This window comes from Aeromonas sp. 601039, assembly GCF_049174415.1.
Lineage (GTDB): Bacteria > Pseudomonadota > Gammaproteobacteria > Enterobacterales > Aeromonadaceae > Aeromonas > Aeromonas veronii_A.
Map to the genome: position 1 here is coordinate 1 of NZ_JAAKTL010000022.1, position 57,671 is coordinate 57,671.

Below are 57,671 nucleotides of genomic sequence, written 5' to 3' on the forward strand. Positions count from 1 at the left end.
TCCCATGCCGAACTCAGAAGTGAAACGCGGTAGCGCCGATGGTAGTGTGGCATTCGCCATGCGAGAGTAGGACACTGTCAGGCACCTATTTAGAAGAGGCCTCCCATTCGGGAGGCCTTTTTGCATTTCTGACTTCCAAAAATCTGCCATGCCGCCGGCATTTTAGTAAAAGTGCTGGGCTATCAAGGGATTGCCCGTTACTCTTTAGCCGTTGCCGATTAACACGTGATGCTGCCAGCGAGGTATTGATGGCTACGTTGAAGGAAATTGCACAGGAAGCGGGGGTTTCTCTCGCCACGGTATCCCGGGTACTGAACGAGGATCCCAGCCTGAGCGTCAAGGAAGAGACCAAGCAGCGGATCTTCGAGATTGCCGAACGGCTGGAGTACAAGACCAGCAGCGCCCGCAAGGGGGTACACAAGAGCAAGCTGCACTTTCTGGTGGTCTATGCCTATCCCCAGAGTACCGAGGTCAACGATCCCTACTATCTCGCTATCCGTTATGGCATCGAGACCCAGAGTGCCCGCCTCAATATCGAACTGACCCATCTCTACAACTGCGGTGAAGGGCGCGAACTGAGCGCCGTGGATGGCATTCTGGTGGTCGGTACCCTCACCGCCGAGCGTCTCGTCCAGCTCAGGGCTTGTTCCAGCCAGCTGGTGTTTGTCGACTGCCGTTCACAGGGAGAGTTCGACTCGGTCGATGTGGATCTCGCCCTGATCAGCCAGCAGGTCGTCGATTACTTCATCGCGCAGGGGCACCAGCGTATCGGTTATATCGGTGGCCAGGATGAGAATCCGGATCTGCGCGAACTGGCCTTCCGGGATTATGGCCAGCGGCTGGGGGTGGTGCAGGAGAGCGATCTCTATCGTGGGGACTTCTCCAGTGCCTCCGGCTACCAGTTGGCAAAAGAGATGTTGGCCGGCGACTGGCCCAAGGCGCTGTTCGTCGCCTCCGACTCCATCGCCATCGGTGTGCTGCGTGCCATCCACGAGAAGGGACTGGCGATTCCCCAGCAGATCGAGCTTATCAGCGTCAACGATATTCCGACCGCCAAGTTCACCTTCCCACCGCTCTCTACGGTGCGGATCCACTCCGAGTTGATGGGCTCCCAGGGGGTCAATTTGCTGGTTGAGCGGCTGCGAGACGAGCGGGATATTCCCCTTCGGGTGCTGGTGCCGAGCAAGTTGACCCTGCGTGGCACTACTCGCTGATTTTAGTAAAATATTCTGCTTTTTAGTCGCGCCATCTTGCGGTGGTGCGACACCTCTCCCAAGCAAACCTCTTTCCCATATCATCCAGTAACTTCATATCATATTGTTTTATAGTTGATTTTATTGCTAATCAGCCAACTCTTATCAACATCCATGCCACTCATCCATATCTTGCCCTCCTTTATCTCCCGCTTCTGATCTCGCTCACAAAACCATCTGTTCATTGTGATCAGGTTAAAACTTTACCAACCTAAAGCTGATATTTAGTAAATATTTATCTAGAGTTTACCCAGTTAACGTTGCCTTGTTCCGGGAGGACATGTGAATAACTGGGAAAACGTCCAATTCGTTGGTGAAAACAGGCTGGCCCCTCGCGCCTACTTCTTCTCTTATGCCGACCACGCGCTGGCGGCCACCATGCAGCGCGAGCTGAGCCGCCGTTTTCTGAGCCTTGGCGGCCAGTGGCAGTTCCACTACTTCGACCACCCCCTGCAGGTACCCGAGGCCTTCTATCACAGCCCCATGAGCGAGTGGGGCCAGACCACCGTGCCCAACATGTGGCAGATGGAAGGGCACGGCAATCTGCAGTACACCGACGAGGGTTTTCCCTTCCCCATCGACGTGCCCTTCGTGCCGACCAACAACCCCACCGGCGCTTATCAGCGCAGCTTCACGCTGAGCCCGGCTTGGGACGGCGAGCAGGTGATCATCAAGTTTGACGGGGTGGAGACCTACTTCGAGGTCTATGTGAACGGCCACTACGTCGGCTTCAGCAAGGGCAGCCGTCTCACCGCCGAGTTCGATATCAGTGCCTACGCCAAGGTTGGCGAGAACCTGTTGTCGGTGCGGGTGATGCAGTGGGCTGACTCCACCTATATCGAAGATCAGGATATGTGGTGGATGGCGGGGATCTTCCGCGACGTCTATCTGGTGGGCAAACCGGCCGCCCATGTGCAGGACTTCTTTATCCGCACCGCGCTGACTGATGACAACCAGAGCGCTACCCTGAGCTGCGATATCCAGCTCGAGAACCTGGGGGCGGCCGCCCGTGATCACCGTCTGGTCTGGTCGCTGCTGGATCAAGGCCGCGAGATCGCCAGCGGTTCGCTCGATCATCTCGCCATCGACGGCAAGTGTGATTGCCGCTTCACGCTGGATCTGGCCAATCCCCATCTGTGGAGCGCCGAAGATCCTTACCTCTACCAGCTGCAACTCTCCCTCTACAACGGTCAGGGCGAGCTGCTGGAAGTGATTCCGCAGCGGGTCGGGGTGCGTGAAATCAAGGTCAAGGATGGCCTCTTCTACGTCAATGGTCACTACCTCAAGCTGCACGGGGTGAACCGTCACGACAACGACCACCTCAAGAGCCGTGCGGTCGGCATGGATCGTGTTGAACGCGATATCGTGCTGATGAAGCAGCACAACCTCAACTCGGTGCGCACCGCCCACTACCCGAATGACCCGCGCTTCTACGAGCTGTGCGACCAGTACGGTCTGTTTGTGATGGCGGAGACCGACGTGGAGACCCACGGCTTTGCCAACGTCGGTGATCTCAGCCGCATCACCGATGACCCCTTCTGGGAGCCGGTGTTCGTGGATCGCATCGAACGCCACGTGCACGCTCAGAAGAACCACCCCTCCATCATCATCTGGTCGCTCGGCAACGAGTCCGGCTACGGCTGCAACATCAGAGCCATGTACCAGCGCTGCAAGGCGATCGACCCGACCCGGCTGGTGCATTACGAAGAGGATCGCGATGCCGAGGTGGTGGATGTGGTGAGCACCATGTATTCGCGCGTCTCCCAGATGAACTGCTTCGGCGAGTTCCCGATGGCGAAGCCGCGCATTCTCTGCGAATACGCCCACGCCATGGGCAACGGCCCGGGTGGCCTCAGCGAATACCAGCAGGTGTTCGACCGTCATCCCCACATTCAGGGCCACTACATCTGGGAGTGGTGCGATCACGGCATTCTGGATCAGGACGAGCAGGGACGCCCCGTCTACAAGTACGGCGGTGACTACGGCGACTACCCCAACAACTACAACTTCTGCATGGATGGCCTCATCTATCCGGATCAGACCCCGGGGCCGGGCCTGCGTGAATACAAGCAGGTGATCTGCCCGGTCAAGGTGCGGGCTCTGGATCTGGCGAGCGGCAAGCTGGAAGTGGAAAACCGCTACTGGTTCTCCACTCTCGACGATATCCGCCTGCTGGTCGAGGTGAAGGCCGAGGGAGAACTGCTGGCCAGCCAGCAAATCCGGTTGGAAGGGGTGGCTCCCGGCGCCACCACAGAGCTGCAACTCGAGCTCCCCACTCTCGATGGGCGGGAAACCTTCGTCCAGCTGCGGGTCATCAAGGCCACCGCCACCCGCTATAGCGCGGCGGAACACGAGCTGGGCCAGTACCAGTTCCAACTGAAGGCATCGACTCGCCAGCTGCGACCCTTTGCCAATCCCAACGCTACCCCGTTGCAGATTGCCGACGAGCGCCTCGCGCTGACCTTGAGCGGCAGCGGCTTTGCCCTGCGCTTCTCGCGCCTCGACGGCAAGCTGGTTAGCTGGCAGCAGGATGGTATCGAGCTCATCGAGCGAGCCCCACGCCTCACCTTCTTCAAGCCGATGATCGACAACCACAAGCAGGAGTACGAGAGCCTGTGGCACCCGAACCACCTGCAGATCATGCAGGAGCACTTCCGCACTCTGAGCTGGCGTCAGCTGGGCGAGGCGGTCGAGGTGACGGTGGAGAGTCTGATCGCGCCGCCGGTGTTCGATTTCGGCATGCGCTGCCGCTACGTCTACACCCTGAGCCCGAATGGCCAGCTGCATGTGGCCCTCTCCGGTCAGCCCTACGGCGGTTATGACGACATCATTCCCAAGATCGGCTTCGAGCTGGGCATTCGTCAGGATCTCGACCGGGTGCACTACTACGGCATGGGGCCGGGTGAAAACTATCAGGACAGCCGCCAGAGCAACTGGATCGACAACTTCCAGAGCACAGTCGGCGAGATGTGGGAGCACTACCCCTTCCCGCAAGACAACGGCAACCGCCAGCAGGTGCGCTGGGCGACCCTGACCAACCGCCACGGCGCCGGTCTCTACGTCCGGCCCGATGCCCCCATCAACCTGAGCGTCTGGCCCTACAGCTGGGAGCATATCCACGCGGCGCAGCACATCAACGAGCTGGAACCCTGCGGTTATCTCACCCTCAATCTGGATCACAAGGTGCTGGGGCTGGGCTCCAACTCCTGGGGCTCCGAGGTGCTGGACTCCTGGCGGGTGCGCTTCGAGCCGTTCAGCTTCGGCCTGACCCTGCTGCCCATCGCCCGTGGCAACCTCAATCCGGCTGCGCTGGCCGGGCTCGATCTCACCATCAACGGCGGGAGGAACCTCGCATGATCACCCTGGACAACCTGACCCTGTTCAAAAACATCTACCGGGAGGGCAAGAAGTGGGGCCGCTGCGTGGAGGCCATCAACAACCTGCCGAACCTCAAGCCCGGCATCTGCCACTCCATCGGTGACTCCCTCACCTACCGCTTGCAGGAGGGGGCCAGCCCGGCCACCTCCCTGTTCGAGGGGCAGCGCCGCTATTTCGACGTCCACTACTACCTGGAAGGGGAAGAGACAGTGGAGTGGGCTGCCAAGAGCGAGCTGGCGGTCGAGCAGGCTTATGACGACACCACCGACCGCGAGTGGCTGGCAGGCGAGGTGCGTGAGCGCCAGAAAGTCGGCAACGGTCAGGTGGTGATCTTCGAGAACGATGAAGCCTACCGGTTCGTCGGTGATGCGCCGGTGCGAAAGGTGATCATCAAGGTCACCGTTGAAGGCGGCTACTTCAAGAACAAATAACAAGCCGCCGGTTCTGCACTGACAAAAGCCTGAAGGGCGGGGCTCACCCTACAAATCATGCCCCGCCCTTTCGCTGAGATAACTACAGGTCTGGAGATGCACCATGTCTGATTCCAAACGCAATACGATAGGCAAGTTTGGTCTGCTGTCGCTCACTTTCGCGGCGGTATTCAGCTTCAACAACGTCATCAACAACAACATCGAGATCGGTCTGGCCTCCGCCCCGATGTTCTTTCTGGCCACCATTTTTTACTTCATTCCGTTCTGCCTGATCATTGCGGAATTTGTGTCGCTGAATAAGAACTCCGAAGCGGGGGTTTATGCCTGGGTGAAGAGTTCCCTTGGCGGTCGCTGGGCCTTTATCTCGGCCTACACCTACTGGTTCGTGAACCTCTTCTTCTTCACCTCGCTGCTGCCGCGGGTTATCGCCTACGCCTCCTATGCTTTCCTCGGTTACGAGTACATTCTCACCCCGGTGGCGACCACGGCATTGAGCATGGTGCTGTTTGCCTTTGCCACCTATGTCTCCACCAACGGCGCCAAGATGCTCGGCCCCATCACCTCGGTGACCTCGTCCCTGATGCTGCTGCTGACCCTCTCCTACATCCTGCTGGCAGGTGCGGCACTGGTGGGCGGTGTGCAACCGGCCGACCCCATCACGGTAGAGGCCATGATCCCCGATTTCAGCTGGGCCTTCCTCGGCATCACCACCTGGATCTTTATGGCAGCCGGTGGCGCCGAGTCGGTGGCGGTCTACGTCAATGACGTGAAGGGCGGCTCCAAGTCCTTCGTGAAGGTGATCATCATCGCCGGGATCTTTATCGGCGTGCTCTACTCCATCGCCTCGCTGTTGATCAACGTGTTCGTGCCGAGCGGCACCCTGAAATATACCGGCGGCTCGGTGCAGGTGTTTGAAGGGCTGGCAGCCTACTTCGGCCTGCCGGAGATCCTGATGAACCGCTTCGTGGGTCTGGTCTCCTTCACCGCCATGTTCGGCTCCCTGCTGATGTGGACGGCGACCCCGGTGAAGATCTTCTTCTCCGAGATCCCGGCCGGCATCTTCGGCAAGAAGACGGTCGAGCTGAACGAGAACGGCGTGCCCGCCCGTGCAGCCTGGATCCAGTACCTCATCGTGCTGCCGCTGATGGTGATCCCGACCCTGGGTTCCAACACCGCGCAGGATCTGATGAACACCGTCATCAACATGACCGCTGCCGCTTCCATGCTGCCGCCGCTGTTCATCATGCTGGCCTACCTCAATCTGCGCCTGAAGCTCGACCACCTGCCGCGGGAGTTCAAGATGGGTTCGCGCACCACCGGCATCGCCGTGGTCTCGGTGCTGATCGCCATCTTCTCGGTGGGCTTCCTCGCCTCCACCTTCCCGACCGGCGCCGACATCATGACCATCATCTTCTACAACGTCGGTGGGATCGTGATTTTCCTCGGCTTCGCCTGGTGGAAATACAACAGATACGAGGCCTCCCTCAGCGCCGAAGCGCGTGCCAAAGAGGCCCAGCCGGCAGCGCAGGTTGCCATGCAGACGCCATAGGTACTGCATTGAATTCCAATCAAACCGGGTGGCCGTTGGCCACCCGCAAACCGTTGAACCAGAAAAGGAAAAGAGCATGAGCGAGACGATCGAGTTTGCCGAATTCAAACGGGTCGAGATGAAGGTGGGCAAGGTGCTGGAGGTGGTGCGCCACCCCGGGGCCGACAAACTCTACATCGTCCAGATCGACGTGGGGGGCGAGCGGCCGCTGCAGACCGTCACCAGTCTGGTGCCCTACTACAGCGAAGAGGAGCTGATGGGCAGCGAGGTGGTGGTGCTGACCAACCTCAAGCCCACCAAGATGCGCGGCGAGCGATCCGAGTGCATGTTGCTCTGCGCCGAGACCCCGGACGAGAGCCAGAGCGTGCTGTTGCAGCCCCGGGTGCCGATGGCGCCGGGCACTCCGATCGTCTGAATGGTATTGCGAGCCGGCGCGGGAGACTGCACCGGTTCACCAACGAGGCCGCCCACGCGGCCCGATCATAACAAGAGAGTAAAGCGCGGGGCCGACAGACCCTTGCCGAACACATCACAGAGTCACAGCGTTCCCCGCAGGGAGCGCGAGTCCACTGGAGGACATCATGTCTGAATCCGTACGCGGCACCATAGGCAAGTTTGCCCTGTTGTCGATGACCTTTGCCGCCGTGTTCAACGTGCGCAACATCGTCAACAACAACATCGAGCTGGGGCTCAGCTCCGCCCCCATCTTCCTGCTGGCGACCATCGTCTACTTCATCCCGTTCGTCTTCATCATCGCCGAGTTCGTCTCGGCCAATAAAAACTCCGAGTCGGGGATGTACGACTGGCTGAAAAAGCCGCTCGGCACCCGGATGGCCTATCTGGGCTCGTTTCTCTACTGGTTCGTGAACCTGTTCTGGTTCGTCTCCCTGCTGCCCAACGTCATCGCCTACGCCTCTTACGCCATGCTGGGCTATGAGTACAGCTTCTCCCCCATGGTCACCTCGATCATCTCCATCGTGCTGTTTGCGGCGGCGACTCACATCTCCACCAAGGGGGCGAGCTGGCTTGGCAAGATTGCCGAGATCGTGGCCTACGGGGTGTTTGCCCTGTTCGCCATCTATGTGCTGGGCGCCCTGATGGCTCTGAGTGGCGATCATGTGCCGGCCCAGCCCATCACGCTGGAGGCAATGACTCCCACCGTCAACTGGGCGACCCTCGGCATCATGTGCTGGATCTTCCAGGCGGCGGGCGGTGCCGAAACGGCAGCGGCCTACCTCAATGATGTGAAGGGGGGCCAGAAGTCCTTCATCAAGGTGATCATCAGTGCCGGTATCGTCATCGGTGCCATGTATGCGGTAGGTTCTCTGCTGGTGAACGTGTTCGTGCCGCGCGAGAGCCTCACCTATGCCGGCGGCATGGTGGAGATCTTCACTGGCATGGCCCAGTACTTCGGGCTCTCCGAGGCGCTGGTGGGCCGCTTCGTCGGCGTGGTGCTGTTTATCGCCATGTTCGGCTCCATGATGATGTGGACCTCGGCGCCGGTGAAGATCCACTTCTCCGAGATCCCGCAGGGGGTTTACGGCGAGAAGACCACCCAACTCAACAAGCACGGCGTGCCGGTGCGCGCCGCCTGGTGGCAGTTTGTCTTCGTGTTCGCGATGCTGGTGGTCAACGGCTTCGGCTCCGAGTCGGTGCAGCAGATGATGAACACTGCCATCAACCTCACCGCCGGTACCGCCATGCTGCCGCCGATCTTCATCATGGTGGCCTACTTCGTGTTCCGCTGGAAACATGACGACACCCCCCGCGACTTCCGCATGGGGTCGCGCAAGTTCGGGATGAGCGTGGTGTCGGTGCTGATCGCCATCTTCGTGGTGAGCATGAGCGCCTCCGCCTTCCCGGCCGGGGTGGATCTGGTGCGTGCCTTCTTCATCAACGTCTTTATGACCGCGGTCTTCTCGGCGCTGGCCTATTGGTGGATCTCCCGCTTCGAGAAGCGGCAGGCCCGCAAGCTCGCCGGTAATGAGAAGAAAACCGGCAACGGCAAGCTGGCCAGCCAGCGCTGATCGGCTGAGCGAAAAAGCGGGACGGGCGGCTTGGGTCGCCCTTTTTTTTATCCATTTAGCCCCGGTTTGGCGCTATCTGGCCGCGGGTCAGCAACTTCCGCTATTCGACAAAGCAAAGGCGTTAAGCATTGATGAACAATTAACCGCAGCACAACGTTGCGCCTCTCCGTTATCGGGGTAAGCTGGAGGTTCGTTTTAGCGGGAGGTGCCAGACATCTCCCGCTCTGTTTCTTATCCTCCCCAATCCTGACTGTCGCCATGGCTGCAGGATGCCCTTCTGATGGAGACCTTTCGTGCGTCTGGATCCCTTTACTGTTGTGCTGATTGCGGTGGTCACCCTGGCCTCCCTCTTTCCCTGCGAGGGGCAGGTGGCCGTCTGGTTCGGTCTGCTGACCAAGCTGGCGGTGGCGCTCTTGTTCTTCATGCATGGCGCCAAGTTGTCGCACCAGAACCTGCTGGCGGGCCTCGGTCACTGGCGGCTTCATCTGGTGGTGATGCTCAGCACCTTCGTGCTCTTTCCGCTGCTCGGGCTGCTGCTCACCCCGCTGGTGCCCAGCTGGCTGAGCCCGACCATCTACCTCGGCTTCCTCTATCTCTGCGCTTTGCCAGCCACCGTGCAGTCGGCTATCGCCTTTACCTCGATGGCAGGGGGCAATGTGTCGGCGGCGGTGTGCAGCGCCTCGGCCTCCAGCATCCTCGGCATCTTCCTCTCGCCGGTGCTGGTGGGGATGATGATCCACGTGCAAGGGGAGGGGATCGACACCTGGCACTCCATCCAGTCCATCATGATGCAGCTGATGCTGCCGTTCGTGGTGGGCCACCTGTCGCGTCCGCTCATTGGCCGCTGGGTCGACAGCCATCGGCCGCTCATCGGCAAGCTGGATCAGAGCTCCATTCTGCTGGTGGTCTACGTCGCCTTCAGCGAGGCGGTGGTGCAGGGGATTTGGCATCAAGTAGGCTGGTACGATCTGGCCAGTATCGTGCTGCTGAGCTGCATCTTGCTGGCGTTGGTGCTCTGCTGGAACGTCTGGATCAGCCGCCGCCTCGGCTTCGACAAGGCGGACGAGATCACCATCGTTTTCTGCGGCTCGAAAAAGAGCCTCGCCAACGGGGTGCCGATGGCCAACGTCATGTTCCCGGCCGCCAGCGTCGGTGTCATGGTCTTGCCACTGATGATCTTCCACCAGATCCAGCTGATGGTCTGCGCCGTGCTGGCGCGCCGCTATCACGAGCAGGGGCATTGATACTCGCGCCGTTTTTGCTGCCATAACAAGAGGGAGGCCCGTTGGCCTCCCTCTTCTCATCTGCATGCAGATCGGCGGACTAGCGTTTGCGCCAGACGGTCAGCTGCGCCACCGTGTGCTGGTATTTGCGGGCGGTCTCGCGGATGACGAAGGGCACATCCCGGGGCGGGCAGTGCTCCTCGAACTCCGCCGCCAGCAGCCGTTGCAGCGCCTGATAGGTGGTGAGCGCCTCGCCGTTTTCGCGAATGCCGCCGAGCCAGTTGGCGGGCGGGGTATATTCCGCCAGCCAGGTATAGGGGCTGGTGAGTACCAGCAGGCCCCCGCTGCGCAGCCGGGGGGCGATATCCCGCAGGAAGCGGGCGGGCTCCCGCAGCCGGTCGATCAGGTTGGAGGCGAGCACCAGATCGTAGTGGTCATATTTGGGCTTGAGGTTGCAGGCATCCCCCTGACTGAAGTGGATGCGCTCAGCCTGACTCGCCCCCAGCCCGTGGCTCGACAGGCGCGCCTCGCAATACTCCACCAGTTCACCCTCCAGCGGAATGGCGTAGCGGAAGCTGTCCTGGCTGGCGAGGGCCAGAGCCACATCGATGAAGCGGGCCGAGTAGTCCACCCCGTCCACATGCTGGAAGTGGCGGGCCAGTTCGAAGCTGGCGCGGCCGGTGGCGCAGCCGATATCCAGCGCCCGCTGGTGGTTGCTGCACAGCTCGCCAGCAAGATCAGCAAGCGTCTTGGCGTAGTTGGCTACCCCGAAGTGGCTCGGGCCGTACTGGAAGTCGAGGTACTGAGCGACCAGCGTGTCGGTTTCATAGGGATTCACGATAACGGGTTCCTGATAACGGGAGACCAGATAGCGGAAACCCGCATGCTGGAAGAAGTGACGCCGGAAGGCGTAACGGGATGATTTGAGCGCTTCGTTACCTGTGCTGATCCAGCTGCCGCCCTTGATCAGGGTGTGCTTGCCATCAAAGGTGGGGGTGGAGAAGTCGTCGTAGAGCGGGTGGATTTTAAAGCCGTCGAAGCCATCGATGGCGGTGCTGGTCCACTGCCAGACATTGCCCACCAGATCGAAGAACTCCCCTTGCGGGCAGGCATCCACCGGGCAGGAGGAGGCGAAGCGGGCCAGATTGATATTGCCGGGGGCTTTCGTCCAGTCCGGCTGATCGCCGGGTAGCTGCTCTCGCAGCAGCATCCATTCCGCCTCGCTCGGCAGCTGGATTGGCAGACCGGTGCGAGCTGCCTGCCAGCGACAGAAGGCTGCCGCCTCCAGCTGGTTGACCTCGACTGGCCAGTCCCATGGCATAGCGACCTGCTCGGTCATCAGCCGCAGCTGCAATTGTTCGGGCTCGGCGGGGTCACCCACCCAGAAGGTGGGCATCTGTGCCTTGGCGTACTGGCACCAGCTCCACCCCTCCTCATCCCACCACTGTTGCTGGCCATAGCCGTCCGCCTGGACGAAGGCGAGGTACTCGGCATTGCTCACCAGCATGCGGCTGGCCTGAAACGGGGCCAGCTCGATCTGGCGCTCGCCATATTCGTTGTCCCAGCCGTAGGTGGCGTCCCGCTTGCCAAGGCGCACCTTGCCGCCAGCCACCGGCAGCAGGCTGTTGGCGGGCACCTGGTCAATGCGGTGGCGGGCTTCGGTGCAGGCGGGCCAATAAGGCTGCGGTCGCACCCAGGCGAGCGGCAGCTGGCGGATCAGCACGCTGGAGGTTTCGAGGTGGATGCGCTCGTGCTCTATCCCCATCAGGATCACCCAGGCCGGGCTTTGCCAGTCGATGGGCAGGGTGAGCGGCATCTGGCGGATGAAGTCGCACACCAGCGAACGGACTTTGGCCCGATAGCTGCGCAGCTCGCTGACCTTGGGCCAGTCGTAGTGGGTCTCGTCCAGATCGTCCCAGCTCATCTCGTCCACCCCGATGGCGACCATGGCCTCGATGCGGGCATCCAGCCGCTGATCGATCAGGCGCGCCGCCAGCAGCTTGTTGATAAAGAAGGCGGCGGTGTGGCCGTAGTAGAAGATGAGCGGGTGGCGCAGCGGGATCGCCTTGTTGAACCAGGCCCGCTCATCGGCCAGACAGTCGAACAGCGAATCGTAGAGATCGAAGGTCTGGCAGAAGTAGGCGAGCAGCTCGCGCCGTTTCTGCTCGGGATCGCTGCCGGTCAGCAGCGGGGTGCGAGTCGGTTCCGGCAGACCGGTGGCGGTGGCATAGAGAGGGCTTGCTTGGGTCACGCTCTGACTCCTTGTTGGCAGTGAAGACTGACAAGACAGTGGTAATGAGATTACCGCAATGGAGAGCTTGGTACGCACGAAGTATCACTATTGGCTCAACAGACCGGCAGGGCAATTAAAAACTTCCACGGGCTGTCAGCATAGTGACCGGCAGGACGACCCGCCAATCAGCCACAATCATATCCGTTCGAGAATGGTTATTTTCACCAAAATATGGTCTAAATGGCTCTCTAAATTCTTCACTCTGTTCTGGGTGAAATAGTTATTTCCTTTTGAATCATAATGTTAATTTTTGGCTCACGCTTTGCAGAGCATGAAAACCAATTGGCCCTGGATGGCCAACACATAAAAGGAGGAGAGTAGTGATGAAATGGATGATGGTTGTCATGTTGATGGTTGGGCTCAGTGGGTGTCACTGGCTGGATCAGACCAGAGTGACCGGCGCGGGGGCTGTGGTCGAGCGCCAGCAGGCGCTCGGTGACGGGGTGACCCGGGTGCTGGCGGGGGTGCCTGCCACCCTCCATCTGGTCGCGGGGGAGCCGCGCGGCATCCTGATCAAGGGGCAGGAGAACCTGCTGCCCTATCTGGTGCTGACCGAGAGCGGCGACAAGCTGGAGATCGAGGTGAAGGAGGGTTACCGGCTCGATCCTACCGAGCCGCTGGAGCTGACCATCACCTTGCCGGTGTTGAACGAACTGGCATTGGCCGGGACCGGTAACGGCGATCTGAGCGGCTTCAAGGGCGATGAGCTAGTGCTGTCGGTGGCCGGTACCGGTGACATCGTCGCCAGTCAGCTGGAGCTGAAACGGCTGGAAGGGAATATCGCTGGCACCGGCAGTCTGGAGCTGGGCAGCGGTTCGGCACAGGCCATCGAGCTGAACATTGCCGGCTCTGGTGATGTGCTCGGGAGCGAGATGCGCGGCAACGAGGTAGAGGTCAATATCGCCGGCAGCGGTGATGTGGCGGTACGGGCGCAGGAGACGCTGAAAGTCGGCATCGCCGGTTCAGGCAACATCGCCTACTGGGGCGATCCCAAGGTGGAGCAGCAGATCGCAGGCTCCGGCGGAGTGACCCGCGCGGGCAGCTGATATCAACCGATCACCACAACTGAAACAGGCCCGCAACGGGCCTGTTTTGATCAGAGGTGGCGGGCGTGAAAGCGCAGGTGCGCCTCGATAAAGCTCGCCACGAAGTAGTAGCTGTGGTCATAGCCTTCGTGGCTGTTGAGCTCCAGCGGCCACCCCTTGCTGGCGGCCACCTCGGCCAGCGCATCGATATGCAACTGCTCGGCGAGGAAGGGATCATCCAGCCCCACATCTACCAGGGTGGGCAGCGGCGTGACCGGCTGGTGGCGCAGCAGCTGGCAGGCATCCCACTCCTGCCACAGCAGAGGATTGCTGCCAAGATATGCCCCGAGCGCCTTCTGGCCCCAGGGGCTGCGGCTAGGGTGGCAGATCGGGCTGAACGCCGAGACCGAGCGGTAGCGACCCGGCTCTCGCAACGCGGCGATCAGCGCACCGTGACCGCCCATGGAGTGGCCGCTGATAGCGCGTCGGGTCGAGACCGGGAAGTGGGTCTCTATCAAGTCAGGCAGCTCGCGGGTGACGTAGTCATACATCTGGTAGTGCGCCTGCCAGGGGCTCTGGCTGGCGTTGACGTAAAAGCCTGCTCCCATGCCGAGGTCATAACCGGGATCGTCTGCCACCCCGTCGCCGCGGGGGCTGGTGTCCGGCGCCACCAGGGCGATGCCGAGCTCAGCGGCGATACGCTGGGCACCCGCCTTCTGCATGAAGTTCTCATCGGTGCAGGTGAGGCCGCTGAGCCAGTAGAGTACGGGCACCTTCTGGCCGGTGAGGGCCTGAGGCGGCAGATAGATGGCAAAATTCATCTCGCAGCCGAGCACGCTGGCGCTGTGGCGATAGCGCTTGTGCCAGCCGCCGAAGCTCTTGTTGCTGCTGATAATCTCCAGATTCATCGAAGGACTCCTGCACCCCGCTCGCAGTGGCGGGCGGGGTGATCATGCTCAGTAGTGGATGACGGTGCGGATGCTCTTGCCTTGGTGCATCAGATCGAATGCCTCGTTGATCTGCTCAAGCCCCATGGTGTGGGTGATGAAGTCATCGAGGCGGAACTCGCCCTGCATGTAGCGCTGCACATAGCTCGGCAGTTCGCTGCGACCGCGTACCCCGCCGAAGGCGCTGCCGCGCCAGACCCGACCGGTCACCAGCTGGAACGGACGGGTGCTGATCTCCTGACCCGCTCCGGCGACACCGATGATGACCGACTCGCCCCAACCCTTGTGGCAGCACTCCAGCGCTGCGCGCATCACCTTGACGTTGCCGATGCATTCGAAGGAGAAGTCGACGCCGCCGTCAGTCAGCTCGACGATCACCTCCTGAATCGGTTTGTCGTAATCGTTCGGGTTGATGCAGTCGGTGGCGCCCAGCTTGCGTGCCAGTTCAAACTTGCTCTCGTTGATGTCGATGGCGATGATGCGACCGGCCTTGGCCAGACGAGCCCCGATCACCGCCGAGAGGCCGATGCCCCCCAGCCCGAAGATGGCGACGCTCTCACCCTCTTTCACCTTGGCGGTGTTCATCACGGCGCCGATGCCGGTGGTGACGCCACAACCGAGCAGACAGACCTCTTCCAGCGGGGCGGCCGGGTCCACCTTGGCGATGGAGATCTCCGGCAGTACCGTGTATTCGCTGAAGGTGGAGGTGCCCATGTAGTGATAGATGGGCTGGCCATCTTTCGAGAAGCGGGTGGTACCGTCCGGCATCAGCCCCTTGCCCTGGGTGGCGCGGATCTTCTGGCACAGGTTGGTCTTGCCGGATTTGCAGAATTTGCACTCGCCGCATTCGGGGGTGTAGAGCGGGATCACATGATCCCCCACCTTGACGCTGGTGACCCCTTCGCCGACCGATTCGACGATGCCGCCCCCCTCGTGGCCGAGAATGCAGGGGAAGACCCCTTCCGGATCCTCACCGGAGAGGGTGAAGGCATCGGTGTGGCAGACGCCGGTCGCGACGATGCGCACCCGCACCTCGCCCGCTTGCGGTGGCATGACTTCCACCTCTTCGATGGAGAGGGGCTGGCCCGGGCCCCAGGCGATGGCGGCCTTACACTTGATGCTTTGAACCTGTGCCATGACGGATGTCCTTATTGTTGAGCAGGGTGAACAGAGATGAGTTCGGGCATTCAGTGTAGTTTCCCGCCGATTTGGTGATAATGAGGGCAAATCTCAAATCACTTTTACACACAGGTAATAATGTTCAGCTGGGAAGGGATCTGTGAATTTGTCAGCGTGGCGGAGCAGGGGGGTTTTACCCCGGCGGCGCGCAAGCTGGGAGTGTCGGTGGCGCAAGTGAGCCGGCAGGTGGCACAGCTGGAAGATCGGCTGCAGGCCAAGCTGCTGCTGCGTACCACCCGTCAGGTGCGACTCACTGAGCTTGGCGAGATCTACTATCGCCACTGCCGTCAGCTGCTCGATAACCTCTACGAGGCGGAGCTGGCGGTGGGGCGCCATCAGGCGGTGCCGCAGGGCACCCTGCGCATCACGGCCCCAGTCTCCTACGGCGAGAGCCGCATCGCCCCGCTGGTGAACGACTTCATGGTGCGTTTCCCCCAGCTGGAGGTGACCCTCAACCTCACCAACCAGCTGCTGGATCTGGTGCACGAAGGCTACGATCTGGCGCTTCGGCTAGGTCATCTCAAGGATTCGACTCTGGTGGCGCGCAAGCTGGCGCAGCGGGTGCCCTATGTCTGCGCCTCACCGGCTTACACCGCTCGCCACGGCATGCCCAACAGCCTCTCCGAGCTGACCCGCCACACCTGTCTGGTAGGCAACAGCGACGAGTGGCACTTCACTCTGGATGGCCGCCCCCACAGCGTGCGGGTGCGCGGCCTGTTGCAGTGCAACAGCGGCCACGCCCTGCTGGACGCGGCGCTCAAGGGGATCGGCATCATCCAGCTGCCGGACTACTACGTGAGCGACCATCTGGCCCGAGGGGAGCTGATCGAGTTGCTGCCTGAACTGCGGGCCCCGGCGGAGGGAATCTGGGCCCTCTATCCCCACAACCGCCACCTCTCCCCCAAGGTGCGGCTGCTGGTGGACTATCTGGCCGAGCGGCTGAGCGACCCTCACCAACCGGCGCTGGTGATGCCCATAGGCTAGGGCTCTCCCCAGCCGTTGACTCACCGGCGGCGGGTGACAGGTGCGATGGCCTGAAAATAAAAGAGCCCTTGAGGAATCAAGGGCTCTTTTGCAGGTAACAACCGGATAGTCAGCGACCCATCATTCGATGTTCTGGATTTGCTCGCGCATCTGCTCGATGAGGACTTTCAGCTCGACGGCGGACTGGGTCACTTCGGCGTTGATCGACTTTGAACCAAGCGTGTTCGACTCGCGGTTGAACTCCTGCATCATAAAGTCGAGACGACGGCCGCAGGCGCCACCCTTCTTCATGATCTTGTTGGTCTCGCTGATGTGCATCTCCAGACGATCCAGCTCTTCGGCTACGTCGATCTTCTGGGCCAGCAGCACGATCTCCTGCTCGATGCGGGCCGGATCCAGCTCCACCTTGGCTTCGGCCAGACGGTCGGTGAGCTTCTGGCGCTGCCACTCGATGATCTGCGGCAGGTGGACGCGCACCTTCTTCACTTCCACCTGAATACCGGCCAGACGCTGTTCGATCAGCGCCTTGAGGTTGGCCCCTTCGCTGGCGCGGGAGGCGAGAAAATCTTCCATGGTCTGGTCAAAACCGCCGAGCAGCTCGGTGGCGACCGCGTCCATGTCCTGCTCGGCGGCAGCCATGACGCCCGGCCAACGCAGTACGTCGACCGGATTGAGCTGGCCCTGACCCGCCTCTTTCATTACCCAGCTGGCGCTGTCGATGATGAGCTTGGCCAGCTCTTCATTGATATGGAGCTGGCTGGCTGCGGCCTGAGCGGCCTCGAAGCGCAGGTTGCACTCCACCTTGCCGCGCTGCAGTTTGGCGCGGAAACGCTCACGCAGAACCGGCTCCAGGCTGCGCAGTTGCTCCGGCAGGCGAATGTAGGTCTCCAGATAACGCTGGTTGACCGAACGGATTTCCCAAACGGCTGTGCCCCAGTCGCCCTTGAGTTCCTTGCGGGCGTAGGCGGTCATGCTGTGAATCATTGATTGTTCCGGGCTTGATGAAGTGTGCGGCCAGTATACTCAGCCCGGCCCTGCTCGTCAGCCGATGCCGTGGTTTTAGCGGCTGATATTTGGGGCGGGATCACTTATAATCCCCCGCCAATTTGAGCCAGCCCAGAGGTCCGTTCCATGTCACGTCCAAGCGATCGCAGTGCCGCGCAACTTCGCCCGGTTACCATTACCCGCAATTTCACCAAACATGCAGAAGGCTCAGTGCTGGTGGAGTTCGGTAACACTCGCGTGCTCTGCACCGCCAGCGTCGACACCAGCGTGCCGCGCTTCCTGAAAGGGAAGAATCAGGGCTGGGTCACCGCCGAGTACGGCATGCTGCCGCGCTCCACTCACTCCCGGATGAACCGCGAAGCGGCCTCCGGCAAGCAGAGTGGCCGCACTCTGGAGATCTCCCGTCTGATCGCCCGCTCCCTGCGCGCGGCGGTAGACCTGACTGCGCTGGGCGAGCACTCCATCACAGTTGACTGTGACGTGCTGCAAGCCGATGGCGGCACCCGCACCGCCTCCATTACCGGTGCCTGTGTGGCGCTGGTGGATGCGCTGAACTGGATGGTGGAGAAGGGCATGATCAAGCAGAGTCCGCTCAAGCAGATGATCGCCGCCGTTTCCGTCGGCATGTATCAGGGCGAAGCCATCTGCGATCTGGAGTACATCGAAGACTCCGCCGCCGAGACCGACATGAACGTGGTGATGACCGAAGATGGTCGCATCATCGAGGTGCAGGGCACCGCGGAGGCCGAGCCCTTCACCCATGAAGAGCTGCTGGAGATGCTGGCGCTCGCCAAGGGCGGCATCGCCGACATCATTGCGCTGCAGAAGCAGTCGCTCTCCTGATTTTAAAAACGCGGCATTGACCGCGTTTTTTTATACCCCCACACAAGACAACGACAAGCCAAGCAAGGAGCCAGAATGAAAGCCTACCAGCGTCAATTTATCGAGTTCGCCCTGGAGAAACAGGTCCTCAAATTCGGTGAATTTACCCTGAAATCCGGTCGTAAAAGCCCCTACTTCTTCAACGCCGGTCTGTTCAACAGCGGCCGCGATCTGGCCCGTCTCGGCCGCTTCTATGCCGCTGCTCTGATGGATGCCGGCATCGAGTTTGATGTGCTGTTTGGCCCGGCCTACAAGGGGATCCCCATCGCCTCCGCCACCGCCGTGCAGCTGGTGGAGCAGCACGATGTGGATGTGCCCTGGTGCTTCAACCGCAAGGAGGCCAAGGATCACGGCGAGGGCGGCAATCTGGTGGGCAGCCCGCTCAAGGGTCGCATCATGCTGGTGGACGACGTTATCACTGCCGGCACAGCCATCCGCGAATCCATGGATCTGATCCAGGCCAACGGCGCCTCGCTGGCCGGCGTGCTGATCGCGCTGGATCGTCAGGAGAAGGGCAAGGGCGAGCTCTCCGCCATTCAGGAGGTGGAGCGTGACTACGGCGCCCACATTATCGCCATCATCCAGATGAGCGACCTGATCCAGTATCTGGAAGAGAAGCAGGCCGAGCAGCCGGAGCTGGCGGCGCAACTGGCGGCCATGAAGGCTTACCGCGCCCAGTACGGTATCTGAGTCGCAGTTCACACCGCACAATAGTTGAAGGCGGCGCCCGTTGGCTCTCTGGCAGCAAACGGGCGCCGTTTTTTCATCTGCAAAAAGTGGATCATGTGGCTTGAGTTTACCCTTACAGTAAAGGTTATGGTTTGCCAGTCGGCGTTTTGTTGTGCCGACGGGTTCCGGGGAGGAACAACATGACCACTCATCTTCAATCACCCATTCATCTGCAGTTGCCGCTCAGCGGCATGAGCTGCGCCAACTGCGCAGGCCGTATCGCGGCCAGTCTCAACAAACTCGACGGGGTATCGGCCACCGTCAACTTCGCGCTGGAGCAGGCGGCCATCGAGCTGGCCAGCCCCGATCGCCTGCCTGCGGTGCTCGACAGCATCAAGAGTCAGGGTTACGACTACGGCAGCGAGACCTTTTTGTTCCAAATTACCGGCATGACTTGTGCCGGTTGTTCGGCTCGGTTGAACAAGATGCTGGCCGCGCTGCCCGGCGTTATCTCGGCCGAGGTCAATTTCTCTATCGAACAGGCCCGCATCGTGCTGGTCCCCGGGATGCAGACGCCCGCCGCTTTGCGCGAGCAGATCGAAGCGCTCGGCTTTGGCGCCCAGCTGGCACAAGGCTCGGCCAGCGGCCGCCGCCAGCAGTTGCTGGAGCGGGAAGCGCAGGAGGCCGCCACAGCCCGTCAGGCTCAAACCCGGGTCATCGTCTCGGCTTTGCTGACGTTGCCGCTGCTGGTGGGGATGCTGGCCATGGCCGGACTGTTCCCCTGGCATCTACCCGCCTGGCTGGAGCTGGTGTTCGCCACCCCGGTGCAGTTCTGGATCGGGGCCCGTTTCTATCGCGGCGCCTGGCTTGCCATCAAGAATCGCGCAGCCAATATGGATGTGCTGGTGGCCACCGGTACCAGCGCCGCCTACTTCTACAGCCTCTATCTGCTGCTGACGTTGGGGATGGCCGCCAGCGGCAAGCTCTATTTCGAGGCGAGCGCCATCATCATTACCCTGATTTCGTTGGGAAAACTGCTGGAGGCGAGAGCCCGCCGCAGCACCCAGTCCGCTATTCGCGAACTGATGGCGCTGCGGCCGGAAACCGCCACCGTCTGGCGTGGCGAGAACTGGCAAAGCGTCGCCATCGACGAGGTGCTGCGCGGCGATCGGCTGCGGGTGCTGGTGGGTGAGCGGGTGCCGGTGGATGGCAGAATAGTGAGCGGCGCCAGCGAGCTGGACGAGTCGATCCTCACCGGTGAGAGCCTGCCGGTGCCGCGCAGTGTGGGCGACAAGGTGCTGGGCGGCGCTATCAACCGCTCCGGCGTGCTGGAGATTGAAGCCACTACCGTGGGGGAGGACTCCAGTCTCAGCAAGATCATCGCACTGGTGGAGAGTGCCCAGATGGGCAAGGCGCCGCTGCAACAGTTGGTGGACAAGGTCTCCGCCGTGTTTGTGCCGGTGGTGATGGTCATCGCTCTGTTCACCCTGCTGGTGTGGTACGCCATCAGCAATGACTTCGGTCAGGCGCTGCTGGCAGCGGTGGCGGTGCTGGTGATCGCCTGTCCCTGCGCCCTCGGGTTGGCGACCCCGGCCGCCATCGTCACTGGCACCGGGGTAGCGGCGCGCCACGGTATTCTGATCAAGGATGTCGATACCCTGCAGAAGGCCCACGCCATCAAGGCGCTCATCTTCGACAAGACTGGTACCCTGACCCAGGGGCGGCCGGTGCTGGCCAGCTGGAGCGGCAACGACGAGCAACTGCGCCTCGCTGCCGCCCTGCAGCAGGCGAGTGAACACCCGCTGGCGCTGGCCATGCGCGAGGCGGTCGGCAAAGAGGCTACGCTGCCCCAGCCGGAGGCGGTGGAAGTGCGGGTCGGGGCCGGTATTGTCGGTCAGGTAGCGGGTCACACAGTCGCCATCGGTAATGGCTCCCTGCTGGCCCAGCTCGGGATTGAACCGCCGCAACAGGATGAACAAGCCGCCGATGGCGCGACCCGGGTTTGGGTGGCCATCGACGGCACGGTGGCTGGTATCGCCGCACTGGCCGATACCCTGCGCCCCGAGAGCCCGGAAGCCATCGCCACCCTGCGCCAGCGCGGTATCGCCAGCTGGCTGGTGAGTGGCGATGCACCGGCGCCGGTGGCCCATATTGCCGCCAAGCTGGGGCTGGACGGGGCCTTTGACTCCGTGCTGCCAGCGGGCAAGGTGGAGAAAGTGGAGGCGCTGCGGGCGCAAACCCGCGGGCTGGTGGCCATGGTGGGGGACGGGGTGAACGATGCCCCGGCGCTGGCGGCGGCGGACGTCGGCATCGCCATGGGCTCCGGCTCCGACGTGGCGATGGAGACCGCCGCCATCACCCTGATGCGATCCGACCCGCGGCTGGTGGCCGATGCCATCGACATCTCGGCGGCGACCTGGCGCACCATACAGCAGAATCTGTTCTGGGCCTTCGTGTTCAACATCATCGGCATTCCGCTGGCGGCGCTGGGCTACCTCAGCCCCGAGCTGGCGGGGGCGGCCATGGCCCTGAGCAGCATTACCGTTTTGAGCAATTCCCTGTTATTGAAACGCTGGCAGCCCAGGGCGGCGCACGGGCCAGCATCCAACCCGATCAGTAAGGAGGCATAAATGAACATCAGCAAGGTTGCCAAGGCCACTGGGCTGACCGCCAAGACCATCCGTTATTACGAGAGCATTGGCCTCATCACAGCCCCGGTACGCAGTGACAACGGTTATCGCAGTTACACCGAGGGGGCGCTGCGCGAGCTGCGTTTCGTCAAGCGGGCGCGGGAGACCGGCTTCAATCTGGAAGAGTGTCAGGAGCTGCTGGCACTCTATCGGGACGAACACAGAACCAGCGCCCAGGTGAAGAAGCTGGCGCAGGAGAAGATCGTCGATCTGCGCGCCCGCATTGCCGGTTTGCAGGCCATGCTTACCTCCCTGGAAGGGTTGGTTTGCTGCTGCCACGGGGATGAAAATCCCGAGTGCCCGATCCTCGATGAATTGGAGAAGGGGTGAGCAAGGACTCACCTGCCAGCGCAGAAGAAATCGTTATTGATTGATTAACTTCTTAATAAGCGGCGCTTTATTGTTGCGGGTCAGGGGGTAATGGTAGACTGCTCGGCTCTTGTACAGGAGTACTCAGTTGACCCAGAGTGTGACACGTCAGGTTAAGCAGGCCATTATGGCCCAGCTCTATACCCATGCATCGTTCAGTCTCCCCTGTTTGGGCGTGTTGGCATTTGGCTGGAGTCTGCTGTTTCACGACTATCTACCCGCCATCGAAGCGCTCGGTTGGCTGGCAGGCACTTTCCTGTGGCTACTGGGTCGGGGCTGGCACCTGCGCTGGCGCCGAGCCCGCCTGCACCAGACGCCGTTGCCGGTGCTGGAGCGGGAGCTCTTTATCGGAGCCACCATCACCTCCATCATCTGGGCCCTCGGGGTGCTGCTCTACATGGACAAGCTGCCCGATACCTACCGGGCCGCCATGATGATGCTCTCCAGTCTCATTCTTACCGGCAGCGCCATCATGCTGTTTGGCAGCCGCCGCACCCTCTATGGTTCCGCCCTGCCGCTGGGCATGGCGATGCTGTTCGAGCTGGGCAATGGCAACGAGCAGGAGCGGATTGTCTCCTGCATGCTGGCGGGCTATCTGTTTGTCTTTCTGCCGACCCTGTTGCGCCGGATGCGGCGGGATCAGATCGCCTCGCTCCACCACCGTTTCTCCAACGCCGAGCTGGTGGCCGAACTGAAGGCGGTCTCCGAGCATTTGCGTCTCACCTCCCGCCTCGACGGCCTGACCGGCATCGCCAACCGCGCCCATCTCGACGACTCTCTGGAGCGGGCCTGGCGGCGCTGCCATCGCGCCCGGGCGCCGTTGTCGCTGGTGCTGGTGGATGTGGATTACTTCAAGCAGTTCAACGATCTCTACGGCCATCAGCTGGGGGATGACTGTTTGCAACAGGTGGCTGGCTTGCTGGCCGAGGTGGAGCGGCGCGAGGACGATCTGGCGGCCCGGTACGGGGGCGAAGAGTTCGCCTTGCTGCTGCCCTGCACCGGCATGCAGGGGGCACTGCAGGTGGCCGACAATGTGCGGCAGGCGCTCAAGGAGCTGGCCATCCCGCACCAGAAGTCACTGGTCTCCGGTCGGGTCACATGTAGTTTTGGTGTTGCGACACTGATACCGGACAACAGCATGAAAATCGCCGATTTGATCCAAAAAGCGGATGCGGCACTCTATCAGGCCAAGCATAATGGGCGGGATCGAATCGAAGTAGCCTTGATGGGTAAGGTTGCCTGAATTTAACGTGACAGATTAAAGAGGTTGTCTATGCAATGTCATCGTATCGAAGAGCTGCTGGAGTTGTTGCAGCCTGCCTGGATCAAGGAACAGGATCTCAGCCTGGTGCAGTTTGTTGCCAAACTGGCCCAAGAAGCGGGATTTGAAGGGCCTCTGTCCGAGCTGACCGACGACATGCTGATCTATCACCTCAAGATGCGGGAATCCGATAAGCAGGCGATGATCCCCGGTCTGGCCAAGGATCATGTGCCCGATTTCAAAGAGGCACTGCTCAAGGCCCGCGGAATCAAGTGAATCTTTAGCGGAAGCGCATCACCTCGGGGTGATGCGCTTTTTTGTTGCCGAAAATTGCGATCCAACCCCAATATTAGATACATCTAATCCACACAATTAGCATGCTGTTTAAGATATAATCCGCTCCATAACAAATAAGGGAGCGATGTCTTGCAATGGCCGACCACGATAAAATCGATATCAAGGACGTCACCGACAAGGGCGTAACCGGGACCTTCAACCCCAATACGTTCAAAGCCAGCGACGACAGATTCAACCCGGGCAACCGCATCTATGTGCGGGCCCAGAAAGGGTATTGGCAGCGGATGCGCAAGGCCATGGGCTGGTTCTTTGTGGCGCTGTTCGTGCTGTTGCCCTGGCTGCGTTACGACGGGCGACAGGCGGTGCTGTTCGACCTCGGTCACCAGCAGTTCCATATCTTTGGCGCCACCATCTGGCCGCAGGATCTGACCCTGCTCGCCTGGCTCTTCATGATCGCCGCCTTCGGACTCTTCTTTATTACCACCTTCCTCGGTCGGGTCTGGTGTGGCTATCTCTGCCCGCAGACGGTGTGGACCTTCATGTTCATCTGGTTTGAAGAGAAGCTGGAAGGGCCCGCCAACAAGCGGCGCAAGCTGGACGAGGCGCCCTGGAGCGGCGAGAAGCTGGCTCGCAAGGGGGCCAAGCATCTGGCCTGGCTGGCGATCTCGCTGGTGACCGGTCTGACCTTCGTCGCCTACTTCCAGGATGTGACTGAACTGGTGCCGGATCTCTTCACCCTGCAGGCCAGCGGATGGGTGCTGTTCTGGGTGCTCTTCTTCACCATCATCACCTACGGCAATGCAGGCTGGATGCGTGCCATCATGTGTATCCACATGTGCCCCTATGCCCGCTTCCAGTCCGCCATGTTCGACAAGGACACCTTTATAGTCGGTTATGACACCAAGCGTGGCGAGACCCGTGGCGCCCGTTCCCGCAAGGCGGATCCCAAGGCGATGGGGCTGGGTGACTGTATCGACTGCGATCTTTGCGTGCAGGTCTGCCCGACCGGTATCGATATTCGCGACGGCCTGCAGTACGAGTGCATCAACTGCGGTGCCTGCGTCGATGCCTGCGACCAGACCATGGAACGTATGGGTTATCCGAAAGGGCTTATCAGCTACACCACAGAGCACAAGCTGGCCAACGACTCCACCCATGTGGCTCGGCCCAAGCTGATTGGCTATGGGCTGGTGATGGCGGTGATGCTGGGGGTGTTTGTCTACAACGCCATGTCCATCATGCCGATGGGGCTCGACATTCTGCGGGATCGCAACCAGCTGTTCCGCGAGAACAGCGAGGGGCTTATCGAGAACACCTATACCCTCAAGATCCTCAACAAGACCCTGCAGTCCCAGACCTACCAGCTGGATGTGGAGGGCTTGCCCGAGTATCAGTGGTTCGGCCCCCGTGAAGTGACCCTGAAGGCGGGCGAGATCTACACCCTGCCGGTCAGTCTGGCGGTCGACCCCTACAACCTGAAACGACCAACGCTGGATATCCAGTTCGTGCTGAAACGGGAGGGGGCGGCGCCCGATGACAGCAAGGGCAACCTGCGCCAGGGCAGCAAGTTTATCAGCCGGTTGTAACTGCGTGTGATTGCGGGTCGGGCGTGGCAATAATCCGGTCACCAGCGAGCACGGCAATGCCGGTCAGTAGTGATAGAATGGGGCGCAACGGCGCCCCTTTCTTATGGTGGATGACATGCGTTTCAACTATTCCGACCTCAATCCCGACCTCATCATGGATGCGCTCGATCTCAGTGGCCTGCGGCTCGACTCCGGCCTTATCGAGCTCAACAGTTACGAAAACCGGGTCTATCAGTTTCAGGATGAGGATCGTCGCCGCTATGTGGTGAAGTTCTACCGCCCCGGCCGCTGGAGCCGGGCCCAGATCCTCGAGGAGCACGAGTTTGCCACCCGCCTTGCAGAGGCTGAGATCCCGGTCGCCGCGCCGCTCGCCTTCGCGGGCGAGACCCTGCTGGAGCACGAGGGCTACCTCTTTGCCATCTGGCAGAGCGTCGGTGGCCGCCAGTTCGAGGTGGATAATCTCGACCAGCTTGAGTGGGTGGGGCGTTTCCTCGGCCGCATTCATCAGATCGGTGCCAGCAAGCCGTTCCACCATCGGGTACGGCTCGATGTGGAGAGCATGCTGCACGAACCGCGTCAGCTGCTGGCGTCTGGCGAGTGGCTGCCAAGCGGGCTGGCGAAGCAATTCTTCGGGGTGCTCGACGAGCTGATCAAACATGTCAGCGACGCCATGACCCTCGATGTGGCGCAGATCTCCCTGCATGGTGATTGCCACCCGGGCAACATCCTGTGGCGCGATGGCCCCATGTTTGTCGACCTCGATGATTGCCGTACCGGCCCCGCGATTCAGGATCTCTGGATGATGCTTAGCGGCGAGCGCCACGAGCAGCAGATCCAGCTCGACACCCTGCTGGCGGGCTACGAGGAGTTTATGGAGTTCGACTCGCGGGAGCTGGCGCTGATCGAGCCGCTGCGGGCGATGCGCATCGTTCACTACATGGCGTGGCTGGCACGGCGCTGGGAAGATCCCGCCTTCCCCCGTCACTTCCCCTGGTTCAATACCGATCACTACTGGCGTCAACAGATAGCGACACTGCACGATCAGCTGGAAGCACTGAAGGCACCGCCGTTGAGTCTGATGCCAAACTGGTGAAATAGAAGGGATCTTGCACGGCAAGCGGGACTCGATCTCCGGCCCTGACCATTGACGTCAGCATGGCGAAACAATAGGCTTGGCACTGCTTCGGTTCGCCGGGCGTGCCTCACAGTGATCCCTTAACAGGAAACATCATGAAAAAAGTTCTATTTTTCCTTGCTGCCATGCTGATGATCCCCATGGTTCACGCCGCCCCCGAGTTCAAGGAAGGCGTCAACTACGATGTGGTCAAACAGACTGGCAGTGCCCAGCCGGAAGTGATGGAGTTCTTCTCCTACTACTGCCCGCACTGCGCCACCTTCGAACCGATCGTTGAACAGTTGAAGGCCGGGTTGCCAGAGGGGGTGCCCCTCAAGAAGAACCCGGTTGCTTTCCTCGGTCGCGAAATGGGCCCCGAGATGCAGCGTGCCTACGCCGTTGCAAGTCTGCTCAATGCCGAAGCCAAGCTGACCCCGGCCATCTTCAACAAGATCCACACCCAGCGTCAGCCGCCGATGAGCCGTGACGATGTGAAGAAGATCTTCGTGGACAACGGCGTACCGGCCGAAGAGTTCGACGGTGCCGTCGACAGCTTCGCCGTCTCCGGCATGGTCTCCCAGTTCGATCGCAACACCGAGAGCTACAACATTCGCGGTGTACCGGCCTTCCTGGTGAACGGCAAGTACATGGTGAAGATTGAATCCATCACTTCTCAAGAGCAGTTCAACAAGCTGGTGCAGTTCCTGCTGGCCAAGAAAGACTGATACCCCTTGAGTCGATAAAAAAGCCCGCCGGTGCGAACCGGCGGGCTTTTTGTCTTCTGGCGATCTCGAAGATCAGACCCCGACGTGGAACGCCTGTTTGAGGTTGCGGATAAACTCCGCATCCCGACAGAGGGTCTTGCCAGGGCTGTCGGAGATCTTGGCAACCGGGCCGCCATTGCACTCGATCAGCTTGAAGACGATGTTCATCGGGCTGACACCGGGCAGATCGCAGGTGAGCTTGGTGCCGATGCCGAAACTGGTGTTGATGCGACCACGGAAGTGGCGGAACAGCTGCACCGCCTTGTCGAGGTTGAGCCCGTCGGAGAAGACCAGGGTCTTGTCGGTGGGGTCGATGCCAAGGCGCTGATAGTGGCTGATCGCCTTCTCGCCCCACACCACGGGATCGCCGGAGTCGTGGCGCAAGCCCTGATAGCTGCTGGCCAGCTCGAAGTCGAAGTCGCGCAGGAAGGCATCCATGGTGATGCAGTCGGTCAGGGCGATGCCGAGATGGTCGGTGAACTCGTCCAGCCAGCTGGTGAGGGCTGCGCGCTGGCTGTGCTCCAGCGGGAAGCCGAGCTGCTGGTGCGCCTGGAACCACTCATGGGCCTGGGTGCCGACCGCGGGCAGCTTGTACTTCTGGGCCAGCATATAGTTGCTGGTGCCGCGAAACGCCGGCAGACGCTCCTTGAGGCGACCCACTACCGCATCCTGTACCGCATGGGAGAAGCGGCGGCGGGTGCCGAAGTCGATGAGGTTGAACTCGCTCATCTCGTCGCTGCTCAGCTCCCGTTCCAGCTTATCGATCTTCTGATCGAGCCGATCCAGCGCGTGGCTGACGCCGAACTGGGGGTAGCGGAAGCGGTTGCGCATCTCGCTGATGATGGCGAGCACCGGGATCTCCCACAGGATCACATCCTGCCACGGGCCCTCGACCCGCACATTGATGCGGCCATCCTGCTCGAACACCTTGAGCAGCGAGGCATCGAGCGGCTTGCGGCGCAGGTGGTCGAGGTAGTCAGGAGTGAAGAAGGGACGCTCGGCCAGAAAATCGAGCTCTGGCCTGGTCAGTCGCAGGGAACCGGCGAGGCGCAGTTGCTCCTCGATCTGCCCCATCATGGGCAGCAGATCCTCTTCATTGCGGCTGTGAAACTCGGCCACCACCTCGGCATCCGGATAGCGATGGAACACCGCCTGCTGCATATGCAGCTTGTAGGCGTCGGTGTCGAGCAGGCTGGTGAGGATTGGGGGCATATCAGGCTCCTCGCAGACTGGTGAGCACGATGGAGCTCCCCTGCCGCATATGTAACGTGCAGGCGTCGGTGTCGAGCAGGCTGGTAAGAATCGGTGGCATATCAGGCGTCCAGCAGGCGTTGTACATCGATCAGGGTCTGGGCCAGTTCGGCGCCAGCTTCGATCATCTGGGTGTGGGCGCTGGCAACCGTCGCGGGGGCGATGCCACGGCAGGCATCGAGATGGACGATTACCCGGAAACCGGCGCGGCGCAGTTGCAGCACGCTGGTTTTGACACAGTAGTCGGTGGCAAGGCCGCCGACCAGTACGGTATCGACCTTGCGGGCTTGCAGAAATTCGATGAGTCCGGTGCTGCGCCGTTCTGCCAGGTCGTGGAAGCAGGTGCCGTAGGGATGGAGATCCGGCTCGACCCCCTTCCAGACGAAGAAGTCATAGTCGATGGGAGCGGGCAGGCCGTCGAGCAGCTCGAAGCCCTTGCTGCCCGGTACGCAGTGCACCGGCCAGGTGAGGTCGGCGTTGGGCAGATCCAGCGGCAACAGCATACCGGCAGGGTCAGAGACGGCCCAGTCGGCATTGGCAGGGTGAGAGTCCTTGCTGCCGATCCGCAGCGTGGTGAGGGTGGCCTGAGCGTTGAGCGCAGCCACAATATCATCACCGCCCGCGACGGGCAGTTCGTTCGGGCAGAGAGGGGTAAAGCCCTTCTGCGCATCAATATCCAGGCTGGCGACGGTTCCCATGATTGGCTCCTGCACATACTATTCGTGTGATATTATCTACCAAACATTAATGGAAGGCGAGCAGGGCGATCGGCATGCTGAGAATGAGTCTGGATATGGTGGTGCTGCGGTTGCATGAGGAGCGGCTCGAGCTGCTGCTCGAGACCCGCGATCGCCCCCCCTTTGCCCACTGCTGGCAACTGCCTGCGCTGCGCATCGACGAGACCCGGGATCGGGATCTCGATGCCGCCCAGCGCCGTCTGCTGGCGGAGTGGGGGCTCGGTCACTGCTACAGCGAGCAGGTCTGCACCCTCGGCAATCTGGAGCGGGATCCCCGCGGCTGGTCCACGACCCTGGTCTATCTCTGTCTGGTGGATCCGGAAGTGGAGGCGATCCACGGTTGCTGGCATCCGCTCGCCAACCTGCCGGGGCTGAGCCTCGCCTTCGACCATGTCCAGCTTATCGCCAAGGGACTGGAGCGGCTGCGGATCAAGAGCCGCTACAGCACCCTGCCGCTGCAACTGCTGGGGCCCGAGTTCACCCTCTCCGAGGTGCAGCGCGCCTTCGAAATCATCCTGCAAACACCCATGAATACGGCGGCATTTCGCAAGCGGATCCATCGCGCCGACATTCTGGTAGATACCGGCCGTAAGCGCACCGGCAAACAGCGCCCCGCCATTCTCTATCGGCTGGAGAGCCCCTGCTGCGTGATGTTCGATCAGGTGATGCATGGAGCGGAAGCATGAGTGAGACCAGCGTGCACAAGGTGCTGGTGAGTGCCTGCCTGCTGGGTCAGCCGGTGCGTTACGACGGTCAGAGCAAGGGGATCGTCAGCGACTGGCTGAGTGAGCTGGGTGCCGAGGGGCGGGTGCTGGCCTTCTGCCCCGAAGTGGCTGGCGGTTTGCCGACCCCACGCCTTCCTGCCGAGCGGCAGGGCGAGCGCGTAGTGACGGCGAGCGGACTGGATGTGACTGCCGAGTTTGATCGCGGCGCCGAGCTGGCGCTGGAAATCTGTCAGACGCAGGGCATTCGCTTCGCCCTGCTGAAAGAGGGGAGCCCCTCATGTGGCAGCGGCCGTATCTATAACGGCCGCTTCGAAGGTGTTTCTGTGGCTGGCGAAGGCAAGACCACCGCCCTGCTGCGCCGCCACGGGATTGTGGTCTTTTCCGAAGATCAGTTGGCCGAGTTGGCTTCTGCGCTCTCTTTGGATTCCTCCCCGGATTTGGCGGCAACCGGCACCTGACCGCTCTGCCACCCCTCCAGCACCTCGTCCTTCTCCTGCCAGCGCTGGTTTAGCCACTCCTGAAAACCGCGTTTGAACTGCTTGTCGTTGAAGTAATCTCCTATCAGTTGTTCATTCACCGGCAGCTCCTCAATCCGCACCTGAATGCGTTTTACCCGTCCCATCAGGAAGTCCTTGAACGGGGTCTCGGCGTTGTCCGGATAGCGGATGGTGACGTTGATCAGGCTGTCGAATTGCTCGCCCATGGCCGCCAGTGTAAAGGCCAGTCCTGCCGCTTTGGGCGGCATCAGGTGACGATAGCGGGAGCGGGCCGCATCCCGTTTCTGCTCGGTGAAACGGGTCCCTTCCACGAAGTTGATGACGGTAGTGGGGATGTGGCGAAACTTCTCGCAGGCGTTGCGGGTGGTCTCGATATCCTTGCCGCGCAGATGCGGATTTCTTAACAGAAATTCTCGCGAATAGCGGCGCATAAAGGGCATATCGAGCCCCCAGCAGGCGAGCCCCAGCAGCGGTATGTAGATGAGCTCGTGCTTCATGAAGAACTTGGGCACCGGCAGCCTATCCCGGAACAGGTGGCCGAGCACCACGATATCGGTCCAGCTCATATGGTTGCTGATGATGAGATACCAGCCATCCTTGCGCAGCTTGGTATTGTCCTCCACCTGCCAGTCGATGCGGGTGGTGAGGCGGATCACCAGCGCATTGCAGGCCAGCCACAGGCGCATGAAGCGGTTGTTGAGCCGGCTGCAGGCACGGCCAAAGGCCGGGATCGGCAGTACTAGTTTGGCCAGCGACACCAGCAGGATCAGGCTGGCGCACAAGGCGGTGAAAAGGATGGTCAGGCCCGCGCTGATGATCAGCACCAGCGGGCCGGGAAGCAGGGATAGCATGAATGTTTACTGCGCCTTGGTTGCCAGCAGTTGGCTCAGGGTCTGGTCCTTTTCGTGCCAGATCCCGTTCAACCACTGTTGAAACTCTTGTTGGAACTCGGGGTCATTGAAGTAATCCCCCACCAGCTTGCGGTCGATCGGCAAATAGCGGACCTGAACCTTGATTTGCCTGACCCGGCCACACATGAAGTCCCAGTAGCTGGGGATGCCGTCCGGATAGGCGATGGTGACATCCACCAGTTGATGCAACTGGTCACCCATGGCTGCCAGGGTAAAGGCGATGCCGCCTGCTTTCGGGTGGAGCAGGTGACGATAGGGCGAACCCTGCTTCTGATGTTTGCCCTTGGTGAAGCGGGTGCCTTCGACGAAGTTCATCACACTCACTGGAATGTGGCGGAACCTGGCACAGGCTTTACGGGTTGTTTCAATGTCTTTTCCCTTCAGATTGGGATGCTTTTCCAGAAATTTCCTGGAATATCGCCGCATGAAGGGGAAGTCGAGCGCCCACCATGCCAGACCGAGAAAAGGTACCCAAATCAGCTCTTTCTTGAGGAAAAACTTCAGGAAGGGGATTTTTTGGTTAAAAACCCGCTGCAGTACCAGTATGTCGACCCAAGATTGATGGTTGGCAATCACCATATACCACTCATTCCGGTGCCCTTTGTCCACTCCGACCACCTCGAAAGGGGTTTTGATGATGGTTTTCTGGATCAGATTGTTGAAACCGATCCAGCAGCTGGCACAGCCATCGAGCAGCCAGTTGCAGAGGGTGCGCCACCCCTTGAGGGGGAGCAGGAGCTTGAGCAGACCCAGCGAGAAGATGGGGACAAACCAGAAGAGGGTGTTGAAAAAATAGAGTAGGGTGGAGAGGCTGCCGCGCAGTCGCTCTGTCAGCTTGTTGGGCATGAGTCGGGTCCGTCTTGCTGTCGATAAAGGGCCATCAAGTGGTCAGATCTGTGGCCATAATATCAGCCGATTGCCCGTGAGACCATTCAGAGCCGTTACGGGGTTGGACTCACCCTTTCCCTTCTGTCAGCTGCTGCGCAGTCGCGACAGCAGCCTGTCCATGGCGCGATAACCGAGCGCCTCGATAAGATGCTCCTTGCCGATGGCGGGTTGCCCGGCCAGATCGGCGATGGTGCGTGACACCCGCAGGATGCGATGCCAGGCCCGGATGCTGAGCCCCAGCTTCTGGATGGCGTTCTCCAAAAATTCGGCATCTTGCGGTGATAAGCGGCAAATATCCTCTATCTCACGGCTATCCAGCAGGTTGTTGAGCTTGCCGTTACGGCTCAGCATACGCTCTCTCGCCACCAGCACCCGATCGCGGATCTGCTGGCTCGACTCCCCCCGCTCCGCCTTGCCGGTGAGGCTGCCCTTGGGCAGCAGCGGCACCTCCACCGTCAGGTCGAAGCGATCGAGAAAGGGGCCGGAGAGCTTGCCGAGATAGCGCAATATCTGATCCGGGCTGGAGCGGGTCTGCCCATCTCCATAGTGGCCGCAGGGGCTGGGATTCATGGCTCCCACCAGCTGGAAGCGGGCGGGAAAATCGACCTGACGGGCGGCCCGGCTGATGGTGATGTGGCCCGTCTCCAGCGGCTCGCGCAGGGAGTCGAGCACCTTGCGCTCGAACTCGGGCAATTCATCCAGAAACAGCACGCCGTTGTGGGCCAGCGATATTTCGCCGGGCCGCGGGTGGCTGCCGCCGCCCACCAGTGCCACTGCCGAGGCACTGTGGTGGGGCGTGCGATAGGGTCTGTGGTGCCAGTGACCGGCGCGCGGAGTGAGGCCGCCGATGGAGTGGATGGCGGCGGTCTGCTGCGCCTCCTGCTCGTTCAGCGGCGGCAAGATGCCGGGCAATCGGCTCGCCAGCATGCTCTTGCCGGTGCCGGGCGGGCCGATGAACAGCAGGTTGTGGCTGCCGGCGGCGGCGATCTCCAGCGCCCGCTTGGCCTGTGACTGGCCGATCACATCCTGCAGGTCCGGCACATCTGGCAGGCTCTCCGCGCTTTGGGGATCCGGCAGCGGCAGTTCGTACTGGCCTGCCAGCCAAGCTGTGACGGCCAGCAGCTGATGGGCGGTGCGCACCTCGGCATCCTGAATGAGAGAGGCTTCCGGGCCGTTCTCTCGCGGTACCAGCAGGGTGCGCCCCGCATCCCGGCAGGCGAGCACGGCGGGCAGCACCCCGAGCACAGGGCGGATCTCTCCGGTCAGGGCCAATTCCCCTAAAAATTCGTGATCGAGCAGATATTTTGCAGGTATCTGCTTGGAAGCGGCAAGAATACCGATGGCGATGGCCAGATCGAAACGGCCTCCCTCCTTGGGTAGATCGGCGGGGGCCAGATTGACTGTGATGTGTTTGCACGGGAACTCGAAATTGCCGTTGAGCAGGGCGCTGCGCACCCGATCTCGCGACTCCTTCACCGAGGTTTCCGGCAGGCCGACCATGTTGAAGGCGGGCAGGCCGTTGGAGAGGTGAACTTCCACTGTAACTTGCGGGGCCGCGATCCCGAGGCTGGCACGGCTATAAACCACAGCTAATGACATAAATCCCGTCCTTGAGTTGATATATGTTCTGACTAACTGTTTGTTGTTGGTTTTTTATTCCAGAGTTCCGGCTGAGGAATAGCCAAAATCAGTGGGTTGTCACAGAAAAAAGGCTTGCCCAATAAAAATCACCGTGCTAGTTCTAATAGCCATTCGCGGTAAAAACCGCCCCAATTTCACAGGATTTCCGGTTGTAACTATGAACATGGCCTCCCGTTTCGTCAGCATTATTGTGGTCCTAGTGGTGATTATTATCTCACCGCTCGGGGCTCGTTTAGCTGCACGGAACAAGGGATAGACCCACCACCGGACAGAACGAAACAAGCGACCCCCGAGCCTCACAGCCCGGGGGTTTTTTTTCGACCAAAGGACAGGATTTTCCACATGAACGGCGCGCAGTTTTTGGTACAGGCTCTCAAGAAACAGGGTGTGACCCAGGTGTTTGGTTACCCGGGCGGGGCCATCATGCCGGTCTACGATGCCCTGTATGACGGTGGTCTGGCCCATCAGCTCTGTCGCCACGAGCAGGGTGCCGCCATGGCCGCGGTGGGTTATGCCCGCGCCTCCGGTCAGGTGGGGGTCTGCATCGCCACCTCCGGCCCCGGCGCCACCAATCTGGTGACCGGTCTGGCGGAGGCGCTGCTCGACTCGGTGCCGCTGGTGGCCATCAGCGGTCAGGTGCCCTGTTCAGCCATCGGTACCGATGCGTTTCAGGAGGTCGACGTGCTCGGCATGTCCCTCTCCTGCACCAAGCACTCCTTCATGGTGACCGATGCCGCCGATCTGGGGCGAGTGCTTGCAGAAGCTTTCGCCATCGCCACCGAAGGGCGCCCCGGACCTGTGCTGATCGATCTCCCCAAGGATGTGCAGCTTGCCGCCGTGCCTGCCCAGAGCCCGCTGTTTGCGGTGGAGGAGCCGGAGGTGCTCAACCCCTCGGAGCTGACCGCAGCCCGCACCCTGCTGGCTGCCGCCGAGCGTCCGGTGCTTTACGTCGGTGGCGGAGTGGGCATGGCCAATGCCGAGCAGCAGTTGCGTGACTTTGCCGCCGCCACCGGCATGCCAGCGGTCACCACCCTCAAGGGGATCGGCGCGCTCGACCCCGACAGTACCGTTTATCTGGGCATGCTCGGCATGCACGGCACCAAGTCGGCCAACTATGCGGTGCAGCAGTGCGATCTGCTGCTGGTGGTGGGCGCCCGTTTCGATGATCGGGTGACCGGCAAGCTGGAGGAGTTTGCCCCCGAGGCGAAGGTGATCCATCTCGATGTGGATGCCGCCGAGTTCGGCAAGCGCCGTGCCGCCGAGGTGGGCATCACCACGGATCTCAAGCTGGTGCTGCCGCGCCTCGCCATGACTCTCGACATCGCCCCCTGGCGTGAACACTGCGCCGCCATGGCCCGCGAATATGCATTTCGCTACGACCACCCGGGTCAGGCCATCTATGCCCCAGCTCTGCTCAAACAGCTATCTGCCAAGTTGCCGGAGAGCAGCGTGGTCGCCTGCGACGTGGGTCAGCACCAGATGTGGGTGGCCCAGCACATGCGCTTCACCAGCCCGCGCAACCACCTCTCCAGCGCCGGTCTCGGCACCATGGGGTTCGGTCTGCCCGCCGCCATCGGCGCCAAGATGTCGCGCCCGGAGGATGAAGTGGTGCTGGTAAGCGGTGACGGCTCTTTCATGATGAACGTGCAGGAGCTCGGCACCATCCGCCGCGCTCAGCTCAAGGTGAAGATGGTGCTGCTGGATAACCAGCGCCTCGGCATGGTGCGCCAATGGCAGGAGCTGTTCTTCGACGGTCGCTACAGCGAGACCAATCTGTCCGACAACCCCGATTTCGTCGCCCTGGCTGCCGCCTTCGGCATTCCCGGCGAGACCATCACATGCAAGGAAGAGATAGGTCCGGCACTGGATCGCCTGCTGGCAAGCGAGAGTGCCTACCTGCTGCATGTGGCTATTTCAGAGGAAGAAAACGTCTGGCCCCTGGTTCCACCGGGAGTCGCCAACCACCAGATGATGGAGCAACGCCCATGAACCCGCACACCCTTGCCCAGCCAGCATTTGCACAACACACCCTGCATATCCACGCCCAGCCCAGACCCGAAGTGATGGAGCGGGTGCTGCGGGTGGTGCGCCACCGCGGCTTCAATCTCTGCGCCTTGAATATGGAGCAGGATTGCCAACAGCTGCGGATCACGGTTACTGTCGAGTCGGTGCGTCCCATCCAGCAGTTGTGGAGCCAGCTGGTGAAGCTGGTGGACGTCTCCCGGGTCGATGCACTGGAACAGCAACCCCGGATCAGAGCTTAAGGAGCAAAGCCAATGTCACAGCCTTCCCAATCCGCCACTCACCCGCAATACATCTGGTTCAACGGCAAACTGGTGCCCTGGCAGGATGCCCAGGTACATGTGATGAGCCACGCCCTGCACTACGGCTCCTCGGTGTTCGAGGGTGTGCGTGCCTACGATACCCCCAAAGGCACCTGCATTTTCCGTTTGCAGGAGCACACCCGCCGCCTGTTCGACTCCGCCAAGATCTACTGGATGGACATCCCCTACAGCGAGTCCGACGTGAATGAAGCCTGCCGCACCGTGGTGCGCGAGAACGGCCTGAAGAGCGGCTACCTGCGCCCGCTGGCCTTTGTCGGCAACGTGGGGCTGGGGCTGCATCCACCGCTGGATGCCAAGGCCGACCTGATGGTGGCCGCCCTGCCGTGGGGCGCCTATCTGGGGGAAGAGGGGCTGAAGAACGGGGTGGATGTCTGCGTCACCTCCTGGAACCGACTCGCTCCCAACACTATTCCCACCGGCGCCAAGGCGGGCGGCAACTATTTGTCATCCCAGCTGATCAGCCGCGAGGCCAAGCGCAACGGCTTCGCCGAGGGGCTGGCACTGGATGTGAATGGCTACCTGAGCGAAGGGGCGGGGGAGAACCTGTTTCTGGTGAAGAACGGCGTGCTGTTCACCCCGCCCGCTACCGCTGCCATCCTGCCCGGCATCACCCGCGACACCATCATGACGCTGGCCCGCGATCTCGGTTACGAGGTGCGCGAGCAGGCGCTGCCTCGTGAAGCGCTCTATGTCGCAGACGAGATCTTCATGACTGGCACGGCGGCCGAGGTGACCCCGGTGCGCTCCGTTGATCGAATGAAGGTGGGTGCTGGCAGCCGTGGCCCGGTGACCGAGCAGCTGCAGAACGCCTTCTTCGGCCTGTTCAATGGCCAGACCGAGGACAAGTGGGGTTGGCTGACGCCCGTCAACGACTGATGAGAGAGGGGAGGCGCTGTGCCTCCCCGAGTCGCTTCCGGTGAGGGCTCTGCGCTGTGCCCTCACCAGGATCGATTCCCGATCCGAGAGTCACTTTTTCATTTTCAAAGATAATGAGCCCGCTGGGCATTCAGGGAGTAGAGACAATGCCGAAGTTGAGATCCGCCACCACCACCCACGGACGTAACATGGCCGGGGCCCGCGCCCTGTGGCGTGCCACCGGAATGACCGATCAGGATTTCGGCAAACCCATCATCGCCGTGGTCAACTCCTTCACCCAGTTCGTGCCGGGCCACGTCCACCTCAAGGATCTGGGCCAACTGGTGGCGCGGGAGATCGAGGCCGCAGGCGGGGTGGCCAAGGAGTTCAACACTATCGCCGTGGATGACGGCATCGCCATGGGCCACGGCGGCATGCTCTATTCCCTGCCATCCCGGGAGCTGATTGCCGATTCGGTGGAGTACATGGTCAACGCCCACTGCGCCGACGCCATGGTCTGTATCTCCAACTGCGACAAGATCACCCCGGGGATGCTGATGGCCGCCCTGCGCATCAACATTCCGGTGATCTTCGTCTCCGGCGGCCCGATGGAAGCGGGCAAGACCAAGCTCTCCGACCAGATCATCAAGCTGGACCTGGTGGACGCCATGATCCAGGGCGCCGATCCCAAGGTCTCCGACGCCCAGAGCGAACAGGTGGAGCGCAGTGCCTGCCCCACCTGTGGCTCCTGCTCCGGCATGTTTACCGCCAACTCCATGAACTGTCTGACCGAGGCGCTCGGCCTTTCCCAGCCGGGCAACGGCTCCATGCTGGCAACCCACGCCGATCGCGAGCAGCTGTTCAAGCTGGCGGGCCAGCGCATCGTGACGCTGGCCAAGCGCTGGTATGAGCAGGACGATGCTTCGGCACTGCCGCGCAATATCGCCACCAAGGCGGCGTTCGAGAACGCCATGGCGCTCGACATCGCCATGGGTGGCTCCACCAATACCGTGCTGCACCTGCTGGCAGCGGCGCAGGAGGCGGGCGTCGACTTCACCATGGCCGATATTGACCGCATGTCGCGCAAGGTGCCACAGCTCTGCAAGGTGGCGCCCTCCACTCAGAAGTACCATATGGAAGATGTGCACCGCGCCGGTGGCGTGGTCGCCATTCTGGGCCAGCTGGAAAAAGCGGGTCTGGTGCATGGGGATACTCGCACCGTGCTGGGTTGCTCTCTTGTCGAACAGCTCAATGAATATGACGTCAGCCGCCAGCCGAGTCAGGAGGTGGTGGACTTCTACCGCGCCGGGCCGGCCGGGATCCGCACCACCAAGGCGTTCAGTCAGGATTGCCGCTGGCCGGAGCTGGATCTGGACCGCGCCGAAGGCTGCATCCGCTCGCTGGACAACGCTTACAGCCAGGAGGGCGGCCTCGCCGTGCTTTCCGGCAACCTCGCGGTCAACGGCGCCATCGTCAAGACTGCCGGGGTGGATGAGGAGAACCTCACCTTCCGTGGCCCGGCCCGGGTATTCGAGAGTCAGGAGAGCGCGGTGAGCGGCATCCTCGATGGTACCGTGAAAGCAGGCGAGGTAGTGGTGATCCGCTACGAAGGGCCGAAAGGGGGTCCGGGCATGCAGGAGATGCTCTACCCCACCACTTATCTCAAGTCCATGGGGCTCGGCAAGGCGTGCGCCCTGATCACCGACGGCCGCTTCTCCGGCGGTACCTCGGGCCTCTCCATCGGCCACGTCTCGCCGGAAGCAGCCTCTGGCGGCACCATAGGTCTGGTGGAGGATGGCGACATCATCAGCATCAATATCCCGGCCCGCAGCATGGTGCTGGAGGTGGCCGACAGCGTGCTGGCCGCCCGCCGCGTCGCCGTGGAAGCCCGTGGCTGGAAGCCGCTCGATCGTCAGCGTCAGGTCTCCTTTGCCCTGCGCGCCTACGCCATGTTCGCCACCAGTGCCGACAAGGGCGCGGTTCGCGATCGCTCGATGCTGGGGGAATAAATCATGGTCTCTGCGGCGGATTATCTACGCAAGGTGTTGCTCTCCCCCGTCTATGAGGCGGCGCGGGTGACCCCCCTGCAAACCCTGAAGAAACTTTCCGAGCGGCTCGGCAACCATGTCAGCCTGAAGCGGGAGGATCTGCAACCGGTCCACTCCTTCAAGCTGCGCGGCGCCTATCACAAGATCGCCACCCTGACCGAGGAGCAGAAGGCGCGCGGCGTTATCGCCGCCTCTGCTGGCAACCACGCACAGGGGGTCGCCCTGTCGGCCGCCAAGCTCGGCATCAAGGCGATCATCGTGATGCCCAAGACCACGCCGGATATCAAGATCGACGCGGTGCGCCGGCAGGGCGGCAACGTCATGCTGTTTGGCAACAGTTTCGACGAGGCCTACGGCGAGAGCCGCCGCCTCTCCGAGCTGGAGGGTTACACCCTGATCCCGCCGTTTGACGACGTCGAGGTGATCGCCGGGCAGGGCACCATCGGCAAGGAGTTGCTGGAGCAGGATACCCACCTCACTCACGTCTTTGTGCCGGTGGGCGGCGGTGGGTTGGCCGCCGGGGTGGCGGTCTATATCAAGCAACTGCTGCCGGATGTGAAGGTGATCGGGGTGGAGGCTGAAGGGTCTGCCTGTCTCAAGGCCGCGCTGGCGGCCGGCGAGCCGGTCAATCTGGAGCGGGTCTCGCTGTTTGCGGACGGGGTGGCGGTCAAGCGCATCGGCGAGGAGACCTTCCGCCTGTGCAACCAGTATCTGGACGAGGTGGTGACCGTCTCCAACGACCAGATCTGCGCCGCACTGAAAGACATCTTCGACGACTGCCGCGCCATCGCCGAGCCGTCGGGCGCCCTCTCGCTGGCGGGCCTCAAGGCCTACAGCGAGCGGGAGCAGGTCAAAGGGGGGCGGATGGCGGCCATTCTCTCCGGCGCCAACGTTAACTTCCACAGCCTGCGCTACGTGTCGGAGCGCTGCGAGATCGGCGAGAAGCGCGAGGGCATGCTGGCGGTGACCATCCCCGAGCGCAAGGGGGCCTTCCTCGACTTCTGTCGTCAGCTTGGCCCCCGCATGGTGACCGAGTTCAACTATCGCTACGCCGATGCCGAACAGGCGTCGCTGTTCGTTTCGGTGCGCCTCACCGGCGGTGACGAAGAGCTCGGCCAGATCATCGATCAGCTCGGTGGCAACGGCTATCCAGTGGTCAACATGACCGAGAGCGAGCTGGCCAAGAATCATGTGCGCTACATGATTGGCGGCCGCCCGGCCCGGCCCCTTGGTGAGCGTCTCTACAGCTTCAAGTTTCCGGAGCAGCCTGGCGCCCTGATGCGCTTCCTCGAGACACTGGGTTGTCGCTGGAACATCAGCCTGTTCCACTACCGTAACCACGGTGCCGACTACGGCCGCGTGCTCTGCGCCTTCGAGCTGCCGGATGAAGACGTGGCAGCCTTCCACGACTACCTGCGCGAGATTGGCTACGGCTGGAAAGAGGTGAGCGACGACCCCGCCTACCGGCTATTCCTGGCTAGTTGATGGCGGGATCGCGATGAAGCAGGAGGGAGGCGTTGTCCTCCCTCTGTTTTTAGGCTGCAATTGGGAACTTCTGTCTGAGCCATTGAAATCCATGGGCCAGTGCCATCAGCAGCAGGGTGCCGGGCAGCACCGTTTGCCACAGGAAGGCTGGCTCTTGTCCTGTCATCAGGATCAGCAAGGGATTGGCGCCCGCCGGAGGGTGAAGAATATTCAGTCCCTGCATCAGGGCGATGGCCAGCCCGGTTGCCAGAGCCATCTGCATTTCAGCAGGGAGGGGAAGCAGGCCGATGACCAGTCCGACGCAGGCCGTCAGCAGGTGTCCACCCAGCACGTTTTTGGGGCGCGCCAGCGGACTATCTGGCAGGGAAAACAACAACACACAGCTGGCCCCGAAAGGTGCCATGACTAGCGCGACATGCCAGCTCAGATTGAGCCATCCCAATATGCCGATGGTGAGTGCGGCGCCCACACCTGCCCATAACGGGCCATACCATTTTGTCATCATGCTTTCCTCTTGGTTTGCCAGAACTGATTAGGCACATTAGGTAGACAGATCGGTGTACTTCAAGAGGCAAATCATGAGTGAGAAGCGTCAACAACTGGTGGCGACGGCCTACCGTCTGTTCAACCGTCATGGCTTTCATGCCACCGGCATAGATCGCATCTGGGCCGAGGCGGGGAGTACCAAGCGCACCCTCTATCGCCACTTCCCGACCAAGGATGCCTTGATTGAGGAGGTGCTGCTCGCTCGTGACCGGGAGTTCTTCGCCTTGCTTGACCAGCGGCTGGCCGGTGTGAGCGGACGTGAAGCTCGCCTCCAGGCGCTGTTCGATGGTTTCGCGGCGTGGTTTGGCCGCTCTGATTTCTATGGCTGCAACTTTATCAACGCCAGCGCCGAGTTTGCCGACCCACGCCATCCGGTGCGCAAGCTGGTGATGGCCCACAAGCAGGCGTTATTGGGCTGGGTGATAAACCAGCTCAACTGTTCTCTGGCACAGGCCACCGAGCTTTGCCTGTTGCTGGAGGGGGCGATCGTGATGGCTCACAGCTATCAGCAGCCACGGGCGTTGGAGCAGGCCAGAATGCTGGCAAAGACCATTTTGGCCGACGATGGCGCGATAATGCAGGCCGCTTCACACTCCTGAGATGCTGGTCATTTGAGGCTGCGTTCGGATGGGATACCCTGAATAGCGGAGAGGCCGCCTGACGGCTTCACACAGGGAAGAGTGCGCACTCAGGCGCCCATAACGACTTATTGCAGAGGCGAAAATATGAATAAATCCATGCTTGCCGTATTGGTCAGTGGTTTGCTGGCGGCCGGAGCCGTGCAGGCCGCTGCTCAGGACAATACCTGGTATGTCGGTGGCAAGGCCGGTTGGTCCAATTACTATGGCGTTGACCACAACCAGTATGCCGAGTCGATTGCCCAGACGTTGGGTAATACCAGCGAGAACACGGATGATCTGGGTCTGGGTCTGTTCGCCGGTTACCAGCTCAACCCCAACCTGGGGTTCGAGCTGGGTTATGACTGGCTTGGCAAATACGACACCACCTCGGGCACCGGCGCCAATACCCTCAATACCGAAGCCAAGAGCCAGATGATTCAGGCCACCATGAAGATCAGCTTCCCGGCAACGAATGTGCTCGATCTTTATGGCCGGCTCGGCGGTGCCTATGCCTGGACGGATAGCGAGATCAGCTTCGCCAATAGCAGCGAGACCGGTAAAAAGCATGGCGCCGCATTTGTCGGGGCGCTGGGTGCCGAGTACGCCATCGATCGTGACTGGGCCGCCCGTCTGGAGTACCAGTACACTACGCCGCTGGGAGATGCCTCTCTCGATCGCTCAGGCATCGAGCTGGATAACGGCCTGATCTCGTTCGGCATGCTCTATCGTTTCGGTCAGCAAGGTGGTGAGGTTGCTGTGCCGGCGCCAGCTCCGGCAGCCGAGCCTGCCCCGGCTGTGGTGGTGGAGCCCAAGACCTTCAGCCTTAGTTCCGATGTGCTGTTCGAGTTCAACAAGGCGACCCTGAAACCTGCCGCCAGCCAGGCGCTCGATGCCCTGTTCAGCCAGATTGTGGCGGCCAATCCGAAGGATGGCGTCGCGACCGTGGTCGGTTATACCGACCGCATCGGCTCCGACAACTACAACCTGGCCCTCTCCGAGAAGCGGGCCCAGAGCGTGGCCAGCTATCTGGTAGCCAAAGGCTTGTATGCTGACAAGGTGCGGGTCGAAGGGCGTGGCAAGGCCAATCCGGTTACTGGCAACAACTGCGCCAGCCGTTCCAAACAGGAGCTGATTGCCTGTCTGGCACCGGATCGTCGGGTTGAAATCCATCTGGAGGGGGTTTCCCAGCCGGCGCAGTGATGCTGCGGCTAGAGATGGGATTCGAGAAGAACGGGAGGCCAGGCCTCCCGTTTTCTATGGTCAGCGTGATCGGATGGTGGTGCAGACCTGATTTGCCAACATCATGAGTTATCGAATCTTTTCCTAATAGGAATAGTTATTATATTTCCAGGAAATTACAGGATAAAAAAATAGAATTAAACTTTGCGCCTGAAGATTCTTTTGGTTAGAATCTCTGCGTGTTATCAATAGACAGGTAAATATTATGGACTGCGACAGTTGTAGCCGATTGCAAATCGCGATGCGGGTTTACCAGAGCTGAGGCCGAATATTTTATCTTCTCTCTCACTCTGATTGCTCGAATCACAAGCATAGAGTGCAGCATCTATATGAGTCAGCATCGACTCTCACAACCTCTTTATCCCGCCTTCATCAGGGATTACGGTTGTAAATCTGGATCGTTCCGCTCATCTGCGAGCCATGCGCGCCTCGCGACCTCTGCAATTGAACGCTTCATCATGCATCCCGGTACTGCCCGTCAGGGCCGTCACAGCGTCGGAACCATGCATCCGTGCCGTGGTCGGGAAGGGATCAAGCGTAAAATAACAAGATGGATAATCTCATATTGAAAACTATTTCGTTTTCGATATGGCAGGTTGCACATTAAAATAAATGATGTGATTGATTAATATATTTCGGCGGTGGCAAGGGTCGCGCTGTAATATTTCTATAGGCGTGGTTTTCTCCGATGTTCTTACCCGCCAGATATCACTGATACTATTTCCTGCCCGCATCCAGTTATTTCAAACTGTCGTAATCCTGATTTTCTTTATGGGTGATGCCGCTCTAGTTGCGGGATCGCCGGATTGGTCCGCTGATAATGCAGACTCGCGGCCATGCCTGCCAACGACAGTGTGTATCGCTGTCCATGGTTCGTCCGGCCCTCTCTCCACCCCACTCGGAGGATATCGTATGACCGAAGAGCCCAAACCTCGACCCTCGGGGTTCACGTCTCCCCACTCCTGATCCCCCCTGCGGGGACGGGATGCGGTGTTCTGACCCCTGATCTGACCCAACCATGCAGGTTAGCTCGACGGCAGACATTTGTCTGACGAGCCGCCCCGTGCGCGCCAGTTGAGCGTGCCGGCAACGAGTCGGGTTCACAGCTTTCGATATCAGTACTGACGCCTGGCCTGGCCCGCGACAGGGCCCTTCTGCAAGCGAAAATCAGGATTTAAAGTTATGAAGCAACAACATACTGCCAGCCGGCACAAGCAACAGGGGTTCGTCGCCCCGGGCCGTGCCAATGAGAAGCTCTCCTCCCGGGTGCTCGACGAGGCCGACAAGTCCCTCGAATACACCCTCACTGCCGTGCGCGGCAATATCGACGGCCTGACCGCGACCGAGGCGGCCAACCGTCTGGTCCAGTTTGGCCCCAACGAGGTGACCCACGACAAACCGCCTCATCCATTGATCCAGCTGCTGCACGCGTTCAAGAACCCCTTCGTGATGGTTCTGATCGTGCTCGGGCTGGTCAGTTACGTGATGGACGTACTGATGGCTGAGCCCGGCGACGAGGACTGGGTCAAGGTGATCATCCTCGGTGTCATGGTGGGCTTGAGCGGTCTGCTGCGCTTCTGGCAGGAGTACCGTTCCGCCAAGGCGGCCGAGGCGCTCAAGTCGCTGGTGCGCAATACCGCCACCGTACAGCGTCGTCCCTCGCCGGGCGCCACCCCCCAGCGCAAGGAAGTGGCAATGACCGAGCTGGTGGCCGGAGACATAGTGCACTTGCAGGCGGGGGACATGATCCCCGCCGACATCAAGCTGATCGAATCTCGCGATCTCTTTATCAGCCAGGCGGTGCTGACCGGTGAAGCGTTGCCGGTGGAGAAGTACGACACCCTGGGCGCAGTGGCCGAGAAGTCGGCAGACGGCAACAGCACAGGGGACGTGGGGTTGCTCGACCAGCCCAACATCTGCTTCATGGGCACCAATGTGGTGAGCGGTACAGCCAAGGCTGTGGTGGTGGCCACCGGCAGCGACACCTACTTCGGTTCGCTGGCCCGCAACGTGGTGAGCCACAAGCGCATCGAGACCAGTTTCGATCGCGGCGTCAATAGCGTTACCAGGTTGCTGATCCGCTTCATGCTGGTGATGGTGCCCATCGTCTTCATGCTGAGTGGCATCAGCAGTGGTGACTGGATGTCGGCGCTCACCTTCGCGCTGGCGGTGGCGGTAGGGCTCACCCCCGAGATGTTGCCGATGATCGTCTCCGCCAACCTGGCGCGAGGGGCGGTGGCCATGGCCAAGCGCAAGGTGGTGGTCAAACGGCTCAACTCGGTGCAGAACTTCGGTGCCATGGACGTGCTCTGCACCGACAAGACAGGTACCCTGACCCAGGACAAGATCATCCTCGAGCACCACTACGACGTGCGTGGCAACCGGGACGACCGGATCCTGCAGCTGGCCTGGCTCAACAGTTATCATCAGAGCGGCATGAAGAACCTGATGGACATCGCGGTGATCGAGCATGCCGATGTGCTGGGAGCTGGCTGCAAGCCGGCTGGTTACAGCAAGGTGGATGAGTTGCCATTCGACTTCGTGCGCCGCCGTCTGTCGGTGATCGTACAGGATGAGCGTGGCCAGCAGCTGATGGTCTCCAAGGGGGCGGTGGAAGAGATGCTGGCCGTCTCCAGCCAGATCGCCGATGGCCAGGATGTGCGGGATCTGACCGACGCCGATCGCCTTGCCCTGCTGCGCCAGAGCGAGGAGTTCAATGCCGAGGGCTATCGGGTACTGATCGTGGCGACCCGCGAGATCCCGGCAGGCGAGTGCAAGCAGAGCTATCGTACCAGTGATGAGGTCAATCTGGTGGTGCGCGGCTTCCTCACCTTCTTCGATCCGCCCAAGGATTCGGCCGCACCGGCCATCCGTGCGCTGAACGACTATGGTGTGTCGGTCAAGGTGCTGACCGGTGACAATCCCATCATCACCAGCAAGGTGTGTCGTGACGTAGGGCTGGAGCCCGGCTTACCGCTGCTCGGCAAGGATATCGAAGGAATGGATGACGTGGCGTTGTGCGAGGTGGTCAAGCAGACCACCATCTTCGCCAAGCTCACCCCGCTGCAGAAGTCGCGGGTGGTTAAGGCGCTGCAGGCCAACGGCAACACCGTCGGTTTCCTCGGTGACGGCATCAACGATGCGCCGGCGCTGCGGGATGCGGACGTAGGGATCTCGGTGGACAGCGGTGCCGACATCGCCAAGGAGACCGCCGACATCATCCTGCTGGAGAAGAGTCTGATGGTGCTGGAGGAGGGGGTGATCAAGGGGCGCGAGACCTTTGGCAACATCCTCAAGTACCTCAACATGACCGCCAGTTCCAACTTCGGCAACGTCTTCTCGGTGCTGGTGGCTTCCGCCTGGCTGCCATGGGCACCCATGCTGGCGATGCAGATGCTGATCCAGAATCTGGTGTATGACGTCTCCCAGATGCTGCTGCCGTGGGACAAGATGGATCCCGAGTTCCTCAAGCGACCGCGCAAGTGGGAGGCGAGCAACATCAAGCGCTTCATGCTCTGGCTTGGCCCGACCTCGTCGGTGTTCGATATCAGTACCTATTGCCTGATGTGGTTCGTGTTCGGTGCTGGCGCCCTCTATGCCACCGCCAACGGCAGCATGGATCCGCTGGTCAACGGTCAGGCCATCATGAACTCCGGCTGGTTTATCGAGGGGCTGGTGTCGCAGACGCTGGTGGTACATATGCTGCGTACCCGCAAGATCCCGTTCCTGCAGAGTACCGCTACCCTGCCGGTGCTGCTCTCCACCTCGATCGCCATTGCTATCGGCTGTTACCTGCCCTTCTCGCCTGTGGCTGAGCACTTCGGCTTCATCACGCTGGATGGGCCCAAGTACTTCATGTGGCTGGTGATCACCATGCTGGCCTACATGGGGCTGACCCAGACCGTCAAGAGCATCTACATCAAGCGCCACGGCCAGTGGTTCTGATGACGTGCTAGCTGACGGGCCGGTGTGATCCCGGCGCGACAGAAAAAAGAGAGCCAGCCCGCGCAAGCGGACTGGCTCTCTTTATTTGGTGTGACCCGACTCCCTTGTTGGCGAGTACCGGCCTGTGGCTTAGAGCTTGAACAGCGGGCGCAGGCGGATGCCGATCAGGCTGCCGGCGAGGGCCATCAGCATCCAGACCCAGCCGTGCAGGCTGCCGGAGGCGGTGCCATCAAAGAAGCCGCCGAGGTTGCAGGCGCTGTACATGGCGCCCATCCCCATCAGCAGGCCGCCGAGGATGGAGGCCAGACTGTTGCCGATCCGCATCGGGGCGAAGTTGCCACCACCGCTGATGCAGCGCGCCAGCATGGCCCCCAGAATGCCGAGCCAGAACATGCCGACCATGGGGTTGATGAAGAGCGGCTGGGCCAGCTTGGGGTTGCCCTCGAACAGGCCGAACAGAGAGGCGCCGCGCAGCGCCATGTCATAGACGGCGCCGGTGATGGTCCAGGCCGAGCCGTGCAGGGCGACGACAATAGAGTTGAGTATGGCGATGATGATGCCGCCGGTCAGCACGGTGAAGCGGCCATCGCGCCAGAACAGATTGCCGCCGCTGAAGAGGGGCTTGAGTTCGCCGGTACGCTTGAGTTCGCTCTTGCGAAACAGCAGGAACAGCACGGCGACCAGCGCCAGGTTGAGCAGCATGCCGCTCCAGATATTGCCGGTCAAATCCTTGGCCAGCACCACATGGCTGGAGAAGGTGGCCTCCAGTTCGGGGCGGAACTGGTTGCTGATGAGGGTGCCGATGCCGTAGCAGATCAGCACCAGCCAGAAGCGGGGTTGTCCCTCGCCGCAGCAATAAAGAGTGCCGGTTGCACAGACGCCTGCCAGCTGCATGCCGATGCCGAACAGGAAGGCACCGACGATGAAGGGAATGCCGATAGCCATCACGTTACCCACCATGGCATCGCCAAACAGGGCGTGGCTAAAGGAGAGGAAGGTGGTGAACAGCAGAATTTCGATGGCGATGGTGAGCAGGTGAACCCGCACATAGTAACTGTTGCGCTTGGTCAGCATCTCGCGCCAACCGAAGACGATGCCGAAGCGGCTGAAGGAGAGGGTGAAGCCGAAGCCGAATCCGATCAGGGCCATCAGAGCCCATTTCATACCAAAGGTGTTGCCAAGCCAGAGTAACGCTCCCCCCGCGATTGCCACGATGGGGAGCGACCATTTTCGAGTCATAGCTGTAATTCCTTATAGCTGGATGGAGAATAGGGAGTGCGGATCCTATTCCCACATTGAGTCCAAGGCTACCGGTTTAACAGGTCAGGGGGCGAGAAAATGGCATATCGCTTCTGATGACTTTGTTAGCTACTGATTTGATTTTGAAGGCTTTATATTGCTCGTTGCAGCAGGACGCTTGCCGTTGCGCAGCCCATCCAGCGTGAAGATCAGCAGCGCGCTCCAGATACAGGCGAAAGTAAGAGCCTTGTCCATTGCCAGCTCCTCGCCGTAGAGAGTGACAGCGAGGATGAACATCAGGCTGGGGCCTATGTACTGGAAGAAGCCCAGGGTGGAGAGCTTGAGCCGTGTCGCGGCGGCGGTGAAGCAGAGCAGAGGGGCTGTGGTGACGGCGCCAGCAGCGATCAGCAGCAGGTTGAGGTGCCAGTCGTTCTGGGTGAGATGGCTGGTGGGGCTGTCGGCAATGCCCCACAGATAGATTGCTGCCGGTGGCAGCATGATCATGGTTTCGATCAGCAGGCCGGTAAGTGCATCGAGGGCCAGTTTTTTGCGCACCAGCCCATAGATGGCAAAGCTCGACGCCAGCACCAGCGCAATCCAGGGCAGGGAGCCAAAGGCGATAAGCTGGATCGCCACCCCGGCAAAGGCCAGCGCCACTGCCCACCACTGCAGGCGGCGCAGCTTCTCGCTCAGAAACACCATTCCCAGCAGCACGTTGAACAGCGGGTTGATGTAGTAGCCGAGGCTGGCATCCAGCATGTGGCCGTTGTTGATGGCCCAGATAAACAGCAGCCAGTTGCCGCCAACGGTGACCGAGGTAAAAGCTAGGGTGAGCAGCACTTTTGGCTGACGCAGCACTGCCTGCACCTTGTGCCACTGGCGGCCAGCCAGGGTGAGCACCATCAGCAGCACGCAGGACCAGATCATCCTGTGGGTCAGAATTTCAGCGGCCGGGACGGCAGAGATGGTCTTGAAATAGATGGGGGCTATGCCCCAAAGGGTATAGGCGCACAGGGCGTAGATGACGCCCTGGCGCTGGATCTGTTGCGGCATGCGGATGACCTTTACTGATGCGTTGGATGCGGGAAAACATCGCAAAAAATCAGTGTAGCGATCCTTTATCGAGGAAAGAAGCGAATAAACGAAGTTTGAGAATACGGTTGGAAGCTGGTCAGCCTTTGCCGCGACGGATCTTGTCGACGTCCATCAACAGCCACAACATCAGGGCGATGGCGGAGATCCAGGGGCCCCAGGTCACGTAGGCCTCGCCGTGCCCCAGCACGAAAAACAGCAGGGGCAACCCGATCACCAGAAAAAGTACGCTTCCCAGAAAAAATAGCATTTTTGTCTTTATATTTAATGGTTTGCTTATTTGATGATTATATCGATTGTGCCGCCTGATGGAAGACCAAAATGCAAAAGGGGGGATTTCTCCCCCATTGCTGATGATGATGGCTATTTATACCTTTATTCGAGCTGGATCCAGGTACTTTTCAGCTCGGTGTACTTCTCCAGCGCGTGCAGCGACTTGTCACGACCGTTACCAGACTGCTTGAAGCCACCAAACGGCATGGTCATGTCGCCGCCATCCCAGTTGTTGACGAATACGGTGCCAGCACGCAGGGCGCGGGAACCCTTCACCGCCTTGTTGAGATCCGCGGTCCAGATCGCTGCTGCCAGCCCGTAGTCGGTGTCGTTGCCCAGTGCAATGGCCTCTTCGAGCGTGTCGAAACCGGTCACTGCCAGCACAGGGCCGAAAATCTCCTCGCGGAAGATCCGCATCTCGGGTGTCACCTCGTCGAAGATGGTGGGCTCGATATAGAAGCCGCCGCTCTCAAGATTGGTGCGTTTGCCTCCCAGCAGTAGCTTGGCTCCCTCCTGCTTGCCAATCTCGACATAGCGCAGCACCTGCTCCATCTGGATGTGATCCACCATGGCGCCGATGCGGGTCGCAGGGTCGAGCGGGTTGGCTGAGATCCACTCGCGGGCATGGGCCAGCAGTCGCTCCATAAATTGCGGCTTGATGCTGTTTTGCACCAGCAGGCGAGAGGCGGCGGTACACACCTCGCCCTGGTTGTAGAAGATGGCGCCAGCGGCGCTCTTGGCCGCGGCGTCCAGGTCCGGCGCATCTGCCAGTATGATGTTGGGGCTCTTGCCGCCGCACTCCATAAAGGCGCGCTTGAGGTTCGACTTGCCGGAGCACTCCACCAGATGCTTGCCGATTTTGGTGGATCCGGTGAAGGTGATGCAATCCACATCCATGTGCATGGCCAGCGCCTCGCCCACGGTATGGCCAAAGCCCGGGAGTACGTTGAACACGCCGTCAGGAATGCCTGCCTCTTTGGCCAGACCTGCGATACGCAAGGCGGTCAGGGGGGACTTTTCGGAAGGTTTGAGAATGACCGAGTTGCCGGTAGCGAGCGCCGGCCCCAGCTTCCAGCAGGCCATCACCAGCGGGAAGTTCCACGGCACGATGGCGGCAACGACTCCGAGCGGTTCCCGGGTCACCAGCGCCAGGGCGGATTCCTCGACCGGCGCGACCTGATCGTAGATCTTGTCGATCGCTTCGGCGTTCCAGGCGATGCAGTTGGCGGCGGCAGGAGCATCGTAGCCCATGGCATCGCCGATGGGCTTGCCCATGTCCAGCGACTCCAGCAGTGCCAGCTCCACCTTGTTGAGACGCATCAGTTCGGCGAAGCGCTGCATGATCAGCTTGCGCTGTTTCGGCGGCAGGCCGCTCCAGCGCTTGTCGTTGAAGGCATCACGCGCGGCCTGTACCGCCAGCTCGGCATCGGCGGCATTGCAGGCTGCTACCTTGGTCAGCAGCTTGCCGTTGGCCGGGTTGATACAGTCGAAGGTGGCACCATTGACGGCATCCCGATAGCTACCGTTGATAAAGGCTTGTGAGGGCAGGGTCAGATGGGCGGCCTTGTGTTGCCACTGGGCCAGGGTCAGGTCACTCATGTTCACTCCTTGAACCGGCAAAAGTCATTGTCCGCGTATCAATATGCTAAACATCCTGCCACTTGTAAATCCATTTTGTAACAATTCATTAAACATTGGCGGCTGGCTGACCCCTTATCACCCTGTTAGAAACTGGCGGGGGTATTGGCCGAAATCAATACGCACTCCTGCTCGCCCACATTGCGAAAACGGTGAGGAGTGCGGCTGTCGAAGTAGTAGCCGTCCCCCGGTGTCAGCAGGTAGATCTGCTCACCCACGGTCACTTCAACCTCGCCCTTGATAACGATGCCGCACTCTTCACCCTCGTGGCTCAGCATGTCGTCGCCAGTGTCGGCGCCCGGTGGCAGCACCTCCTGCAACATGCCGATGGCACGGTTGGCACGGCTGTGGCCCACCAGCCGGTAGCTGATGGGGTGAGTGCCGAGATCCGGCATATCGGCGGCGCGAAAGATCACTTCGGAGTCCATTTCGGTCTCGTCAGTAAAGAAGCTGGCCAGTGACATGGGGATCCCTTCCAGCACCTTGCGCAGGGAGGCAACTGACGGGCTCACCTGATTCTTTTCGATCTGGGAGATGAATCCGTTGGTCACGCCCGAGCGTTTGGCCAGCTCGCGCTGGGAGAGGGCCGCCTTGGTGCGAACCGCCTTGAGACGGTGACCGATATCCATCGATAGACACTCCTTGACTGTTTACTATTATTAAATTTGTGTTAAATATCTTATACCACCCTGTAGAGTCATCTAGCTAGGGGTGGCATCAGACAGGGCGATAATGAGCCCTTTTTTATGGATTCAGGTGTTTAATTTAATAGGCAATGGCCAATAGTTGCTAAACACCTTAAGGATGAGGTGACCATGAAACCGATCAGCGACATCAATACTCCCTCCGACATGTCCGCCTTCTGGATGCCGTTCACCGCCAACCAGCAGTTCAAGGCGGCGCCGCGCATCCTGAAGTCGGCGGAGGGGATGTATTATCACTCAGAGGATGGCCGCAAGATACTGGATGGCACTGCCGGACTCTGGTGTTGCAACGCGGGCCATGGTCGGCGCGAGATTGCCGAGGCGGTCTCCCAGCAGATTTCCCACCTCGATTTCGCCCCCACTTTCCAGATGGGCCACCCGTTGCCGTTCGAGCTGGCCAACCGGCTGGTGGAGATCGCTCCCCAGGGCTTTGGCCATGTCTTCTATACCAACTCCGGCTCAGAGTCGGTTGATACCGCGCTCAAAATCGCACTGGCCTGGCAGCGGGCTCGCGGTCAGGGCACCCGCACCCGGCTGATTGGTCGCGAGCGGGGTTATCACGGGGTTGGCTTTGGCGGCATCTCGGTGGGGGGCATTCCTGGCAATCGCAAGTGGTTTGGCTCCCTGCTGACCGGGGTGGATCATTTGCCCCATACCCTCAACATCGCCAAAAATGCCTTCACCAAAGGGTTGCCTGAGGAGGATGTGGCGCTGGCCGACGAGCTGGAGAAGATCGTTTTTCTGCACGATGCCAGCAACATAGCGGCGGTGATCGTCGAACCCATCGCCGGCAGTACCGGCGTGCTGATGCCGCCCAAAGGCTACCTCAAGCGGCTGCGGGAGATCTGCACCAAACACGGCATCCTGCTGATTTTTGACGAGGTGATCACCGGTTTCGGTCGCCTTGGCTCTCCCTTCGCCGCGCAGGAGTTCGATGTCATCCCCGACATGATCACCTGCGCCAAGGGGCTCACCAACGGCGCTATCCCCATGGGAGCTGTGCTGGTGCAAAAGCATATTTATGACGACATGATGGCGGCAGGTAAGGGGGCTATCGAGCTGTTCCACGGCTACACCTATTCCGGTCATCCGGTGGCTGCTGCTGCGGGTCTGGCGACCCTCGAGATCTATCGCAACGAGAACCTGCTTAGCCGCGCCGCGGATCTGGCGGGCTACTGGGAGGAGGCGGCCCATTCGCTGAAGGGCTGCAAGCATGTGAAGGATGTGCGCAACTACGGGCTGGTGGCCGGTATCGAACTTGAATCCATGCCGGATGCGCCGGGCAAGCGCGCCTATGAGGTGTTTGTCCGCTGCTTCGAGAAGGGGGCGCTGATCAGGGTGACCGGCGACATCATCGCCCTGTCGCCACCCCTCATCATCGAGCGCAGCCAGATCGATGATCTCTTCACCCTGCTGCAGGATGCCCTGCAGGCACAACCCTAACCCATTTGATGGCCCCGCGCTGGCGGGGCCTTGCGTTGTCTTGTTCAGCGCAATCACCACATCAATTATCACGGAGGATACATGACATACAGGGTCAGCAACTTCATCAACGGCCAGCCGCAGGAGAGTCGTAGCGAGCGCCAGGGCGCCATCTTCAACCCAGCCTGCGGCAAGCAGCAGGGGAGCGTTGGGCTTTCCAGCGCCGCCGAGTGTCAGGAGGCGATCGCCATCGCCGAGCGTGCCTTTGCCGACTGGTCGCAAACCCCGCCGCTGGTGCGGGCTCGGGTCTTTTTCCGCTTCAAAGAGTTGATGGAGCAGCACAGGGACGAGCTGGCCGAGCTCATCAGCCGCGAGCACGGCAAAGTCTTCTCCGATGCGCAGGGTGAGCTGACCCGCGGGCTGGAGGTAGTGGAGTTTGCCTGCGGCATTCCCCATCTGCTCAAGGGGGAGTACTCCCTCAACGTCGGTCGCGGGGTAGACAGCTACTCCATGATGCAGCCGGTCGGGGTTTGCGCCGGCATCACCCCGTTCAACTTCCCGGCCATGGTGCCGCTCTGGATGTTCCCGGTCGCGATTGCCTGCGGCAACACCTTCATTCTCAAACCCTCCGAGAAGGATCCCTCTCTCTCGCTGCGGATGGCCGAGCTGCTCAAGGAGGCCGGTCTGCCGGACGGCGTGCTCAACGTGGTGAACGGTGACAAGGAGGTGGTGGACGTGCTGCTGACCGACCCGCGGGTCGGCGCCGTGTCGTTTGTCGGCTCCACCCCCATCGCCCAGTACATCTATGCCACCGCCTCGGCCCACGGCAAGCGAGTGCAGGCGCTGGGCGGCGCCAAGAACCATATGGTGGTGATGCCGGATGCTGATCTCGATCAGGCGGTCTCAGCTCTGATGGGGGCTGCTTATGGGGCGGCGGGCGAGCGCTGCATGGCCATTTCGGTAGCCGTGGTAGTGGGTGACGAGACCGCCGATGCCTTGGTAGCCAAACTGAAACCGCTCGTTGAGAAGCTGCGGGTGGGCCCGGGGCTGGGCCAGAGCCCGGAAAACGAGATGGGGCCGCTTATCAGCAAGGAGCATCTGGCCAAGGTGCGCGGTTATGTGGATCAGGGGGTGGCCGAAGGGGCCGCGCTGCGAGTCGATGGTCGCACGCTGAGCCACGACGAGGGTTACTTTATCGGTGGCTGCCTGTTTGACGAGGTGACCCCCGAGATGCGCATCTATCGCGAGGAGATCTTCGGCCCCGTGCTCTCCATCGTGCGGGTGCCGGACTACGAGACGGCGCTGCGACTCATCAATGAACATGAGTACGGCAATGGCACCGCCATCTTTACCTGCGACGGCGACACCGCGCGGGACTTCACGGCGCGGGTACAGGTCGGTATGGTAGGGGTGAACGTTCCCATTCCGGTGCCGATGGCGTTTCACAGCTTTGGCGGCTGGAAGCGCTCCATCTTCGGGCCGCTCAACATGCACGGGCCGGATGGGGTTCGCTTTTATACCCGGATGAAGACGGTGACGGCGCGCTGGCCCCAGAGCCTGCGCAGTGGTGCCGAATTCTCCATGCCAACCATGAAGTGATGAGCCCAGGGCTCACCACCATGATTTAATTCTCTTGCCCCCGCAGATCGCTGGTCTGCGGGGGCACTTCTGTAAAGGAGCAACAGATGCGATTGGGAATTCTCGATTGTGACCGGCTGGATCCCGATCTGGCGGATCGTTTTGGCCCCGTCTACTCCGAGATGTTTATCAGGGGGTTTCAGCCGCTGGCACCCGAGCTGGAGTTTCGGGTCTGGTCAGCCATCGATGGGGAGCTGCCGGAGGATCTGCACGAGTGCGATGCCTGGCTCATCACCGGCTCGCGCCACGATGCCTATAGCGATATCCCTTGGATCAAGGCGTTGCGTGGCTGGATCCGTCGGGCCCATGATGCCGACGTCAAGCTGGCCGGGATTTGTTTTGGTCATCAGGTGATCGCCCAGGCGCTGGGGGGCGAGGTGGTGAAGTCTACCAAGGGGTGGGGGCTGGGAGTGTCGGTGCACCCCATGTTGGCTGATGAGCCCTGGATGGCGCCGTCTCGTGATCAGATCCGTATTCTGGCCAGTCATCAGGATCAGGTGGCCCTGCTGCCCCCCGGAGCGACCCGGCTGGCGGGCAACGATTTTTGCCCCAACTTCATGTTCCTGCAGGGGAACAACATAGTTGCCATTCAGGGACATCCGGAATTTTCGGTGGAGTACAACCGGGCGCTGATCGAGCGGCGCCGAGGCCTGTTACCCGACGAGCGTTACCAGAGCAGCCTCTCCTCGCTGGAGGGAGAGGTGGATTCGACCACCATGATGCAGTGGTTGCTGCAGTTTTTGGGGATCCTGCCGCTGCGGGCCGGCGCAGCCTGAGCCCGGTTTGTCAGCGACCCCCTTCGGGTGCTAGATTTTGTAGCAAAATGAAGGATCAAGCGCTGCGATGTCGGGATCGGATGATACACTGGCCGCCCTTTGTGGCGGCCTGTTTGTCTGGCGTGATCGCCGCACCAGCTTGAGAGGGTGAAGCCTTGAAACTACAGCAATTGAAGTACTTGATCGCGATCCGGGACCACAACCTCAACGTCTCGGTGGCGTCCGATGCGCTCTATACCAGCCAGCCCGGGGTCAGCAAGCAGATCGGCCTGCTGGAGAGCGAGCTGGGAGTGCGGATCTTCGAGCGCCGTGGCAAGCATCTGCACCGCATCACCCCGGTGGGCGAGGAGATCATCAAGTGTGCCGAGGCGATGCTCAACATCGAGAGCAAGATAAAGGCGATCTCCCGTGAGTATCTGGATCCGACCGTGGGCACCCTCAACATTCACACTACCCACACTATCGCCCGCTATCTGCTGCCCAAGTCGGTTACCTACTTCACCAAGAAGTACCCCAAAATCTCGTTCCACCTCCATCCGGTGATGTCGGCGAGCAAGGAGCAGATCAGCAAGGGTTACTCCGATTTTTCCATCGTTGCCCACGAAATTGGCTTCGACAAGGAGCTGATCGCGCTGCCCGCCTACCTCTGGACCCTCTCGCTGGTGGTGCCGCAGGATCACCCGCTGGCCAAGGTGAAGAAGCCGACCCTGGAGCAGCTCTGCCACTACCCCATCCTCAGTTACGAGAGCGGTGCCACCGGTCGGCAGGTGCAGGATGAGGTGTTTCAGGCGGCGGGGCTGACCCCGAGCTACTACATGACGGTAATGGATGCCGGAGTGATCAAGCGCTATGTGGAGCTGGGCTTTGGCATCGGCATCATCTCCTCGCTGGTGGCCAACGACACCGACAGCCCCGGGCTGGTCTCCATCAATCTGGAGCACCTGTTCAAGCCCTGTCCGGCCCAAATCTGCTTCAGCAAGAGCATTCTGCTGCAGAACTACATGTATGACTTCATCAGCTCTTTCTCGCCTCACCTCACCAAGGAGGTGATCCAGAGCGTGATGCAACAACCGACCCAGGCGCGCATCGACGAGCTGCTGGCCGGGGTGGAACTGCCCATCTATTGATCCCGATCGGATTACCGATCGCTTACGGTTGTCTCTTCAGTCAGGCTGGGCTCTACTCGGGGTTCAGCCTGTCTCTTTTGGGCTATCTCCATCGTCCGAGGTCTCTATGTCACGTATTCTGCTGCTTGCCAATCTCAACTGTGATCATGTGCTCTCCCTCTCCGAACCGCTGGTGGCGGGGGCCCGGCTGCAATACGTGGATCAGGGACGCAGGCTGGGAGGTGGTGCCGCCAATACCGGCATCGGGCTGGTGTGGGCGGGTCACGAGGTGACCATTGCCTCACGCATCGGGCTGGACGAGACCGGCGACTGGCTGCTGGAGCAGGCGGCCGGTTACGGGCTGGATTGCAGCCATGTGGAGCGCTTTGGCGGCGAGACCGGCGAGTTGCTGATCCTGGTGGACTCCACCGGCGAGCGCACCATACTTCGCCGTCCCCGTCGTCCCGATCTGCCCGGTGATCTGCCACAGGAGGGGATCGACTGCCTCTACGTGAACTATCCCGGCACCGCCATCATCAGTTATATGCGCCAGATGCTCGGCAAGAGCTTTGTGTTGGCCCAGTATCCCAAGGGCGGCCAAGCGCGCCGTCCCTGCCATGTGCTGGTGGCCTCCCGCTCCGATCTCGGCGAGGTAAGTGACCCCTGGCAACATGCCCGCCAGTTGGCGGGTGAGCAGCTTGAATGGCTTGTGTTGACCGAAGGGAAGGCGGGGGCGGTGGCCATCCATGGCGACGAGCAGATTAGGGTCGCCGCGCGGCCAGTCTCGGTGGTCGATACCACGGGAGCAGGGGATGCTTTCGCTGGCGGATTGATCCATGGCCTGGCGCGCGGCATGGCGATCAAGGATGCGCTACAGTGCGCGGTGGACTGGGGGGCGTTTGCCGTCGCCTCCGAGAGCTCCATCCCATCGGTCGCGCTGAAAAACTGGCTGAAACAGCCGCACTGACGCCCCGTTTATTCACTGTTCGAAGGGAGATTTCCCCTCTTGTCTGTTGGGTGCGGCGGTGAGGAATTTCGGGAAATTTAGCCGCCAGAATGGAGGTAAACGCCGGGCTAACCCGGCAAGTTTGCGATCAATCAAAGAAAGTGTCGATTTATGTGCA

General features: G+C 60.9%; 48 protein-coding genes. 33 read left to right on the plus strand and 15 right to left on the minus strand.

Features of this window, described 5'->3' with window-relative positions:
• The first annotated feature begins 248 nt into the window (after positions 1–248).
• The 7 genes from ebgR (at position 249) to G5195_RS16315 (ending at position 9,882) form a co-directional block, all read left to right on the plus strand.
• On the plus strand, positions 249–1,214 hold the full coding sequence (ebgR, locus tag G5195_RS16285) for a transcriptional regulator EbgR (RefSeq protein WP_005342046.1): 966 nt from the start codon (positions 249–251) through the stop codon (positions 1,212–1,214).
• Positions 1,215–1,535: 321 nt separating this feature from the next.
• Positions 1,536–4,610, plus strand: coding sequence for a beta-galactosidase subunit alpha (gene ebgA / locus G5195_RS16290; protein WP_421223231.1), 3,075 nt, complete (start codon positions 1,536–1,538; stop codon positions 4,608–4,610).
• Positions 4,607–5,062 carry a beta-galactosidase subunit beta gene (locus tag G5195_RS16295; RefSeq protein WP_224969130.1) on the plus strand — a complete coding sequence of 152 codons (456 nt, stop codon included), beginning with the start codon at positions 4,607–4,609 and terminating at the stop codon, positions 5,060–5,062. Before ebgA ends, G5195_RS16295 begins: the two co-directional genes overlap by 4 nt.
• Positions 5,063–5,165: 103 nt before the next feature.
• Positions 5,166–6,611 carry an amino acid permease gene (locus G5195_RS16300; RefSeq protein ID WP_139444397.1) on the plus strand — a complete coding sequence of 482 codons (1,446 nt, stop codon included), beginning with the start codon at positions 5,166–5,168 and terminating at the stop codon, positions 6,609–6,611.
• 76 nt (positions 6,612–6,687) lie between these two features.
• A complete protein-coding gene (locus G5195_RS16305) occupies positions 6,688–7,026 on the plus strand; it encodes a tRNA-binding protein (protein WP_005342042.1) in 339 nt (112 codons plus the stop codon).
• 166 nt (positions 7,027–7,192) lie between these two features.
• Positions 7,193–8,638, plus strand: a complete 1,446-nt coding sequence (locus G5195_RS16310) for an amino acid permease (protein ID WP_216949844.1) — start codon at positions 7,193–7,195, stop codon at positions 8,636–8,638.
• Between the two features lie 293 nt (positions 8,639–8,931).
• Complete coding sequence (locus G5195_RS16315) at positions 8,932–9,882, plus strand: bile acid:sodium symporter family protein (protein ID WP_421223234.1); 951 nt, start codon at positions 8,932–8,934, stop codon at positions 9,880–9,882.
• Positions 9,883–9,961: 79 nt separating this feature from the next.
• On the opposite strand, the gene ovoA is transcribed toward G5195_RS16315, so the two are convergent.
• Positions 9,962–12,112, minus strand: coding sequence for a 5-histidylcysteine sulfoxide synthase (gene ovoA, locus G5195_RS16320; RefSeq protein ID WP_245132222.1), 2,151 nt, complete (start codon positions 12,110–12,112; stop codon positions 9,962–9,964).
• A 365-nt stretch (positions 12,113–12,477) separates the two neighbouring features.
• Here ovoA and G5195_RS16325 point away from each other — a divergent pair, with 365 nt between their 5' ends.
• Complete coding sequence (locus G5195_RS16325; protein ID WP_150390090.1) at positions 12,478–13,200, plus strand: head GIN domain-containing protein; 723 nt, start codon at positions 12,478–12,480, stop codon at positions 13,198–13,200.
• 50 nt (positions 13,201–13,250) lie between these two features.
• Here G5195_RS16325 and fghA read toward each other — a convergent pair whose 3' ends face one another.
• Both fghA and G5195_RS16335 read right to left on the minus strand, forming a co-directional pair.
• Entirely contained in the window at positions 13,251–14,087 is an 837-nt protein-coding gene (gene fghA, locus G5195_RS16330; protein WP_421223236.1) for an S-formylglutathione hydrolase, read from the minus strand.
• 48 nt (positions 14,088–14,135) lie between these two features.
• The gene (locus G5195_RS16335; protein ID WP_019446200.1) at positions 14,136–15,263 is read right to left on the minus strand and encodes an S-(hydroxymethyl)glutathione dehydrogenase/class III alcohol dehydrogenase; all 1,128 of its coding nucleotides are present in this window, start codon (positions 15,261–15,263) and stop codon (positions 14,136–14,138) included.
• Between the two features lie 120 nt (positions 15,264–15,383).
• On the opposite strand from G5195_RS16335, the gene G5195_RS16340 reads away from it, so the two are divergent.
• Complete coding sequence (locus G5195_RS16340) at positions 15,384–16,289, plus strand: LysR substrate-binding domain-containing protein (protein ID WP_421236314.1); 906 nt, start codon at positions 15,384–15,386, stop codon at positions 16,287–16,289.
• Positions 16,290–16,409: 120 nt separating this feature from the next.
• Here the strand turns inward: G5195_RS16340 and G5195_RS16345 are convergent, their stop codons facing one another.
• Positions 16,410–17,273: a YicC/YloC family endoribonuclease gene (locus G5195_RS16345; protein ID WP_042031958.1), complete on the minus strand. Its 864-nt coding sequence runs from the start codon at positions 17,271–17,273 to the stop codon at positions 16,410–16,412.
• Between the two features lie 147 nt (positions 17,274–17,420).
• Between G5195_RS16345 and rph the strand changes: the two genes are divergently transcribed.
• The 9 genes from rph to G5195_RS16390 all read left to right on the plus strand — a co-directional run bounded on the left by rph (position 17,421) and on the right by G5195_RS16390 (position 26,887).
• The gene (gene rph, locus G5195_RS16350; RefSeq protein WP_005339589.1) at positions 17,421–18,137 is read left to right on the plus strand and encodes a ribonuclease PH; all 717 of its coding nucleotides are present in this window, start codon (positions 17,421–17,423) and stop codon (positions 18,135–18,137) included.
• A 75-nt stretch (positions 18,138–18,212) separates the two neighbouring features.
• Complete coding sequence (pyrE, locus tag G5195_RS16355) at positions 18,213–18,866, plus strand: orotate phosphoribosyltransferase (protein ID WP_010676102.1); 654 nt, start codon at positions 18,213–18,215, stop codon at positions 18,864–18,866.
• Positions 18,867–19,045: 179 nt separating this feature from the next.
• A complete protein-coding gene (locus tag G5195_RS16360) occupies positions 19,046–21,475 on the plus strand; it encodes a heavy metal translocating P-type ATPase (RefSeq protein ID WP_245097185.1) in 2,430 nt (809 codons plus the stop codon).
• Positions 21,476–21,865: a Cu(I)-responsive transcriptional regulator gene (gene cueR, locus G5195_RS16365; RefSeq protein WP_005356117.1), complete on the plus strand. Its 390-nt coding sequence runs from the start codon at positions 21,476–21,478 to the stop codon at positions 21,863–21,865. It abuts the gene before it with no gap.
• 127 nt (positions 21,866–21,992) lie between these two features.
• The gene (locus G5195_RS16370) at positions 21,993–23,147 is read left to right on the plus strand and encodes a GGDEF domain-containing protein (protein WP_005339596.1); all 1,155 of its coding nucleotides are present in this window, start codon (positions 21,993–21,995) and stop codon (positions 23,145–23,147) included.
• Positions 23,148–23,177: 30 nt separating this feature from the next.
• Complete coding sequence (locus G5195_RS16375) at positions 23,178–23,441, plus strand: YihD family protein (RefSeq protein WP_005339598.1); 264 nt, start codon at positions 23,178–23,180, stop codon at positions 23,439–23,441.
• 155 nt (positions 23,442–23,596) lie between these two features.
• Complete coding sequence (gene ccoG / locus G5195_RS16380; RefSeq protein ID WP_005342023.1) at positions 23,597–25,048, plus strand: cytochrome c oxidase accessory protein CcoG; 1,452 nt, start codon at positions 23,597–23,599, stop codon at positions 25,046–25,048.
• Positions 25,049–25,151: 103 nt separating this feature from the next.
• The gene (locus G5195_RS16385; protein WP_421236315.1) at positions 25,152–26,141 is read left to right on the plus strand and encodes a serine/threonine protein kinase; all 990 of its coding nucleotides are present in this window, start codon (positions 25,152–25,154) and stop codon (positions 26,139–26,141) included.
• Positions 26,142–26,278: 137 nt separating this feature from the next.
• A complete protein-coding gene (locus G5195_RS16390) occupies positions 26,279–26,887 on the plus strand; it encodes a thiol:disulfide interchange protein DsbA/DsbL (protein ID WP_005356138.1) in 609 nt (202 codons plus the stop codon).
• A 72-nt stretch (positions 26,888–26,959) separates the two neighbouring features.
• Here G5195_RS16390 and pncB read toward each other — a convergent pair whose 3' ends face one another.
• Both pncB and G5195_RS16400 read right to left on the minus strand, forming a co-directional pair.
• Positions 26,960–28,138: a nicotinate phosphoribosyltransferase gene (pncB, locus tag G5195_RS16395; RefSeq protein ID WP_075116071.1), complete on the minus strand. Its 1,179-nt coding sequence runs from the start codon at positions 28,136–28,138 to the stop codon at positions 26,960–26,962.
• Between the two features lie 101 nt (positions 28,139–28,239).
• On the minus strand, positions 28,240–28,875 hold the full coding sequence (locus tag G5195_RS16400; protein ID WP_421236316.1) for a nicotinamidase: 636 nt from the start codon (positions 28,873–28,875) through the stop codon (positions 28,240–28,242).
• Between the two features lie 74 nt (positions 28,876–28,949).
• On the opposite strand from G5195_RS16400, the gene G5195_RS16405 reads away from it, so the two are divergent.
• Positions 28,950–29,600: an NUDIX hydrolase gene (locus G5195_RS16405; protein WP_005339607.1), complete on the plus strand. Its 651-nt coding sequence runs from the start codon at positions 28,950–28,952 to the stop codon at positions 29,598–29,600.
• Positions 29,597–30,097 (plus strand): DUF523 domain-containing protein, encoded by a 501-nt coding sequence (locus G5195_RS16410; protein WP_421223241.1) that lies wholly within the window; start codon positions 29,597–29,599, stop codon positions 30,095–30,097. The genes G5195_RS16405 and G5195_RS16410 overlap by 4 nt, the downstream gene beginning before the upstream one ends.
• Here the strand turns inward: G5195_RS16410 and G5195_RS16415 are convergent.
• The 3 genes from G5195_RS16415 to G5195_RS16425 form a co-directional block, all read right to left on the minus strand.
• Positions 30,028–30,987 carry an acyltransferase gene (locus tag G5195_RS16415; protein ID WP_421223243.1) on the minus strand — a complete coding sequence of 320 codons (960 nt, stop codon included), beginning with the start codon at positions 30,985–30,987 and terminating at the stop codon, positions 30,028–30,030. The two genes, G5195_RS16410 and G5195_RS16415, sit on opposite strands and share 70 nt — an antisense overlap.
• 6 nt (positions 30,988–30,993) lie before the next feature.
• Positions 30,994–31,893: an acyltransferase gene (locus tag G5195_RS16420; protein WP_421236317.1), complete on the minus strand. Its 900-nt coding sequence runs from the start codon at positions 31,891–31,893 to the stop codon at positions 30,994–30,996.
• 126 nt (positions 31,894–32,019) lie between these two features.
• Complete coding sequence (locus G5195_RS16425) at positions 32,020–33,534, minus strand: YifB family Mg chelatase-like AAA ATPase (RefSeq protein ID WP_421223247.1); 1,515 nt, start codon at positions 33,532–33,534, stop codon at positions 32,020–32,022.
• A gap of 384 nt (positions 33,535–33,918) precedes the next feature.
• Between G5195_RS16425 and ilvG the strand changes: the two genes are divergently transcribed.
• From ilvG to ilvA, 5 genes are all read left to right on the plus strand, one after another.
• Positions 33,919–35,565, plus strand: coding sequence for an acetolactate synthase 2 catalytic subunit (gene ilvG / locus G5195_RS16430; RefSeq protein ID WP_421223249.1), 1,647 nt, complete (start codon positions 33,919–33,921; stop codon positions 35,563–35,565).
• On the plus strand, positions 35,562–35,840 hold the full coding sequence (gene ilvM, locus G5195_RS16435; RefSeq protein WP_005342011.1) for an acetolactate synthase 2 small subunit: 279 nt from the start codon (positions 35,562–35,564) through the stop codon (positions 35,838–35,840). Before ilvG ends, ilvM begins: the two co-directional genes overlap by 4 nt.
• Before the next feature lie 12 nt (positions 35,841–35,852).
• Positions 35,853–36,797 carry a branched-chain amino acid transaminase gene (locus G5195_RS16440; protein WP_421223251.1) on the plus strand — a complete coding sequence of 315 codons (945 nt, stop codon included), beginning with the start codon at positions 35,853–35,855 and terminating at the stop codon, positions 36,795–36,797.
• A 146-nt stretch (positions 36,798–36,943) separates the two neighbouring features.
• Positions 36,944–38,785, plus strand: a complete 1,842-nt coding sequence (gene ilvD, locus G5195_RS16445) for a dihydroxy-acid dehydratase (protein WP_139741313.1) — start codon at positions 36,944–36,946, stop codon at positions 38,783–38,785.
• Positions 38,786–38,788: 3 nt separating this feature from the next.
• Positions 38,789–40,309 (plus strand): threonine ammonia-lyase, biosynthetic, encoded by a 1,521-nt coding sequence (gene ilvA / locus G5195_RS16450; RefSeq protein WP_167570662.1) that lies wholly within the window; start codon positions 38,789–38,791, stop codon positions 40,307–40,309.
• Between the two features lie 49 nt (positions 40,310–40,358).
• Here the strand turns inward: ilvA and G5195_RS16455 are convergent, their stop codons facing one another.
• Positions 40,359–40,811, minus strand: coding sequence for an HPP family protein (locus G5195_RS16455; RefSeq protein ID WP_227342965.1), 453 nt, complete (start codon positions 40,809–40,811; stop codon positions 40,359–40,361).
• A gap of 76 nt (positions 40,812–40,887) precedes the next feature.
• Between G5195_RS16455 and G5195_RS16460 the strand changes: the two genes are divergently transcribed.
• From G5195_RS16460 to mgtA, 3 genes are all read left to right on the plus strand, one after another.
• Positions 40,888–41,454, plus strand: coding sequence for a helix-turn-helix domain-containing protein (locus G5195_RS16460; RefSeq protein WP_330125121.1), 567 nt, complete (start codon positions 40,888–40,890; stop codon positions 41,452–41,454).
• A gap of 126 nt (positions 41,455–41,580) precedes the next feature.
• On the plus strand, positions 41,581–42,675 hold the full coding sequence (gene ompA / locus G5195_RS16465; RefSeq protein WP_216952325.1) for a porin OmpA: 1,095 nt from the start codon (positions 41,581–41,583) through the stop codon (positions 42,673–42,675).
• 1,221 nt (positions 42,676–43,896) lie between these two features.
• A complete protein-coding gene (mgtA, locus tag G5195_RS16470; RefSeq protein ID WP_421236318.1) occupies positions 43,897–46,659 on the plus strand; it encodes a magnesium-translocating P-type ATPase in 2,763 nt (920 codons plus the stop codon).
• Positions 46,660–46,788: 129 nt separating this feature from the next.
• Here the strand turns inward: mgtA and G5195_RS16475 are convergent, their stop codons facing one another.
• The 5 genes from G5195_RS16475 to G5195_RS16495 all read right to left on the minus strand — a co-directional run bounded on the left by G5195_RS16475 (position 46,789) and on the right by G5195_RS16495 (position 51,530).
• Positions 46,789–47,898, minus strand: coding sequence for a YeeE/YedE thiosulfate transporter family protein (locus G5195_RS16475; protein WP_421236319.1), 1,110 nt, complete (start codon positions 47,896–47,898; stop codon positions 46,789–46,791).
• Between the two features lie 129 nt (positions 47,899–48,027).
• Positions 48,028–48,951 carry an EamA family transporter RarD gene (gene rarD / locus G5195_RS16480; protein ID WP_421209102.1) on the minus strand — a complete coding sequence of 308 codons (924 nt, stop codon included), beginning with the start codon at positions 48,949–48,951 and terminating at the stop codon, positions 48,028–48,030.
• Between the two features lie 118 nt (positions 48,952–49,069).
• Entirely contained in the window at positions 49,070–49,240 is a 171-nt protein-coding gene (locus tag G5195_RS16485) for a hypothetical protein (RefSeq protein WP_005341999.1), read from the minus strand.
• 125 nt (positions 49,241–49,365) lie between these two features.
• Positions 49,366–50,862, minus strand: a complete 1,497-nt coding sequence (locus G5195_RS16490) for an aldehyde dehydrogenase (protein ID WP_421236320.1) — start codon at positions 50,860–50,862, stop codon at positions 49,366–49,368.
• 125 nt (positions 50,863–50,987) lie between these two features.
• Complete coding sequence (locus tag G5195_RS16495; protein WP_042012327.1) at positions 50,988–51,530, minus strand: cupin domain-containing protein; 543 nt, start codon at positions 51,528–51,530, stop codon at positions 50,988–50,990.
• A 186-nt stretch (positions 51,531–51,716) separates the two neighbouring features.
• Here G5195_RS16495 and G5195_RS16500 point away from each other — a divergent pair, with 186 nt between their 5' ends.
• The 5 genes from G5195_RS16500 to G5195_RS16520 all read left to right on the plus strand — a co-directional run bounded on the left by G5195_RS16500 (position 51,717) and on the right by G5195_RS16520 (position 57,514).
• Positions 51,717–53,048: an aspartate aminotransferase family protein gene (locus G5195_RS16500; RefSeq protein WP_216952313.1), complete on the plus strand. Its 1,332-nt coding sequence runs from the start codon at positions 51,717–51,719 to the stop codon at positions 53,046–53,048.
• 81 nt (positions 53,049–53,129) lie between these two features.
• Positions 53,130–54,626, plus strand: a complete 1,497-nt coding sequence (locus G5195_RS16505; RefSeq protein WP_421236321.1) for a CoA-acylating methylmalonate-semialdehyde dehydrogenase — start codon at positions 53,130–53,132, stop codon at positions 54,624–54,626.
• Between the two features lie 86 nt (positions 54,627–54,712).
• Positions 54,713–55,441 carry a glutamine amidotransferase-related protein gene (locus G5195_RS16510; protein WP_216952309.1) on the plus strand — a complete coding sequence of 243 codons (729 nt, stop codon included), beginning with the start codon at positions 54,713–54,715 and terminating at the stop codon, positions 55,439–55,441.
• 155 nt (positions 55,442–55,596) lie between these two features.
• Positions 55,597–56,568, plus strand: a complete 972-nt coding sequence (locus G5195_RS16515; RefSeq protein ID WP_033114758.1) for a LysR substrate-binding domain-containing protein — start codon at positions 55,597–55,599, stop codon at positions 56,566–56,568.
• 106 nt (positions 56,569–56,674) lie between these two features.
• Positions 56,675–57,514, plus strand: a complete 840-nt coding sequence (locus G5195_RS16520; protein WP_216979891.1) for a PfkB family carbohydrate kinase — start codon at positions 56,675–56,677, stop codon at positions 57,512–57,514.
• The last annotated feature ends 157 nt before the right edge of the window (positions 57,515–57,671 follow it).

Bases quoted from the DNA above. Each gene is read 5' to 3' on its own strand.
- G5195_RS16360 (WP_245097185.1), top strand. From the start codon at position 19,046: ATGACCACTCATCTTCAATCACCCATTCATCTGCAGTTGCCGCTCAGC.
- rarD (WP_421209102.1), bottom strand. From the start codon at position 48,951: ATGCCGCAACAGATCCAGCGCCAGGGCGTCATCTACGCCCTGTGCGCC.
- ilvD (WP_139741313.1), top strand. From the start codon at position 36,944: ATGCCGAAGTTGAGATCCGCCACCACCACCCACGGACGTAACATGGCC.
- G5195_RS16410 (WP_421223241.1), top strand. From the start codon at position 29,597: ATGAGTGAGACCAGCGTGCACAAGGTGCTGGTGAGTGCCTGCCTGCTG.
- G5195_RS16400 (WP_421236316.1), bottom strand. From the start codon at position 28,875: ATGGGAACCGTCGCCAGCCTGGATATTGATGCGCAGAAGGGCTTTACC.
- G5195_RS16385 (WP_421236315.1), top strand. From the start codon at position 25,152: ATGGTGGATGACATGCGTTTCAACTATTCCGACCTCAATCCCGACCTC.
- G5195_RS16460 (WP_330125121.1), top strand. From the start codon at position 40,888: ATGAGTGAGAAGCGTCAACAACTGGTGGCGACGGCCTACCGTCTGTTC.
- G5195_RS16295 (WP_224969130.1), top strand. From the start codon at position 4,607: ATGATCACCCTGGACAACCTGACCCTGTTCAAAAACATCTACCGGGAG.
- G5195_RS16420 (WP_421236317.1), bottom strand. From the start codon at position 31,893: ATGCCCAACAAGCTGACAGAGCGACTGCGCGGCAGCCTCTCCACCCTA.
- ccoG (WP_005342023.1), top strand. From the start codon at position 23,597: ATGGCCGACCACGATAAAATCGATATCAAGGACGTCACCGACAAGGGC.
- G5195_RS16345 (WP_042031958.1), bottom strand. From the start codon at position 17,273: ATGATTCACAGCATGACCGCCTACGCCCGCAAGGAACTCAAGGGCGAC.
- ompA (WP_216952325.1), top strand. From the start codon at position 41,581: ATGAATAAATCCATGCTTGCCGTATTGGTCAGTGGTTTGCTGGCGGCC.
- G5195_RS16325 (WP_150390090.1), top strand. From the start codon at position 12,478: ATGAAATGGATGATGGTTGTCATGTTGATGGTTGGGCTCAGTGGGTGT.
- G5195_RS16485 (WP_005341999.1), bottom strand. From the start codon at position 49,240: ATGCTATTTTTTCTGGGAAGCGTACTTTTTCTGGTGATCGGGTTGCCC.
- G5195_RS16310 (WP_216949844.1), top strand. From the start codon at position 7,193: ATGTCTGAATCCGTACGCGGCACCATAGGCAAGTTTGCCCTGTTGTCG.
- ilvA (WP_167570662.1), top strand. From the start codon at position 38,789: ATGGTCTCTGCGGCGGATTATCTACGCAAGGTGTTGCTCTCCCCCGTC.
- pncB (WP_075116071.1), bottom strand. From the start codon at position 28,138: ATGCCCCCAATCCTCACCAGCCTGCTCGACACCGACGCCTACAAGCTG.
- G5195_RS16390 (WP_005356138.1), top strand. From the start codon at position 26,279: ATGAAAAAAGTTCTATTTTTCCTTGCTGCCATGCTGATGATCCCCATG.
- ilvG (WP_421223249.1), top strand. From the start codon at position 33,919: ATGAACGGCGCGCAGTTTTTGGTACAGGCTCTCAAGAAACAGGGTGTG.
- mgtA (WP_421236318.1), top strand. From the start codon at position 43,897: ATGAAGCAACAACATACTGCCAGCCGGCACAAGCAACAGGGGTTCGTC.
- G5195_RS16375 (WP_005339598.1), top strand. From the start codon at position 23,178: ATGCAATGTCATCGTATCGAAGAGCTGCTGGAGTTGTTGCAGCCTGCC.
- G5195_RS16475 (WP_421236319.1), bottom strand. From the start codon at position 47,898: ATGACTCGAAAATGGTCGCTCCCCATCGTGGCAATCGCGGGGGGAGCG.
- G5195_RS16455 (WP_227342965.1), bottom strand. From the start codon at position 40,811: ATGACAAAATGGTATGGCCCGTTATGGGCAGGTGTGGGCGCCGCACTC.
- G5195_RS16495 (WP_042012327.1), bottom strand. From the start codon at position 51,530: ATGGATATCGGTCACCGTCTCAAGGCGGTTCGCACCAAGGCGGCCCTC.
- G5195_RS16510 (WP_216952309.1), top strand. From the start codon at position 54,713: ATGCGATTGGGAATTCTCGATTGTGACCGGCTGGATCCCGATCTGGCG.
- G5195_RS16415 (WP_421223243.1), bottom strand. From the start codon at position 30,987: ATGCTATCCCTGCTTCCCGGCCCGCTGGTGCTGATCATCAGCGCGGGC.
- G5195_RS16300 (WP_139444397.1), top strand. From the start codon at position 5,166: ATGTCTGATTCCAAACGCAATACGATAGGCAAGTTTGGTCTGCTGTCG.
- G5195_RS16340 (WP_421236314.1), top strand. From the start codon at position 15,384: ATGTTCAGCTGGGAAGGGATCTGTGAATTTGTCAGCGTGGCGGAGCAG.
- G5195_RS16305 (WP_005342042.1), top strand. From the start codon at position 6,688: ATGAGCGAGACGATCGAGTTTGCCGAATTCAAACGGGTCGAGATGAAG.
- G5195_RS16405 (WP_005339607.1), top strand. From the start codon at position 28,950: ATGCTGAGAATGAGTCTGGATATGGTGGTGCTGCGGTTGCATGAGGAG.
- ebgR (WP_005342046.1), top strand. From the start codon at position 249: ATGGCTACGTTGAAGGAAATTGCACAGGAAGCGGGGGTTTCTCTCGCC.
- G5195_RS16490 (WP_421236320.1), bottom strand. From the start codon at position 50,862: ATGAGTGACCTGACCCTGGCCCAGTGGCAACACAAGGCCGCCCATCTG.
- pyrE (WP_010676102.1), top strand. From the start codon at position 18,213: ATGAAAGCCTACCAGCGTCAATTTATCGAGTTCGCCCTGGAGAAACAG.
- fghA (WP_421223236.1), bottom strand. From the start codon at position 14,087: ATGAATCTGGAGATTATCAGCAGCAACAAGAGCTTCGGCGGCTGGCAC.
- G5195_RS16440 (WP_421223251.1), top strand. From the start codon at position 35,853: ATGTCACAGCCTTCCCAATCCGCCACTCACCCGCAATACATCTGGTTC.
- G5195_RS16520 (WP_216979891.1), top strand. From the start codon at position 56,675: ATGTCACGTATTCTGCTGCTTGCCAATCTCAACTGTGATCATGTGCTC.
- G5195_RS16500 (WP_216952313.1), top strand. From the start codon at position 51,717: ATGAAACCGATCAGCGACATCAATACTCCCTCCGACATGTCCGCCTTC.
- rph (WP_005339589.1), top strand. From the start codon at position 17,421: ATGTCACGTCCAAGCGATCGCAGTGCCGCGCAACTTCGCCCGGTTACC.
- G5195_RS16425 (WP_421223247.1), bottom strand. From the start codon at position 33,534: ATGTCATTAGCTGTGGTTTATAGCCGTGCCAGCCTCGGGATCGCGGCC.
- ilvM (WP_005342011.1), top strand. From the start codon at position 35,562: ATGAACCCGCACACCCTTGCCCAGCCAGCATTTGCACAACACACCCTG.
- G5195_RS16505 (WP_421236321.1), top strand. From the start codon at position 53,130: ATGACATACAGGGTCAGCAACTTCATCAACGGCCAGCCGCAGGAGAGT.
- G5195_RS16335 (WP_019446200.1), bottom strand. From the start codon at position 15,263: ATGGCACAGGTTCAAAGCATCAAGTGTAAGGCCGCCATCGCCTGGGGC.
- cueR (WP_005356117.1), top strand. From the start codon at position 21,476: ATGAACATCAGCAAGGTTGCCAAGGCCACTGGGCTGACCGCCAAGACC.